Origin of the sequence: Heyndrickxia coagulans DSM 1 = ATCC 7050 (assembly GCF_000290615.1) — a bacterium.
Taxonomy (GTDB): domain Bacteria; phylum Bacillota; class Bacilli; order Bacillales; family Bacillaceae_C; genus Weizmannia; species Weizmannia coagulans.
In genome coordinates this window covers 1-43,328 of record NZ_ALAS01000122.1, presented here as the reverse complement: position 1 = coordinate 43,328, position 43,328 = coordinate 1, and the positions used below count along the sequence as shown (strand labels likewise).

Below are 43,328 nucleotides of genomic sequence, written 5' to 3'. Positions count from 1 at the left end.
AGCCCCGACAAGCGAATGTTCTGACCGGCATGGAGCCGTCTTTTGGCTCCGTGGCGGGCAGGTGATTCGACCTCGAGGGGCTAGGCACCGAAGCTGGACAATTCTCAAAGTTAGAAACCAAAGCTATTCTCCGTTTACAGTTTTTTCTCCCATCCGGTTTTCAGGGAACACATCCCAAAATAAAATACAGGTCCGGTGATGATGGCGGAAAGGTCACACCCGAATACATCCCGAACTCGGAAGTTAAGCTTTCCAGCGCCGATGGTAGTTGGGGGTCTCCCCCTGCGAGAGTAGGACGTTGCCGGGCCAAAAGAGAACCGCAGACAAATCGTCTGCGGTTTTTTCGTACTTGTATAAAAAACACTGTTTACTGCTTTCACCGGAATGCAGCCCGTTTTACTCAAAATCACTGCTGGAGGAAGGATATGGAAGGCGGTATACCTCAATGAAATATTTTCCACAAAATGAAATTCTTTTTTGTTTGCAAATTTATTTTTTAAACAATTGCATCTTATTGAATAATTTTTTCTTCGTGAGATAATGATCATGTAATATAGATAACGTTTTCTTTAGAGCCCCTGCCAAAATAAAAATATACCCTTGAGCGAGGCTCTGAATTAAAATAGAGGGCCAGGATCAGCCTGCCCAGGAATGTAGCAATGGAAACGATAACTTAAATTCGTGAACAAATTCTTCTACCCCTTAAAAGCGGGCACAGAAAGAGTGCCAATGCATATTTTGAAAAGGCAGGGAATATCCCTGCCTTCCTAACATGGTTACTTTTCTTCCTTCCCGGGTACAATGCAGCTTCCATCTGCACAGGCAACGTCTTCTTCGGTGGACAGGTCTTGCAGCACCGGCGCTGCGGCTTCTTCCTGCCATACTTTCTGAAGGGCGCTTGTAAAGGTTTCGAGCGGCTGGGCGCCGGAGATGGCGTATTTTTGGTTGAGAATAAAAAACGGGACGCCGGTGATGCCGTATTGCTGTGCGATGGCTTCATCCACGCGTACGTCATTTAAATAGGCATTCGGGTCACGAAGCACTTCCAAAGCTTTTTCCCGGCTGAGGCCTGCAGATTCGGCGATTGCGGCAAGTGTTTCGTGGTCACCGATATACGCTCCTTCTGTAAAATAGGCGTGGAACAGTTTTTCGGCGAGTTCCGCCCCTTTGCCTTCAGCCACGGAAAATTTTTCAAGGCGGTGTGCATCTAGCGTGTTTGTCGGCTTCATGTTGTCAAAATCATAACGAAGCCCCACGCTTGCCGCCTGTTCACCGATCCCGCGGTTTGCCTTTTTTGCTTCTTCCATGCTGATGCCGTATTTTTCAGCAATCGCTTCGTGGATATTTTTGCCGATGCTTTTTCCGGCAGCAGGGTCAAGTTCAAACGCTTTAAATTCAACTTCCACCTGGCTCCGGTGCGGAAATTGTGCCAGCGCCATTTCCAAACGCCGTTTTCCAATATAGCAAAATGGGCAGACAAAGTCAGACCACACTTCAATTTTCATATGAACACCCCATTTCTTCGATTACCCCCTATCGTATCACAAAAAAGTTTTATTATAAAAAATCATGCTTATGGATACGTTTACTTTGCTCCGGACGTGATATGATGGAAAAGAAGCAAAATGAATGTGTGATGAGGAGGGGTAACATCATTGCTCCACAATAGTATTGTCATGGTGCTGATTATTTTTGTTGTCAATATTATCTATGTATCCTTCTCGACAACGAGGATGATTCTAACGTTAAAAGGATACCGGTATATTGCCGCTTTTGTCAGCATGGTTGAAATCATCATTTATATCATCGGTCTCGGGCTTGTTCTTGATAATCTGAATAAGATCCAAAACATTATTGCGTATGCGGCCGGTTACGGAATCGGCGTCATAGTGGGAATGAAAATTGAAGAAAAACTGGCGCTCGGCTATATTACGGTCAATGTCATTACAACAGGGGCAAATTTGGATTTGGCAAAAAAACTGCGGGAAAGTGGCTACGGCGTCACCACATGGGATGCGCACGGGCTTGAAGGGGACCGGATTGCCCTCCAGGTTTTGACGCCGAGGAAGTATGAGCTGAAATTATACCACGCGATTCAGACGATTGATCCAAAGGCCTTTATTATTGCTTACGAGCCGAAAACCATTTACGGCGGTTTTTGGGTAAAAGCGGTGAAGAAAGGGAAATTGAGCAAATGAAAAAACAGTTTGAAGTGCTTGAAAATGAGACCATTGCGGACTGTCTGGCAAGAATGGAAAAAGAGGGCTTCCGGCCGGTCAGAAGAATCGAAAAGCCGGTGTTCCGGGAAGTCAAGAAAAGCGGCAGGAAAGAATATGAGCCGGCCACTAGAAAAATTGTATTTGAAGGAAGGAAATCAAGTTCAGACCCGAACATTACCGGCCTGTAAAACATCAATTATTCGTTGACAGCAACAAGCCTCCCTGTTAAGATAAAAATACAAAGTGAATATGACCCTCATATATAATGGGAATACGGCCCATACGTCTCTACCCGGTTACCGTAAATAACCGGACTATGAGGGAAAGCGGAAGTTGGGAATCACAAGGTTTTCCATGCTTATTTGTGCTGCACCCGGATGGACTGCTTTCTCTCTAAAATAGAGCGGGCAGATCCGTCCGGGTTTTTTTGTACATAAACAGGGGAGGGATGCAGGTGGCAGTTGAAGTTGGCGTCATTATGGGCAGCATTTCGGACTGGGAAACGATGAAACATGCATGCGGCGTGCTGGATGAATTGAACGTGCCTTACGAGAAAAAAGTCGTCTCTGCACACCGGACGCCGGATCTGATGTTTCAATATGCAGAACAGGCAAGAAGCAGGGGCGTAAAAGTCATCATTGCGGGAGCAGGCGGCGCGGCTCATTTGCCAGGGATGGTCGCAGCAAAAACGACGTTGCCAGTCATCGGCGTGCCGGTCCGGTCAAAAGCGCTGAACGGCCTTGACTCTTTGCTTTCAATCGTGCAGATGCCGGGCGGTGTCCCGGTTGCAACGGTCGCGATCGGAAAAGCGGGCGCAACAAATGCCGGACTGCTTGCCGCCCAAATTTTATCCACAACAAACGAACATATTGCCAAAAGGCTTGAACAAAGACGGGAAAGACTTTCGAAAACCGTATATGAAAGCAGTGATCAACTTGAACAGGAAAATGATTAAACCGGGGAGCACAATCGGCATCATCGGCGGCGGCCAGCTCGGGAGAATGATGGCCCTTGCCGCAAAAGAGGCGGGTTTTAAGATCATTGTCCTTGATCCTGTGCCGGATTGCCCGTGTGCGCAGGTGGCGGACGGGCAGATCACGGCGCCATATAATGATGAAGCGGCATTGCGGGAGCTCGGGGAACGATGCGATGTGCTCACCTATGAATTTGAAAATATCGATTATGAAACATTGAAAAAGGCCACCGGATTTGCCCATGTGCCACAAGGAGCGGAACTGATCCGGATCACGCAGAACCGTATTTTTGAAAAAGAAGCAGTTGCAAAAGCAGGCGTCCGGGTTGCGCCGTACCGCATCGTTGAAAACGCGGCGGATTTGAAAGAAGCTGTTGGGGAAATTGGCTATCCATGTATTTTAAAAACGGCGCGCGGCGGTTATGATGGAAAAGGGCAGATCACGCTCCGGCATGAAGGGGATTTTAAGGAAACGGATCCGCTTCTTTCCCACGGCGCATGTGTCCTTGAAAAAATGATTCCATTTACAAAAGAACTTTCTGTCATCATCACCCGGAATGAAACAGGGGAAACGAGCCTTTTTCCGGTAGTTGAAAATATTCATCACAACCATATTTTGCATCAAACAATCGCGCCGGCACGGGTGGGAAATACGGTGAAAAAAGAGGCGGAGCAACTCGCCCTAAAGGTGGCAGAGCAGCTTCATTTAACCGGCACGCTTGCAGTCGAAATGTTTTTAGAAGCGGACGGCACGCTTTATGTCAATGAACTGGCGCCGCGCCCGCATAATTCCGGGCATTACTCGATTGAAGCCTGTTCGATTTCGCAATTTGGCCAGCATATCCGCGCGATCTGCAACTGGCCGCTCCGCAAAGTGGAACTCTTGAAGCCGGCTGTTATGAATAATCTGCTCGGCCAGCACGTCGAAAGGGCGCTTACGCAAATTCCTTACCAGCCGGAATGGTCGGTCCATCTTTACGGCAAAAAAGAAGCGAAATTCCAGCGAAAGATGGGCCATATTACAGTGCTGACAGAGGAAATCGAAGAGACTTTGCTTTCCCTTGAACAGTCCGGTGTATGGCAGGATGTACAGAAACGATCGGAGGCAGCAGTGAATGATTGAACGCTATACAAGGCCTGAAATGGGCGCCATCTGGACAGACGAAAATAAATACAAAGCATGGCTTGAAGTGGAAATCCTTGCCTGTGAAGCATGGGCGGAGCTTGGGGAAATCCCGAAAGCAGATGTGCAAAAAATCCGTGAAAATGCCAGATTTGATGTTGAAAGAATTTTAGAAATTGAGCAGGAAACGCGCCACGATGTTGTCGCTTTTACAAGGGCCGTTTCGGAGTCGCTCGGCGAAGAAAGAAAATGGGTGCATTACGGGCTGACGTCCACGGATGTGGTCGATACGGCGCTTTCTTATTTGATCAAACAGGCAAATGAAATCATAGAAAAAGACCTTGAACGTTTTATTGAAATTTTAAAGCAAAAAGCAATTGAACATAAATACACCGTCATGATGGGCCGTACCCACGGCGTCCATGCCGAACCGACCACTTTTGGCCTGAAAATGGCGCTCTGGCACGAAGAAATGAAACGGAATCTCGAACGCTTCAGGCAAGCGGCGGACGGCATCCGTTACGGGAAATTAAGCGGTGCTGTCGGGACCTATGCCAACATCGACCCGTTCGTTGAGCAGTATGTCTGCGGGAAACTCGGCTTAAAGCCGGCGCCCATCTCCACGCAAACGCTGCAGCGCGACCGCCACGCTTATTACATCGCGACCTTGTCTTTGATCGCGACATCGATTGAAAAATTTGCTACGGAAATCAGGGGGCTGCAAAAAAGCGAAACCCGTGAAGTGGAAGAGTTTTTCAGCAAAGGGCAAAAAGGATCGTCCGCGATGCCGCATAAACGCAATCCGATCGGTTCGGAAAATATGACCGGGATGGCGCGGGTGCTGCGCGGCTATATGGTAACGGCGTATGAAAATGTCTCCCTTTGGCATGAGCGCGACATCTCGCATTCTTCCGCGGAACGGATTATTTTGCCGGATGCAACGATTGCTATTAATTATATGCTGAACCGGTTCGGCAATATTGTGAAAAACCTGACCGTCTTCCCGGAAAATATGAAACGGAACATGGACAAAACGCTCGGTCTCATTTATTCACAGCGGGTTTTGCTTGCCCTGATTGATAAAGGCATGTCCCGTGAAGCTGCATACGATACGGTGCAGCCGAAAGCAATGGAGTCGTGGGAAAAACAAGTGCCGTTTAAGGAACTGTTGAAAAAAGACCCGGCCATCCAAAGCAGGCTCACGGAAGCAGAACTCGAGGAATGCTTTGACTACCATTATCATTTGAAACATGTCGATACGATTTTTGACCGTCTCGGGCTGAACTGAACCGGGGCGGCCGGGTGAATTCAGCCCGGCTGTCCCGGAAAATAAAAAGCGGCTGCGAAATTTGCGCAGCAGGCTAAGGAGGCAGGCGCATGCTTGTATACGAGGGGAAAGCAAAACGGTTGTATGAAACAGAGGATCCGGATGTATTGCGCGTCGAGTACAAAGACTCGGCCACCGCGTTTAATGGCGTGAAAAAAGCGGAGATTGAAGGAAAAGGGAAGCTGAACAATGAGATTTCAAGCCTGATCTTTAAGCGGCTTGCGGACAAAGGGGTCAAGAGCCATTTTATCCGTAAAATATCGGAACGCGAACAGCTTGTGCGCCGGGTGGAGATCATCCCGCTTGAAGTAGTCGTCCGCAATGTCGTGGCGGGCAGCCTTGCAAAGCGCCTCGGGCTTGAAGAAGGAACGCCGGCCGGGCAGCCGGTTGTCGAATTTTATTATAAAAAGGACGAACTCGGCGACCCGCTCATTACAGAAGACCATGTACGGCTTTTAGGGATTGCAAGTTCGGAAGATTTGCAGTTTTTAAGAAAACAGGCGCTCGTTGTCAATGAGAGCCTAACGGCGCTGTTTGCGGAAATCGGCGTCCGCCTTGTGGATTTCAAACTCGAGTTCGGACGCGGACGTGACGGGGCGATCCTTTTGGCCGATGAAATTTCCCCGGATACGTGCAGGCTCTGGGACCGGGCAACGAATGAAAAGCTGGATAAAGATGTGTTCCGCCGGGATTTGGGCAGTTTAACGGAAGTTTACCAGGAAATCTTAAATCGCTTGAGAGGAGATATTTCGCATGTATAAAGTGAAAGTCTATGTCACCTTGCGCGAGGGCATCCTTGATCCGCAGGGGGCTGCCATCAACCAGTCGCTTGTCCAGCTCGGCTACAGTGAAGTGCAGGATGTGCGGGCCGGAAAATATTTAGAGCTGCTTGTAGAAAAGGCGGACCGGGACCTGGATGCCGTCATCCGGGAAGTGTGCGGGCGGGTGCTCTCAAATCCTGTCATCGAAGACTACCGCTATGAAATTGAGGAGTGTGTTGCGCCGTGAAGTTTGCATGTCTTGTTTTTCCGGGATCGAACTGTGACACCGATATGTTTCATGCGATTCAAGATGCACTTGGTGAAGAAGCGGCATACGTCCGCCATGATGCGGATAGCTTAGATGGTTTTGACGGGATCCTCCTGCCGGGCGGGTTTTCGTACGGCGACTATTTGCGGACAGGCGCGATCGCACGCTTTTCGCCGGTCATGCAGGCTGTTGCAAGAGCTGCTGAAGAGGGCAAACCGGTGCTTGGCGTCTGCAACGGATTTCAAATTTTGCTTGAAGCCGGCCTTTTGCCGGGGGCCATGCTCCGGAACGCAGGCTTGAAATTCGTCTGCAAAACGGTGCCGCTTGTAGTCGAAAATGCCGCAACGATGTTTACTTCCCTGTATGAGCAGGGGGAAACGATCCGGATTCCGGTTGCCCACGGGGAGGGGAACTATACTTGCGATGCGGAAACGCTCGAAAAGCTGAAAGAAAACAGGCAAATTGTGTTCACGTACGGGGAAAATCCTAACGGGAGTATTGCCAATATTGCGGGAATTATGAACGAACAAGGCAATGTGCTCGGGATGATGCCCCATCCGGAACGGGCCGTTGAAGCATTACTCGGAAGCACGGACGGTTTGAAGCTGTTTAAATCCATTGTAAAAAACTGGAGGGAATCCCATGCCGTTATTGCTTGAACCAGGACCGGCCGAAATCAAAAGCCAAAAGATTTACCGTGAAATCGGGCTGACAGACGAAGAATTCGCACGGGTCGAAACGATTCTCGGCCGGACGCCGAACTATACCGAAACAGGGCTGTTTGCCGTCATGTGGTCGGAACATTGCAGTTACAAAAACTCTAAGCCGGTCTTAAAAAAGTTTCCGGTAAAAGGCGAACGCGTTCTCCAGGGGCCCGGGGAAGGCGCCGGCATCATTGATATCGGCGACGGGCTGGCGGTTGTTTTTAAAATTGAAAGCCATAACCACCCGTCCGCGATTGAACCGTACCAGGGCGCGGCAACGGGCGTCGGCGGGATTATCCGCGATGTGTTTTCGATGGGGGCAAGGCCGGTTGCGCTTCTCAATTCGCTCCGTTTCGGCGAACTCGATTCCCCGCGGGTGAAACGTCTTTTCAAAGAAGTCGTTGCCGGAATTGCGGGCTACGGCAATTGCATCGGGATTCCGACAGTCGGCGGGGAAGTGGCATTTGATCCGTGTTATGACGGCAATCCGCTCGTTAACGCGATGTGCGTCGGCCTGATCGAACATAAAGACATTCAAAAAGGGCAGGCGCGCGGCATCGGGAACACGGTCATGTATGTCGGCGCAAAAACAGGAAGGGACGGCATCCACGGCGCCACCTTTGCCTCCGGGCAGCTCAGCGAAGATTCGGAGGAAAAGCGCCCGGCAGTCCAAGTTGGCGATCCGTTTATGGAAAAACTGCTCCTTGAAGCCTGCCTCGAACTTGTCCGCCATGATGCGCTCGTCGGCATCCAGGATATGGGGGCGGCCGGGCTCATCAGCTCCTCTTCCGAAATGGCCAGCAAGGCGGGCGTCGGGCTTGTAATGAATCTTGACCGCATTCCGCAGCGCGAAACTGGGATGACGCCATATGAAATGATGCTCTCCGAATCGCAGGAACGGATGCTGATTGTCGTAAAAAAAGGCCGGGAACCGGAAATCATCCGCCTTTTTCAAAAATACGGGCTTGATGCGGTTGCTATCGGAACGGTAACCGGCGATAAAATGCTCAAATTGTACCACAACGGCGAACTTGTCGCGGATGTGCCGGCCGATGCGCTTGCAGAAGATGCGCCCGTCTACCATAAACCGTCCAAAATGCCGGCTTATTTTGCAGCCTGCCAAGCGATGAAACCACAAATCCCGGCGGTGGAAAATCTTCAGGAAACCTTTTTCCAATTGCTCAAACAGCCAACCATTGCCAGCAAAGAATGGGTGTATGAACAGTACGACTCTCAGGTGCGGACGAACACGGTGGTCATGCCGGGCTCGGATGCAGCCGTCATCCGGATCCGCGGGACAAGAAAAGCGCTCGCGATGACAACGGACTGCAACGCCCGCTACGTCTATTTGGATCCGGAAACAGGCGGGAAAATCGCAGTGGCGGAAGCGGCACGCAACATTATCTGTTCCGGAGCCCAGCCGCTTGGCGTGACAGACTGCCTGAACTTTGGCGCACCGGAAAAGCCGGAAATTTTCTGGCAGCTCGAAAAAGCGGCAGATGGCATGAGCGAAGCATGCCGCAAGCTTGAAACCCCGGTCATTGGCGGCAATGTCTCACTGTATAATGAAACATTGCAAAAAACAGAAAACGGGGAAGTGTCCGTACAGGCTGTATATCCGACACCGGTTGTTGGCATGGTCGGACTTCTCGAAGACATCAAATATGTGACCACGCAGACATTTAAACAGGCTGGTGACCTCATCTATCTGATCGGGGAAGCAAAACCGGAATTCGGCGGCAGCGAACTGCAAAAGCTTACGGACGGCCAAATTTCCGGAAAACCGCCGGCACTCGATTTGGAAACTGAAGCCCGGCGCCAGCACCAACTGCTTGCTGCGATCCAGTCCGGCCTTGTGCAAAGCGCCCATGACGTCTCGGAAGGCGGTTTTGCACCGGCACTCGCTGAATGCCTGTTTGGGACGGAAAATTTGGGGGCCAATGTGGTTTTAAAAGGCAACCCGGTTACGGCGTTATTCAGCGAAACCCAGTCACGATTTATTGTGTCAGTGAAGAAAGAGCACCAGCAGGCGTTTCAAAAATTGGTGGATGAGGCTGTTTGGATTGGCAACGTCACGGATGATAAGCAAATGGCTGTCAAAGGGGAAAACGGGGAGACGTGGATTCAGGCGGATACAGAGGAATGCGAAACGGCCTGGAAAGGAGCCTTAAAATGCTTGCTGAAATAAAGGGATTAAATGAGGAATGCGGGATTTTCGCGGTATGGGGCCATAAAGAAGCGGCACAGCTTGCCTATTACGGGCTCCACAGCCTGCAGCACAGGGGGCAGGAAGGTGCGGGTATTGTTGTCAAACAAAACGGGCGCCTCATTGGCAAAAAAGGGGAAGGGCTTGTGACGGAAGTATTTTCAGCCCAGTCTTTTGCCGGGCTTGACGGAGATGCGGCCCTCGGGCATGTCCGCTACGCAACAGCGGGCGGCGGCGGGATTGAAAACGTCCAGCCGCTTCTGTTTCATTCGCAAAACGGCAGCCTCGCGCTTGCACATAATGGCAATCTCGTCAACGCGCATACATTGAAGCACCAGCTTGAAATGCAGGGCAGCATTTTCCAGACGACATCCGATACAGAGGTGCTCGCCCATTTAATGAAAAGAAGCGGCTACCGCACCATGAAGGAACAGATGAAAAGCGCGCTCACGATGTTAAAGGGGGCGTATGCATTTGCCGTCATGACCGAAGACGAGCTGCTTGTCGCCCTTGATCCGAACGGTTTGCGCCCGCTTTCACTCGGACAAATCGGCGACGCTTATTGCATTGCTTCGGAAACATGCGCGCTTGACATTGTCGGGGCTGAGTTTATCCGCGACATCCGCCCTGGTGAACTCGTATCGGTCAGCAGCCGCGGCATTGAGTCGGAGCCGTATGCGTATGCTGCGAATCCGGCCATTTGCACAATGGAATATGTTTATTTTTCCCGGCCGGACAGCAATATCCACGGCATCAACGTCCATGCCGCCCGCAAGAATATGGGGAGAAGGCTTGCAATCCAGGCGGGCATTGACGCGGATGTCGTAACCGGCGTGCCGGATTCAAGCATTTCGGCGGCGATCGGTTATGCGGAACAATCCGGCATCCCTTATGAAATGGGCCTGATCAAAAACCGTTATGTCGGGCGCACGTTCATCCAGCCGTCGCAGTCGCTGCGCGAACAGGGTGTGAAAATGAAACTGTCGCCGGTGCGCGCCATCGTCGAAGGAAAGCGGGTGGTCATGGTTGATGATTCGATCGTGCGCGGAACGACAAGCAAACGGATCGTCACCATGCTCCGCGATGCCGGGGCAACGGAAGTGCATGTATGCATCAGCTCGCCGCCGATGAAACATCCGTGTTTTTACGGCATTGACACATCGACGCATGAAGAACTGATCGCAGCCCGCCACAGCGTGGAGGAAATCCGCCAGATCATCGGCGCAGACACCCTCACTTTTTTGACGGTTGACAATATGCTCGAGGCAATCGGCAGGCCGGCGATCAATGAAACATGCGGCCAGTGCCTTGCCTGTTTTACCGGCAAGTATCCGACGGAAATTTATCCGGATACGGTGCTGCCGCATGAAAAAGAACTGATTCAAAAATAGCAATTAACGGAGGATTCCTATGGCAAACACATACCGGGATGCAGGCGTCGACATCGAAGCAGGCTATGAAGCGGTCAAACGGATGGGAAAGCATGTGGCGCGGACAAACCGGGCGGGGGCAATCGGTGCACTCGGCGGATTTGGCGGCATGTTTGACTTATCTGCGCTCCATTACCGCAAGCCCGTGCTTGTTTCCGGAACGGACGGCGTCGGCACAAAACTGAAACTTGCCTTTTTAACAAACAAGCATGATACAATCGGCATCGACTGTGTCGCCATGTGCGTCAATGATATTATTGTCCAGGGGGCGGAACCGCTTTTTTTCCTCGATTATATTGGTTGCGGCAACCAGAACCCGGAAACGATTGAGCAAATTGTAAAAGGCGTGGCGGAAGGATGCGTGCAGGCAGGGTGCGCGCTTGTCGGCGGAGAAACGGCAGAAATGCCGGATATGTATGAAGAAGGCGAATACGATCTAGCGGGATTTGCGGTTGGCGCATGTGAAAAAGAGGCGCTTGTCACGGGGAAAAACACCGCGCCCGGAGATGTTTTAATCGGCCTTGCGTCAAGTGGCATCCACAGTAACGGCTATTCGCTGATCCGGAAAATTTTTCTAAAAGACCATGCGATGACCGTTGATACGATTTTGCCGGAACTGGGCCGGCCGCTTGGGGAAGTGCTGTTAACCCCGACAAAAATTTACGTCAAACCGGTGCTTTCCGCGTTAAAAAAATTTGAGGTCAAAGGAATGGCACATGTAACAGGCGGCGGGTTTTATGAAAATATGCCGCGCATGCTCAGAGCCGGGCTCGGTGTTGAGATCAGCCTTGGTTCATGGCCGGTCCCGCCCGTTTTTTCCGCTGTGGAATCTTACGGAAACGTCAGCCTCGATGAGATGTTTCACGTTTTTAACATGGGAATCGGGTTTGTCCTCGCGGTGAATGCGGAAGATGCACAGGCTGCTGTTTCCTTTTTCAACCAGTCCGGGGAACAAGCTTTTATCATCGGCCATGTTACAAATACGGCGGGTGTCCGTTTTGCAGCAGGGAGCAGAGGCGATGCATAAAATAGCTGTTTTCGCATCGGGCAGCGGCACAAATTTCCAGGCGATTTGTGATGCAGCTAAAAAAGGGGAACTGGATGCCGCGATTGAACTGCTAGTATGCGACCGTGAAGATGCGTATGCCATCCGCCGGGCAGCACAAGAAAACATCCCGGCGTTTGTATTCAATCCGAAAACGTACCCGGATAAGCGGGCGTATGAGCAGGAAATTTTGGCGCAATTACAGAAAAAACAAATTGAATGGATTGCCTTGGCCGGCTATATGCGGCTGATCGGGCAGGTGCTACTGGATGCGTATCCGCGGAAGATTATTAATATCCATCCGTCGCTGCTGCCGGCTTTTCCGGGCAAAGACGCGATCGGGCAGGCGCTTGCGGCAGGCGTGAAAATAACGGGCGTGACCATTCATTATGTCGATGAAGGCATGGATACCGGGCCGATTATTGCGCAGGCGGCTGTCCCTGTGCTTGACGGGGACACATACGAAACATTAGCGGCAAGAATGCATCAGACAGAGCATGTGCTGTATCCGGATGTGCTCAAGAAGCTGGTGGAAAATCAAACCAACATGGAGGTTTTACCGGAATGAAAAGAGCTTTAATCAGTGTATCGGACAAGACAGGGGTAACGGCATTTGCACAAAGTTTAAGCGGGCTCGGCTTTGAAATTCTCTCAACCGGCGGCACGAAAAAAGCGCTGGAAGAAGCCGGCGTGCCTGTTACGGGGGTGGAAGAGGTAACAGGTTTTCCGGAAATTTTGGAAGGCAGGGTAAAAACGCTCCATCCCAACATCCACGGCGGGCTTTTGGCAAAACGGATCCCGGAGCATGAACAGCAAATTGCAGCGCAAGGGATCAAACCGATTGACCTCGTCTGTGTCAACCTTTATCCATTCCGGCAGACGATTGCAAAGGCGGATGCCACGGAAGAAGAGGCCATCGAAAATATTGATATCGGCGGGCCGTCCATGCTGCGTGCGGCCGCGAAAAATTTTGAATATGTCACCGTTGTTACGGACGCGGGGGACTACGGCAAAGTGATTGACGAAATTAAAACGCACGGCGATGTGACGAAAGATACGAAAAAAGCGCTGGCTGCAAAAGTTTTCCGCCATACAGCCGCGTATGACGCCATGATTGCCGATTATATGACAACGCTTGTTGGCGAAGAGGCCCCGGAAAAGGCCACGTTTACATATGAGCTCAAGCAAACGCTCCGTTACGGGGAAAACCCGCACCAAAAAGCAAGCTTTTATATCAACCCGCTTGGTTCGCCATTTTCGATTGCACACGCAAGGCAGCTGCACGGCAAAGCATTATCGTACAATAATATCCGCGATGCAGATGCCGCCCTGCAGATCGCAAAGGATTTCAAGGAACCGGCAGCGGTTGCCGTAAAGCATATGAACCCATGCGGCATCGGGGTCGGGAACTCGGCGCTTGAAGCGTATAAAAAAGCGTACGAGGCAGACCCAAAGTCGATTTTCGGCGGCATCGTCGCATTCAACCGGCCTGTTGACCCGGAAACGGCCAGGCTGCTGCATGAAATTTTCCTCGAAATTGTGATTGCCCCGTCGTTTGCGGATGAAGCGTTTGACATTTTGGCGAGCAAGAAAAATATCCGCCTTTTGACTGTGCCTTTTTCGGATGCGCACAAGCCGGAAAAAATCATTACTTCCGTAGAAGGCGGGCTGCTGATCCAGGATCAGGACACCTATACTTTGGATGAGGCCCAAGTGAAAACTGTCACAAAACGTAAGCCGACAGAACAGGAATGGCAGGCTTTGAAACTGGCCTGGAAAGTGGTAAAACATGTGAAATCGAATGCGATTGTGGTGACGGATGCTGAAAAAACGCTCGGGATCGGCGCCGGGCAGATGAACCGCGTCGGCTCGGCGGAAATTGCGTTGGCCCAGGCCGGTGAAAAAGCAAAAGGAGCCGCGATGGCATCCGATGCATTCTTCCCGATGGACGACACCGTCGAAGCAGCTGCCAAAGCCGGCATTACTGCCATCATCCAGCCGGGTGGGTCCATCCGCGACGAAGACTCCATCAAAAAAGCCGATGAATACGGCATCACGATGGTCTTCACCGGCATCCGCCACTTTAAGCACTAACAGAAAAGCGCGGCACACGGGCTTCTTATTCGTTGGAGGACCGATGCTGCTTACCGCAGGGAAAAGGTGCAGAAGTATGCAAGCCCGGGAAGCAGAGCCGGACAAACAGAAAAGCGGAGGCGACTGTCCTGCCCGGCAGTCCCCGGGTTCTATTGTATACGATCATAAAATTAGTCAGAAGACCTTACAAAATGATGGACAAAGAGAGGAGGCCACGTTAAAATGAAAGTACTTGTAATTGGGAGCGGTGGCCGCGAGCATGCCATCTGCAAAAAATTATCGGAAAGCCCCCGCGTTGGCAAAATTTATTGCGCACCGGGAAACGGTGGCATCGCCCAAATCGCTGAAACCGTTCCGATCCGCGAAACGGACACGGCTTCTCTGCTCGCTTTTGCAAAAGACAAAGGCATTGAACTGACGGTTGTCGGCCCGGAAGCCCCTTTAAGCGCAGGGATTGTCGACGAATTTCAGAATGCCGGCCTGAAAATATTCGGGCCGTCAAAGCAGGCGGCGCGGATTGAAAGCAGCAAAGCATTCGCAAAAGAACTGATGCAAAAATACGGCATTCCGACTGCGGATTACCGCGTTTTTTCCGACTATGCGGAGGCGGAAAAATATATCGTGGAAAAAGGCGCCCCGATCGTCATTAAAGCAGACGGCCTCGCAGCCGGAAAAGGCGTGACTGTTGCGATGACACCGGGAGAAGCAAAGGAAGCGCTCCGTGCCGCTCTGATCGGGAAGAAGTTCGGGGAAGCCTCAAACCAGGTGGTTGTAGAAGAATTTTTGGAAGGGGAAGAATTTTCCCTGATGGCGTTTGTCCGGGGAGAGGAAGTGTATCCCATGGTGATTGCGCGCGACCATAAGCGTGCATATGATGGCGACAGCGGACCGAATACAGGCGGAATGGGTGCCTACTCCCCGGTTCCGCAAATCCCGGATGAAGAAGTGAAAAAGGCAGTAGAACATATTTTGCGCCCGGCAGCCAGAGCGTTGAAAGAGGAAGGCTGCCCGTTTACCGGGGTCTTGTATGCCGGCTTGATGCTGACGGAAAACGGTGTGAAAGTGATTGAATTCAACGCCCGTTTCGGCGACCCGGAAACGGAGGTTGTGCTCGAAAGGCTTGAATCGGACCTTGCGGAAATTTTTCTGGATCTGTTGGACGGAAAAAGCCCTTGCATCAAGTGGCGCAAGGAAGCTGTATTGGGAGTTGTGATTGCGGCAAACGGCTATCCGGGTGCGTACGAAAAAGGGATTCCAATTCCGCCGCTTTCAAAATTGCAGTCTTTTGTTTTCCATGCCGGCACATGCGTGGAGGGGGAAAGGCTTGTATCAAACGGCGGCAGGGTACTTTTTGTCGGAAGGAAAGCCCGTACGCTGGAAGAAGCGGGAAAAGCACTGTATCACGAATTGGAAAGGCTCCGTTTGGATGGTTTTTTCTACCGGAAGGATATCGGCAAAAGAAACCAGGATTAGTCCCTGAGGCAAAAGGCCGGAAAATCTCCGGCCTTTTGCCCGGTAGCTTTTTGCACAGGTTGTAATGTTTCCCACATGCATGTTGCCTTCTGGTCTACACTTCTTCCTGGCCGCCATTCATTTGCCTGTTTTGAATGAGATCCGTCACAGGGCAGTAGCGGACAATTCCTTCTCCCACTTTCATGGCACCCATGAGCGCCACACATAAATAGCTGCTGCGCCACGGTTTTTTCGATAATTTGGCTGTGGCCCATGCAAGCGAAGTAAGCCCGCACGTAATCCGGAGCAAGGCATTCAAAATGCCAATATTCGGTGTGATTTTCATGATGAACATCTCCTTTTCCATGTTTTCAAACTTCTTTACTGCTTTAATGGATAAAATATGGTAATATATGAATATATTAGGGTCTCCCTAGGGAGGAATGAGACAATGCTTGACCAACGTTACCGATGGAAAAACAAACAAATCAGGGAACATGTCGCCGTGCTGGACGACAAGCTTTCGCCAGACATGGTTTTAACAAATGCCCGGTTTCTTCATTCGACGTTAAGAAAATGGGTGACGGGCAATATTTGGATTTATCAGGACCGGATTGTATACACCGGGGAAAAACTGCCTGAAAAGACATCCGGATGCGAATTCACCGATTGCTCGGGGCAGTGGCTTGTGCCCGGGTATATTGAACCGCATGTCCATCCGTTTCAACTTTATAATCCCCAAACCTTTGCCCATTATGCAGCGCAAAAAGGGACAACAACATTGATCAACGATAACCTCATACTCGTTTTATTAACAGACAAAAAGAAAGCGTTTTCCCTGATGCAAAAGCTCCGCCATTCACCGGTTACGATGTATTGGTGGGCCCGGTTCGACGGGCAAACGGAGCTTGTGGACGAAGAAATGGTTTTTTCTCACGAGTGTGTAAAATCGTGGCTCGAGCATGATGCTGTCCTGCAGGGAGGGGAGCTGACCGGCTGGCCGAAACTGGCGGACGGCGACGACTTAATGCTCCATTGGATTCAGGAAGCCAAGCGGATGCGAAAAAAAATTGAAGGTCATTTCCCGGGGGCATCCGAGAAAACATTGGCAAAAATGATGCTGTTTGGGGCAGACTGTGACCATGAAGCGATGACGGGCAAGGAAGTGCTGACCCGGCTGATGCAGGGATACACGGTGTCTTTGCGCCATTCATCCATCCGCCCAGACCTGCCTGTGTTGCTGGATGAAATGAAAGCGCTCGGCATTGACCAGTTTGATCAAATGTTTTTTACAACCGACGGCAGCTCGCCTGCTTTTTACGAAGAAGGCGTGATCGACAGGATGATTCAAATCGCGATGGAACACGGGGTGCCGCCGGTGGACGCATACTTAATGGCAAGCTACAATGTGGCGCGTTACTACAATATCCAGCATTTGCACGGCATCATTGCAACAGGCCGGGTGGCAAGCATCAATTTTTTGGAAAGCGAAACAAACCCGGTGCCTGTTTCGGTCCTGTCAAAAGGGGTATGGCTGAAAAAAGACGGCAAAGGAACCGAACCGGAAGAACCGGTTGATTGGGCATTATACGGCCAAGGCCCGCTTGAACTTGATTGGGATCTCGGGTACGACGACCTGCAATTTTCCATGCCGTTCGGGCTGGAGATGTCCAACAGCGTCATTACAAAACCGTACTCCATTTCGTATGACGTATCGTATGAGGTGCTGCCAGACGCCTATGAGGACAATTTTCTTATGTTAATTGATAAAAAAGGAAAATGGCGGATCAACACACTGGTGAAAGGATTTGCCAAAAATCTGATGGGCCTTGCCTCTTCTTATTCATCGACAGGGGACATTCTTTGCATTGGAAAATCAAAAAGCGATATGCTGCTTGCGTTTAAACGGATGAAAGAAATGGGCGGCGGCATCGTGATTGCGGAAAGTGGGAAAATCATCCAGGAAATTCCGCTCCCGGTCGGCGGGATCATGTCGGATAAAAGCATGGATGAACTGATCGGGGATATGAAAAAATTTGCCGGCATTTTAAGGGACCGCGGCTATGCATATGATGACCCGATGTATTCTTTGCTCTTTTTATGCGCGACCCATTTGCCCTATATCCGGATTACTTCCAAAGGAATGTACGATGTCATGAAGAAAACGATACTCTTTCCAACAATAATGCGTTAAAATAATAAAGTACCGGAAATTTTAAAGCGGGTCGTAAAAAGGGAGATCGTTCGTTTCCGAAAAACCTCTTTCTGTACGGCTGGCTGTGATTTGCTGTTCGGTGCATTTAAGAAAGCGTGATTGGAGTTGCAAAAATGGGAAAGAAACGACTGATTGGCCTGATGTTCCTTCTGCTGGTGCTATCGGCATGCGGCCGCCAGCATGGTACAGGCGGAAATCAGCAGGGAACCGGAAAATCTGCGGCACACCAGTGGACAGCACCGCTGACAGGGCTCCGGACAACAAACAGGCCGGCAAAACGGGCGGTTGCCGTCATGATCAACAATCACCCGCTTGCACGCCCGCAATCGGGGCTTAGTTCAGCCGATGTTGTTTATGAAGCCCTGGCGGAAGGGGAAATCACCCGGTTTGTCGCAATTTTTGAAAGCCATATGCCGGCCAAATTCGGGCCGGTCCGGAGCGCCAGGCCGTATTTCATCAAGCTGGCAAAAGGATACGATGCTTTATACATTGCCCATGGCTACAGCCCGGGCGCGAAAAAGCTGCTTGATTCGGGCTATGTCGATGAACTGAACGGCATGCAGTATGACGGCACTTTGTTCAAACGGTCGGCAGCCAGAAAAGCGCCCCATAATTCCTATATCACTTATCAGAACATTTTAAAAGGTGCACGGAAAAAAGGCTATGTGATGAACCAGCCCCCGTCTCCCCTTTCTTTTGCCTCTGCAAAAGAAGTGAAAAACATTTCGGGCATTTCCGCGGGGAAAGTCAGTATCCGTTATTCAAGCCGGGACAATTTAAATGCCGTGTACCGGTATAACGCAGAAAAAGGAAAGTATGCCCGTTACGCTGGCGGGGCGGAGACGGTGGATGCAAACAACGGACAGCCGGTTCTCATCGACAATTTGTTCATTGTTGCTGCCAAACATAAGCTGATTGACAGCCACGGGCGCAAGGATATTGATTTAACATCCGGAGGAAAAGCGTATCTTATCCAAAAGGGAAAGCTCCGAGAAGTCGAATGGGAAAATGACAGCGGCAGGATTCTTCCGTATCAAAACGGGGAACTGGTCAAATTGGTGCCGGGCAAAACGTGGGTCAATATTGTACCCACTTTAAGCAGTGTTACCGTTACAGACTAGGAAGGGTTCGGGCAGTCCGGCAGAGCCGTGCCGGAAAGCAATAGAGCAAAGGAGAAGAAAAACGTTTATGCAAATAGATAAATTACGCGGAAAAGCGCTGGATCAGCTGTTTGAAGCGATCCTGTCGCTTGAAACGATTGAAGAGTGCTACCGTTTTTTTGACGATTTATGCACTGTCAACGAAATCCAGGCGATGACGCAGCGCCTGGAAGTGGCGAGAATGTTGCGCAATGATAAGACGTACCATGCGATTGAGACGGAAACCGGCGCGAGCACGGCCACTATCTCGCGCGTCAAACGCTGCCTGAATTACGGCAACGATTCTTACCAGATGGTCCTCGACCGGATCGAAAAAAAACACAGGCAGGAAAACCGTGCAGAAGAAGACCCATCAGAATAAAAAGAAAAAAGCTCTTCTTTTAAAAGAGGGGCTTTTTTGCGCAGAACAACCGCTTCCCGTGATAGAATCACGCTTGCTGGAAGGTTGCGCTTTTATTTTTCTTTTTGCCGGTGCGGCTTTTCAGGAAAGATTTTCCGGCTTTGCCGGCGGGAAAGCGCGGTGTTTCCGGGCATGGCTGTTATATTTTCCCGTTCTAATGAAAAGCTTTTTTGCCTGTACCTTCAAATGCTATAATGGGCTATGATGGAAGAAGAATGGAGGATTTCCGGTTGATGTATGATGTGCGTGAATGGCGGCATGCCTTCAAATTGGATCCGAATAAAGATATTTCGGAAAAAGATTTGGAAAAAATTTGCGAGTCCGGCACAGATGCAGTGATGATTGGCGGAACGGACGGTGTCACCCTTGATAACACGTTACAGTTAATGTCAAGGGTAAGAAGATACGCCGTGCCGTGCTGCCTCGAAGTATCGGATGCGGACGCAATCGCACCCGCTTATGACCTTTACTTGATTCCGGCGGTTTTAAACAGCAAAAATACAAATTGGATCACCGGTGCCCACCATAAAGCAGTGAAAGCATACGGGGAATGGATGAATTGGAATGAGATCGTCATGGAAGGCTACTGTATTTTAAATCCGGACTGTAAAGCCGCACAGCTTGCAGAAGCGGAAACCGGCCTCGATGACGACGACGTTCTCGCTTATGCACGCATGGCGGAGCATATGTTCAAGTTTCCGGTTTTTTATTTGGAATACAGCGGAACTTACGGAGATCCGAAGCTTGTCGAAAAAGTGAAAACAGTACTGGAAAGTACCGTTTTGTTTTACGGCGGTGGCATCCGCACTGCGGCACAGGCTGCGGAGATGGCACGGGCTGCAGATGTAGTGGTCGTCGGCAATGTGGTTTATGAAGATATACACGAGGCTGTGAAAACGGTCCGGGTTGTAAAGCAAACAGGTTTGTGATAAAATAGAACAAACATTCTCATGTGGTGGTGAAATCATGCAATTTTTAACCGACCGTATTCTGAGCGGGCTAAATCCCGAACAGAAAGAAGCGGTCAAAACAACGGAAGGGCCGCTTTTGATTCTTGCCGGGGCGGGAAGCGGCAAAACACGGGTGCTGACCCGCCGCGTTGCCTATTTAATGGTGGAAAAAGGCGTGAATCCGTATAATATTTTAGCGATTACGTTTACCAATAAGGCCGCCCGCGAAATGAAGGACAGGATTGCCGGGATCATGGGCGGTGCCGCTGAGGAAGTGTGGATATCCACTTTCCATTCGATGTGCGTGCGCATTTTGCGGAGGGATATCGACAGGATCGGCTTTAACCGCAATTTTTCCATCCTTGACGCGACCGACCAGCTATCGGTCATTAAAAACCTTTTAAAAGAAAAAAATCTGGATCCGAAAAAATTTGACCCGCGGGCGATTTTAGGGAAAATCAGCAGCGCGAAAAATGAACTGATTGATTTTGAACAGTACGCCAAACAAGCGGGCGATTTTTTTGACCAAATTGTCAGTGATGTATACGAAGCTTACCAGCAACGCCTGAGGAAAAACCAGTCGCTTGACTTTGACGATCTGATCATGATGACAATCCAATTGTTCAAGCGCGTCCCGGAAGTCCTCGAATATTACCAAAGAAAATTCCAATACATCCACGTTGATGAATATCAGGATAGTGCGACACGTTGCTAATTGAAAAGATTAGCCACCAGCGAAAGCTGGGAGAACTGATGATTCGAAGAGTCGAATGAAGGAGTAACGCCCGGAAAGGCTCTCCCTGATCCTCCGAATAGCGTCAAGATAGGTAAGGATCTTGAGGTTATAAGCTCGGTGAAGTCGGCTGAATGCTGCCGTAACAAGTCAAGTTGACGAAAGCTTTCCAGAGGTGGAAGGTGCAGCAAATAAGCCGGGGGTCTATAAAACACTCATGGTGAGAATGTTAGTGAACAACAACTAACTGACGAAAATCCGAATGTACGGTTCTAGAGGTATAGATGCTAGAAATGGCATTGTCACGGTACGTGGCGCTAGTGAGGTGGAGTAAGAATTGTCTTTATGAAACACCTTGACGTGTTACAGGCACGTCCAAGCTAGCAGGACTAGAGGATTCACCTAAAAGTGTATGTACAGATAGAATCATCGGAACGTGGGAAGCTGACAACGCGGAGGACTTACCGGCCAATGAAGCGGTGATAAGGAAAAGCGAAGGCTATAACTTATCTTTATGTCAGTGAAAGTGGTGGCACAGTACCGTTGAGGTGATGGAAACATCATGGAGGGATAGCCACTAGTCAATTTGTTAAAGCAACTACATTTATCGTCTATCAGGTTCGAGTATGACTAAGAGAAACGAAAGCTGCCAGTAACCGGGTGGTGATTAGTTGACTGATAACAACCAAAAGCTAAAGAAGAAACAAAAATTGCGTAATAATGAATACTACAATATGCAAGCAGCGTTAGATACACTTTACGCTCAAAGTAAAAATGGCTACAAATTCCGAGAGCTGTATGATCTTATCATTGATGAAAGAAATATTAAGTTGGCCTTCCGAAATATCAAAAAGAATCGCGGAAGCAAAACGAGTGGGACGAATGGTAAAACCATTCTTGATATTGGGGAAAAGGATCCTTCGTCTCTTATAAAGTATGTAAGAGCAAGGATGTCTAATTTTAAACCACATCCTGTCCGAAGGATAGAGATCCCTAAACTGGATGGGACCATGAGGCCTTTAGGTATACCAACTATTGAAGACCGCTTGATTCAACAATGTGTGAAACAAGTTCTTGAACCTATCTGTGAAGCAAAGTTTCATCCACACAGTTATGGTTTTCGTCCAAACCGGAGTGCACATCATGCATTATCAAGGGCAGTAACCTTGGTAAACAAAAACAAACTCCATTATGCCGTGGACATTGATATTAAGGGATTCTTTGACAATGTTAACCATGGCAAGCTACTGAAGCAGATATGGTCACTGGGCATTCAGGATAAGAAGGTCATTAATATTTTATCCAAAATGCTTAAAGCGGAAATCAAGGGTGTTGGTATACCAGGAAAAGGAACGCCACAAGGCGGAATTCTTTCACCACTACTATCCAACATCGTTTTAAACGAGCTGGACTGGTGGATCAGCAGCCAATGGGAAACTTTCAAAACGAAAAAGAATTACAATCGGGAACGAATGATTGGCAAAAGGCTGGTATTAGATCAAAGTGCAAAATATCGAGCATTGAGAAAAACTGGACTGAAGGAAATGTTTATTGTCCGATATGCCGATGATTTTAAAATCTTTTGCCGTAATCATAAAGATGCATTCGCTATTTTTGAAGCCGTGAAGAAATGGCTGAAAGAAAGGTTGGGACTAGAAACCAGTCCTGAAAAATCTGGGGTAATTAATTTGCGGAAAAAGCATTCTACGTTCCTTGGGTTTAAAATGAAAGCTATCCCGAAAAAAGACAAATTTGTAGCTAAAACAAATATGAGTGATAAAGCGAAAAAGAAGGCCATTGCAAAATTACGTGGCCAAATCAAAAAGGTTGAGAACAGCCCGCGAGAGGTATCTAAGCTAAATGCAACGATTGTAGGAATCCAAAATTATTACCGGTATGCGACTCATATCACTGTTGATTTAAGTAAAATTGGCTTCTCGGTCAGAAAGATCCTGTACAACCGAACGAAAGCTATTCTAAGTCAGAAAGGTACAAAGTCAAACACATTTAAAAAATTGTATCCGAAATTTAATGGGAAAGTGATTTTTATCCATGGAGTAAATGTTTTTCCAATTGATCATATAAGAACTAAATATCCAACTAATTTTAGTCAGGATATTTGCCCTTATACAGATTTGGGAAGACAGAAGATACATGATCAACTTAAGGGATGTAATCAGGCAATCATTCATCATCTTATGTATAATCCTTTACCTGATCAAAGCATGGAATATAATGATAATCGCATATCCCTTTACGTAGGACAACTTGGACAATGTGCAGTAACAAATGTACCATTAGAACTTGGAGATATGGAAGTTCATCACAAGATACCAAGAAATCAAGGTGGAAGTGATGAGTATAGAAATCTTATATTCATAAGGAAGGATGTTCACAAGTTGATTCACTCAACAGAAAAAGTGACCATCCAGAAATATCTCCAAAAGCTGAACTTAGACGAGAATGCCCTAGATAAAATCAACAAACTTCGTGTTTTGGTTGGAAACGATAAAATAGTAGGTATTATAACGCGATAACAAATTGATGGAACGCCGTATGAGGGGAAACTCTCACGTACGGTGTGAATGGGGGGGAAAGCTGGAGATGACTTCAAAGGCTTACCTATCCATATCCAATAAATCTCAGTATACACTTGTGAAATTGTTGGCTTCAAGATTTCAGAATTTGTGTGTTGTCGGGGATAATGACCAGTCGATTTACCGTTGGCGCGGTGCGGATATTGCCAATATCCTGTCGTTCGAAAAAGATTATCCGAACGCGAAAGTCATTTTGCTTGAGCAAAACTACCGCTCGACGAAGAAAATTTTACAGGCGGCCAATAAAGTCATCGAAAACAACGCAAACCGGAAAAAGAAAAATTTATGGACGGAAAACGATGAGGGGCAAAATCTCGTCTATTACCGGGCGGATAGCGAACAGGGGGAAGCGCAGTTTGTTGCCGGAAAAATTAAGGAACTCACTGCATCGGGCAAACGCCGGCACTCCGATATTGCGATTCTATACCGCACGAACGCTCAGTCCCGTGTCATTGAAGAAGTATTAATGAAATCGAACATTGCCTACAATATCGTTGGCGGCACCCGTTTCTACGACCGGAAAGAAATTAAAGATATTCTTGCGTATTTGCGGGTCATCGCCAATCCGGATGACGACCTCAGCCTGGCCCGGATTATCAATGTGCCGAAACGCGGTATCGGCCAGACTTCATTGGATAAAATCGTGCGATATGCGGCGGACCAGGAGGTTTCCTTATTTACTGTCCTTCAGGAAATAGATTTTATCGGCCTCAGCCCGAAAATTGCCAAAGCCTGCCGGGAATTTTATGAGCTTATCAGCAATTTTACCCGGATGCAGGAATATTTATCCGTTACCGAACTGGTGGAAGAATTGCTGGACAAGTCCGGCTACAGGGATGCGCTGAAACTGGAAAAATCGCTTGAAGCCGAAAGCCGGCTCGAAAATATCGATGAATTTCTTTCGGTTGCCCAGGAATTTGAGAAAGAGAACGATGACAAAAGCCTTGTCGCCTTTTTGACGGATTTGGCGCTTGTCGCCGATATTGACCGGCTTGAAGAAGATAATGCACAAAAAGATGCTGTTGTATTAATGACATTGCACGCTGCCAAAGGGCTTGAATTTCCGGTTGTCTTCCTGATCGGCATGGAAGAGGGCATTTTCCCGCACAGCCGTTCCCTTATGGACGAAGCGGAAATGGAAGAGGAAAGGCGGCTCATGTATGTCGGCGTCACGCGGGCACAGGAGGAGCTGTACCTGACCAATGCCGAAGTGCGGACGCTTTACGGGCGCATGAATATCAATCCGGTTTCACGGTTTATCAATGAAATTCCGGAAGAATTGATCGAGGATATTCGCAAGGAGGAAAAAGACCGGCTCGATTTCCGCCAGGTTTCGCGCGGCAAAACGGAAAGAAAAGAGAAACGGCCGCCTGTTGTTCCTGCCTGGCAACAAAACGGGGCCGGCAATCTTTCCTGGCAAGTGGGCGATAAAGCCGAACATAAAAAATGGGGGATCGGCACGGTTGTCAGTGTCAAGGGAGAAGGCAAATCAGCCGAACTTGACATTGCATTCCCGAGCCCTGTCGGCATCAAACGGCTTTTAGCCGAGTTTGCGCCGATTACAAAAGTAGAATAGAATAAGTCTGGACAACGAAAGGGACACAGGCGGCAAATGCCTCTTTTGCCCTGATGGAAAGGATTGTTGCACATGGATAATCACGCGGCAGCCGCCCGGGCAGCCGAACTGCGCAAACTGCTGAACCAGTACAGTTATGAATATTATGTGCTCGACCGCCCGAGCGTCCCGGATGCGGAATACGACAGGCTTTTGCGTGAACTGCAGGAGATCGAAAATGCGCATCCGGAGTTGATCACGCCGGATTCACCAACGCAAAGGGTCGGAGGAGAACCTTTATCCGGATTTGCCAAAGTGGTCCATGATACACCGATGCTCAGTCTGGCAAATGCCTTTAACGAAGCCGACCTTCGCGATTTCGACCGCAGAGTCCGGGAGACGGCCGGCGATCCATATGAATACGTGTGCGAACTGAAAATCGACGGGCTGGCGATTTCGCTTAAATATGAGAATGGTTTATTCGTCCAAGGGTCCACAAGAGGGGACGGGACGATCGGTGAAGACATTACGGCCAACCTCAGAACCGTCCGCTCGATACCGCTCAGGCTGAATGAACCGGTCACCATCGAGGCGCGCGGGGAATGTTTTATGCCGAAAAAGTCTTTTGAGGCATTGAACCGTATCAAAGAAGAAAACGGGGAAGAACCGTTTGCCAATCCGCGCAATGCGGCAGCCGGCTCGCTCCGCCAGCTCGATCCGAAAATTGCGGCATCCCGGAACCTTGATACATTTATGTATGCGATCGGTGATACAACCGGGCTCAATATTGCCACCCATAGCGAAGGGCTTGCGTATTTGGAAAAGCTCGGCCTTAAGGTCAATAAAGAAACAAGGATATGCCGGGATATCGGGGAAGTACTCGAATTTATCGCGGAATGGACGGAAAAACGGCCGGCCCTCCCGTATGAAATTGACGGCATTGTCATTAAGGTAAATGACTATGCCCAGCAAGCCGCCCTTGGCACAACGGTGAAAAGCCCGCGCTGGGCCATTGCTTACAAATTTCCTGCCGAAGAAGTAGTCACAAAACTGACCGGCATTGAAGTAAAAGTCGGCCGCACCGGGGTTGTCACGCCGACTGCGATACTGGATCCGGTAAGAGTGGCCGGAACAACCGTCCAGCGGGCCACGCTCCACAATGAAGATCTGATCCGCGAAAAAGATATCCGGATTGGGGACTATGTCATAGTAAAAAAAGCGGGCGACATCATTCCCGAAGTGGTCCGCCCGATTCCCGAACGGAGAACCGGCGAGGAGCGGGCATTTTCCATGCCGTCCCACTGCCCGGACTGCGGCAGCGAGCTTGTCCGGCTCGAAGATGAAGTGGCGCTCCGCTGCATTAACCCGAACTGCCCGGCGCAGATCCGCGAAGGGCTGATCCATTTCGTATCAAGGAATGCGATGAATATTGAAGGGCTGGGGGAAAAGGTCATCAGCCAGCTGTTCGCGCATGAATTGATCCACAATGTCGCGGATATTTACCGGCTGAAAAAAGAAGAACTGCTGCAATTGGAAAGAATGGGGGAAAAATCGGTTTCCAATTTGCTTGCCGCAATTGAAGCCTCAAAAAAGAATTCGCTGGAAAAATTGCTATTCGGCCTCGGCATCCGCCATGTCGGCGCCAAAGCTGCGAAAATTTTAGCAGAGCATTTCGAAACAATGGAACGGCTGTCTGAAGCAACGCGTGAAGAACTGGAAGCCATACCCGATATTGGCGAAAAGATGGCGGATTCCATTGTTGCGTATTTTGAAAATGAAGAAGCGCTCGGCCTGGTCCGGGAATTGGCTGTGCTCGGGGTCAACATGGTTTATAAAGGCCCCAAACGTGCGGAAAAGCGCAATGCAGATTCGCCTTTTGCCGGAAAGACGGTCGTTTTAACCGGGAAACTGGTGAACTTGACCCGCAACGAAGCAAAAGAAAAACTGGAGGCGCTCGGGGCAAATGTGACCGGCAGCGTAAGCAAAAATACCGACCTTGTCATCGCCGGGGAAGATGCGGGCACAAAGCTGGCCAAAGCGGAACAGCTCGGCATTGAAGTATGGGATGAAGCAGCGTTTTTGGAACGGCTCAATTCATAAATGCAAGGGAAAGCGAGAAATCAAAAAGGTGGAAAGGCAGTATGAAAAAATGGTACCCCCTCATCATATCGATGGTTTTACTGGCTGGCTGTACACCGGGTTTCGGCTCGGATAACAAAGTGGTCCAGAAAAGCAACAATAAAAAAGAAACGTCCGTTGTTTCGAGTTACCAGATTTCCGACCAGTATTATAAAAATATTTACCCGTATAAAACGAGCAAATCGCGGGGGCTTGTTGTCAGCAACTTAAACACTTCGTATGATATCGAGGAATTTGAAACCGGCCTGATGCGGGTTGCGCAGAGAAATTACCCGCCGGATGACTATCTTTTTCAGGAAGGCCAGTATTTGACTTCCGACACCATTACAAAATGGCTGAACCGGAAATATACGGCAAACCAGTTGAAAAAGAAAGGCCTGAAAGAACAGGACAATGTCGGCTTGAATCCGGTGAATGATGGAAAAGGATCGGCAAAGCAGCAAAACGAGAAAAACCCGATTTATTTGGCGCAAATTCTCGAACAGGATTATTTAACAAAAGACAGCAAAGGGAACGTCAAACTGTCCGGCGTTGCCATCGGGCTTGCCCTGAACTCAGTTTATTACTATCAGACGGAAAAGTACGGTTCCACGTATGACGTCAATATTCCCCAAAAAACGTTAGACGAAAAAGGGAAGCAGATTGCATCGGAAGTCGTCCGGCGCCTGCGCAATATAAATGCATTGAAAAATGTCCCGATTACGGTCGGGCTGTACAAACAGCAGAGCAAGGATTCCGTGATTCCCGGAAACTATTTTGCTTACGCTACCGTTCCGGCAAACAGCACCTCTGCAGACGATTGGAAAAACATCAATGAAAAATATTATTTGTTCCCGTCCGACGATGCGGAAAAAGCTCATCGTGACGATGAGAAAACATTTGAGAATTTTAAAACGGACATTGAAGACTTTTTCCCGAATTATACCGGATGCATTGGCAGGGCAAGATACAGTGACGGGCAGCTTGCTGATTTAAGCATCGACATTCCGATCCAGTTTTACGGGCAGGCGGAAGTCATTGCTTTTACGCAATATGTCGCCGGCCTGGTGGTCAAAACATTCCCAGATTACGTCAATCTACAGGTGAGCATCACGGCCAACAATGAAGCAAAAGCGCTCATTGTAAGGAATTCAAAAGCAAAAGACCCAACCGTCCATATTTATAACTGAAAAAAGAGCAGATACATGAAAAATGTATCTGCTCTTTTTAGTATGTCACATTTCAAAAAAGGAAAACATTTTTTAAATTTTTTTCAAAAAAAGGCTACCATTTTTGAAAGTGCTGTTATATAATAAAAACATGCAAAACACACTGTATTATAACAAGAAAGGGAGTGCAGATATGGAGACCAAAGCACCAGGCATTACCGTAACGGGATCCATCCAGGACGGGTATGACGAAATATTGACCCCGGAAGCGCTGCAGTTTTTGGAACAGCTGGAGCGGCATTTCGGCGAAAGGCGGCGCGAACTGCTGGCCTACAGAAAAAAACGCGATGAAGAAATCAAGTCGGGCAAGCTTCCGCATTTTCTCGAAGAAACGGCCTCCATCCGCGAATCCGACTGGACCATTGCCCCGCTTCCCGAAGATTTGCAGGACAGGCGTGTGGAGATTACCGGGCCGGTTGACCGGAAAATGGTGATCAATGCTTTGAATTCAGGCGCAAAAATATTTATGGCCTGCTTTGAAGATGCCACTTCCCCGACGTGGGAGAATATCATTGAAGGCCAGATCCATCTCCGTGATGCGGTCAACCGGACGATTACGTTTACCGGCCCGAACGGAAAAGAATACAAGCTGGCCGATCATCCCGCTGTCTTAATTGTCAGGCCGCGCGGATGGCATTTGGAAGAGAAACATATTTTAGTAGACGGCAAACCCGTATCCGGCAGTTTAACAGATTTTGGGCTCTATTTCTTCCATAATGCCCGCAGGCTCCTTGAAAACGGCACAGGCCCGTACTTTTACCTGCCAAAAATGGAAAGCCATCTGGAGGCGCGCCTTTGGAATGATGTTTTTATCTTTGCGCAAAAGTATATCGGTATCCCGAAAGGCACCATTAAAGCAACTGTCCTGATTGAAACGATCATGGCTGCATTTGAAATGGACGAAATCCTGTATGAACTGAAAGAGCATTCGGCAGGCCTCAACTGCGGGCGCTGGGATTATATTTTCAGCTATATTAAAAAACTGCGCACCAATCCGCAGTTTATTACGCCGGACAGGTCTCTCGTCACCATGACGGTACCGTTTATGCGCGCTTATTCGCTTTTGACCATTAAGACGTGCCACCGCCGGAATGCGCCGGCAATCGGGGGAATGGCTGCGCAGATCCCAGTAAAAGACGACCCGGCAAAAAATGAAGAAGCCTTCCAAAAGGTGCGCGCCGATAAAGAGCGGGAAGCAAGAGACGGGCATGACGGCACCTGGGTCGCGCATCCGGGGCTTGTGCCGGTTGCCATGGAAGCATTTAACAAAGAAATGCCCGAGCCGAACCAAATCCATTCCGGCAAGCAGATGGATTTTACGGCAACGGCAGATGATCTGCTCGCTGTGCCGCAAGGGGAAATTACGGAAAAAGGCATCCGCGAAAACATTTATGCCGGCATCCAGTACATCGAATCCTGGCTCCGGGGGAGGGGCGCTGTGCCGATCTCGAACTTAATGGAAGATGCGGCGACGGCTGAAATTTCACGCACCCAGCTTTGGCACTGGATTCGCCATCCGAAGGGCGTGCTTGCAGACGGCAGAAAAGTGACGATTGAGCTATATGAACAAATCAAAGCGGAAGAACTGGAACGCATCCGCCGGGAAATCGGGGAGGAATATTACCGGGCCGGCCGTTTTGAAGAAGCAGTGGCCTTGTTTGACCGGCTTGTCAAAGAAGATGAATTTATTGAATTTTTAACCTTGCCGGCGTATGAACTGCTGGGCTGATAGAATGGCAATTTGACAATGAATGAACGCAACAAGGGGAGACGTGCAATGAAAGGCTCTTGAGCCATACAGAGAGGAATCGTGTGAATATCACAAATCGCTCTATATGTTAGCTGCTTTCGCCGCAGCTGTAACAAAGGGGAATCGTTTGAACCCCGAGGAAGCCTTATTTTGCCTGCGGCTTTACATTATATTGAAAAAATGGGAGGAATTTTTGATGGTAAACGAAAAAGCGCTTGAACTGAAACGAAGCTGGGAGAAAGATGAAAGGTGGCAGGGGATTGTCCGCCCGTATTCTCCGGAAGACGTGCTCAAACTGAGGGGTTCTGTTCAAATTGAATATACTTTGGCGCGCAGGGGGGCGGAAAAATTCTGGAACCTGCTGCATACGGAAGATTATATCCATGCATTGGGCGCACTCACGGGAAATCAGGCTGTCCAGCAGGTAAAGGCCGGATTGAAAGCCATTTATTTAAGCGGCTGGCAGGTTGCAGCTGATGCGAACCTGGCCGGGCAAATGTATCCGGACCAAAGCCTGTATCCGGCGAACAGCGTGCCGAATGTCGTCAAACGGATCAACCAGGCCTTGCAGCGCGCCGACCAGATCCACCATGCAGAAGGGGACGAACGGATTGATTGGTTTGCACCGATCGTTGCCGATGCAGAAGCCGGCTTTGGCGGCCCGTTAAACGTATTCGAACTGACAAAAGCGATGATCGAAGCGGGCGCCGCGTCTGTCCATCTTGAAGACCAGCTTTCTTCCGAGAAGAAATGCGGCCATTTGGGCGGCAAAGTGTTGCAGCCGACACAAACAGCCATCCGCCACTTGATTGCAGCCCGCCTTGCTGCTGATGTCATGGGCGTGCCGACCGTTATTATTGCCCGTACGGATGCAAATGCGGCAAATCTGATCACAAGCGATGTTGACCCGTATGATGCGCCATTTATCACCGGGGAACGGACAGCGGAAGGCTTTTACCGCACGCAGGCAGGCATAGACCAGGCGATTGCCCGCGGACTTGCTTATGCGCCATATGCCGATATGATCTGGTGCGAAACGAGCGAGCCGAATCTGGATGAAGCACGCCGGTTTGCAGAAGCGATCCATGAAAAATTCCCGGGCAAACTTTTGGCTTACAACTGCTCGCCGTCTTTCAACTGGAAGAAGAAACTTGATGACAAAACGATCGCGAACTTCCAGAAAGAAATTGCGCGCATGGGCTATAAATTCCAGTTCGTCACGCTAGCCGGCTTCCATGCCTTGAACCACAGCATGTTTGAACTGGCCCGCAACTACCGCGACCGCGGCATGGCGGCCTATTCCGAACTGCAGCAGGCAGAATTTGCGAACGAACAATATGGTTACACGGCAACACGCCATCAGCGCGAAGTCGGCACCGGCTATTTCGATGAAGTATCGATGGTCATCTCAGGCGGCACTTCTTCTACTACCGCACTTACGGGATCGACCGAGCAAGAACAATTCACCCATTAATGGGGACCCGTAAAACGGAGAGGCTGAAGCAGCTTCTCCGTTTTCTTTTTTGCAACCCCCGGCGCCCCCCTTGCTTAAGGGCGGGCTTTTCTGCTATGATCAATAGTATTGCAGGGTTCGATTCGCCCCATATGAACGGACAGTCAGGCCCCGCTTTCCGGGCCGTGCTGCGGGGCAATGAACTGCACGCCCGATTGGGTTCCACGTACAATTGATGCGACTTTTATAACGGAGGTGAAAGGCTATGCCTGATATTTCAAAAGAACAAGTCCAACACGTTGCCGACCTGGCACGCCTTGAAATGAATGAGACGGAAACGGAGAAATTTGCGAAACAGCTGGGGGATATTATCCATTTTGCGGAATCATTAAATGAACTTGACACAACAGGGGTTCTGCCGACCACGCACGTGCTTGAAATCCGCAATGTCATGCGCGAAGATACGGTGGAAAAAGGACTGCCGCGCGAGCTTGTGTTGAAAAATGCGCCGGATACCCAGGACGGCATGATCCGTGTGCCGACAATCGTAGAATAAGGAGGGGAAAGCATGTCTTTATTTGACCATAAAATCTCGGAACTTCACGAGTTTTTACATAATAAGGAAGTTAAAGTTTCAGAACTTGTTGATGAAGCGTATCAAAAGATTTCAGAAACAGACGGCAAAGTGAAAGCTTTTTTAACATTGGATGAAGAACGGGCCCGCAAAACCGCAGCGGAACTGGACGGCAAAATCGGCTCGCCGGAAGCTGAAAATATGCTGTTCGGCATGCCGATCGGAATCAAGGATAATATTGTCACGAAAGATTTGCGGACAACCTGTGCTAGCAAAATCCTTGAAAACTTCGATCCCATTTATGATGCCACGGTCATGGAGAAATTACATAAGGAAAATACGATCACAATCGGCAAATTGAATATGGATGAGTTTGCGATGGGTTCGTCGACGGAAAATTCCGCATTCCAAATCACCCGCAACCCTTGGAACCTGGATACGGTGCCGGGCGGTTCTTCCGGCGGTTCGGCTGCAGCGGTGGCAGCGGGGGAAGTGCCGTTTGCGCTTGGATCTGATACAGGCGGTTCGATCCGCCAGCCGGCCGCATTTTGCGGGGTTGTCGGAATGAAGCCAACTTACGGGCGTGTTTCCCGTTTTGGCCTTGTCGCATTCGCCTCTTCTCTTGACCAGATCGGGCCGATTACCCGGACCGTGGAAGACAATGCCTATCTGTTACAGGCAATTTCCGGGCTTGACCGGCATGACTCCACTTCCGCCGATGTGGAAGTGCCGGATTATGTGGAGGCGCTCAAAGGCGATGTAAAAGGCTTGAAAATTGCCGTGCCGAAAGAATACTTAGGCGAAGGCGTCAGCGAAGAAGCGCGCCAGGCTGTTCTCGATGCCTTGAAAGTGCTGGAAAAGCTCGGCGCCACATGGGAAGAAGTGTCGCTGCCGCATTCGAAATACGGCGTGGCCGCCTATTATCTGCTTGCTTCATCCGAAGCGTCTTCCAACCTGGCCCGTTTTGACGGCGTCCGCTACGGCTACCGTTCGAAAAATGCAACCAGCCTCGAAGAATTATATAAAAAGACCCGTTCGGAAGGTTTCGGGGACGAAGTAAAACGCCGCATTATGCTCGGGACTTTTGCGCTAAGCGCGGGTTATTACGATGCGTACTACAAAAAAGCACAACAGGTCCGCACCCTGATCAAAAAAGACTTTGATGATGTGCTCGAAAAATATGATGTCATCATCGGGCCGACCACGCCGACTGCGGCCTTTAAAATCGGGGAAAAAATTGAAGACCCGTTAACAATGTATGCGAATGATATTTTAACCATTCCGGTCAACCTGGCAGGCGTCCCGGGGATCTCTCTTCCATGCGGGTTTGCAGGCGGGCTGCCATTAGGGCTGCAAATCATCGGGAAGCATTTTGACGAAAGCACTGTGTACCGCGTTGCCCATGCATTTGAACAGGCAACGGACTTCCATAACCAAAAACCGCAATTGTAAGGGGTGAAAAAGATGAATTTTGAAACAGTGATCGGGCTTGAAGTGCACGTTGAATTAAAAACCAATACAAAAATTTTCTCGCCGGCGCCTGCGCATTTCGGGGCAGAACCGAATACGAACACCAATGTCATCGATCTCGGCTATCCGGGCGTGCTTCCGGTACTGAATAAAAAAGTGGTTGACTACGCAATGAAGGCCGCAATGGCGCTGAACTGCGAAATTGCAACCGAAACGAAATTCGACCGGAAAAACTATTTTTACCCGGACAACCCGAAAGCTTATCAGATTTCCCAATTTGATAAACCGATCGGGAAAAACGGCTGGATTGAAATTGAAGTGGACGGCGTAAAGAAAAAGATCGGCATTACCCGCATCCATATGGAAGAAGATGCCGGGAAGCTGTTCCACGCGGCAAATGAAGGGTATTCTCTCGTCGATTTGAACCGCCAGGGCACGCCGCTTATTGAAATTGTCTCGGAACCGGATATCCGCACTCCGGAAGAAGCGTATGCCTATCTTGAAAAATTAAAATCCATCATTCAATATACTGGCGTTTCCGACTGCAAAATGGAAGAAGGATCGCTCCGCTGCGATGCCAATATTTCCATCCGTCCAATTGGACAGGAAACATTCGGCACGAAAACTGAATTGAAAAACCTGAACTCGTTCAACTATGTGCGCAAAGGCCTGCAGTATGAGCAGGAACGCCAGAAACAAGTGCTGCTTGCAGGCGATGTGATCCAACAGGAAACGCGCCGTTTTGACGAAGCAACCGGCAAAACGATTCTGATGCGGGTGAAAGAAGGCTCGGACGATTACCGCTATTTCCCGGAACCAGACCTTGTGGATCTATATATTGATGACGCCTGGAAGGAACGGGTGCGCGCCGAAATTCCGGAACTGCCGGACGAACGGAAAAAGCGTTACACAGAAGAACTCGGGCTCCCTGCTTATGATGCCATGGTGCTCACGCTCACGAAAGAAATGTCCGATTTTTTTGAAGCGACGATCGCAGCCGGCGCCGATGCAAAACAGGCATCGAACTGGCTGATGGGCGAAGTGTCCGCTTACTTGAATTCAGCCCAGAAAGAACTGCATGATATTGCGCTTACACCGGAAAGCCTTGCCGGCATGATCAAATTGATCGAAAACGGCACGCTCTCTTCAAAATTGGCGAAGAAGGTTTTCCGCGAATTGGTCGAAAAAGGCGGCGACCCGGAAAAAATCGTCAAGGAAAAAGGGCTTGTGCAAATTTCTGATGAAGGCGAGCTTTTAAAGATTGTGACAGAAGTACTGGATAAAAATGAACAATCCATTATTGACTATAAAAACGGTAAAGACCGGGCGCTCGGCTTTTTGGTCGGGCAGGTCATGAAAGCGACAAAAGGGCAGGCCAACCCGCCGATTGTCAATAAACTGCTGATCCAGGAAATGAATAAACGGTAATTTTTCAAAAAAGCGGTGCGCCCCACCGCTTTTTTGTTTTAAAATGCGGAGATCGGGTATATAACGAAAGGGTGAAATTGACGATAGGAGGCTGCAAACAATGTGTGATCGCCTATTTGAACTGACAACCACGTGTGCATATTGTTTGAGAAAAGCCGGCAAAGAAATTGATGCTGTTTATCCGGTGTATGACTGGAAAACAAACAAACTGCTCGGTTATTATTGCAAAAAACATTTTTTAAAAGTGAAAATCCGGAATTTGATCGAAGAAACCGTTGAAAAACAGGCAAATCCGGTAGAAGCTTAAAATACCTGCGATACAGTTGCCAGTTGAATAGAAGGTTGAATGCATAAAAAGAGCGGGCAAAATGGATGCCGGCTCTTTTTATGTAAGCACATCCAAAATGAATATCTTTTCAAAATGTACTGCCAAATCCGGCGGGCTGTGCTATAATAATGATGACAATTGGAGAAAAAGAAAGAGAGTGCGAACAACGGTAAAAAACCGGTTCAGCGTGCGGGCTGAACCGGTTTGGGTGAAATCATTCCTCTTAATCTTCACCGTTGTTTTTCGCTCTTGCGTTACCGCCTTTTTCTCCGATTTCCTGATAGAATTCTTTGTCATGGCTGTCAGCAGTGGCTTCTCCGCCTTTTTTGCCAATTTCCTGATAGAATTCTTTATCATGATTTTCCGCTGTAGATTCTCCGCCTTTTTTGCCGATTTCCTGATAGAATTCTTTGTCGTGGCTGTCAGCAGTAGCTTCCCCGCCCTTTTTGCCGATATCTTGATAGAATTCCTTGCCATGTTTTTCGGCAGTGGTTTCTCCGCCTTTTTTGCCGATTTCCTGATAGAATTCTTTATCGTGGCTGTCAGCAGTAGCTTCTCCGCCTTTGCGACCTGCTTCTTCTACTGTCATTTTTTTATCTTTGTCTGCCATTCAAAATCTCTCCTTTGTTCGGTGATTGTGAATATCGCTTACGGCAACATATATACCACCGTCCAGCAGGAATAAACTTCAACTAAAAAATAATAGACAAAAATGGAATCATCTTTAAGCAGCGCCCGGCCGGAAAACGTTGCAAAAACGGACATGCATCCTTTGGGAGGCCGGAACCCGGGATGGGGGCAAATTGTCTTTTTTGAATGGTTCAAAAAAGCAAATTGTCCTTTAGACAAAAGAGGGTCTCAATTTTATTTTTGAAATATTCAAAAAACGTTGGGGTTCCGGACGGGCTGTCCTTTAAAAGGTTTTAAAAGAGGCCTGGATCTGAACCCGAAAGGAGATGGAACTTGCAAGCTGCGCGTCTAGTACCGAAACGTTTATAATAGAATGGAGGATTGCAAGCTGGGCCTGCTGGTCACTTTTTTTCATCGCTGTTGTTGCGAAAAAAAGGTTTTTCTATGCCGGGGAGCGAAAAGAATGGATAAAGCACTTGAAAGGGGAAAGGAAAATGGAGGAACAGGTGGAGGCTTATTTGAATTACTTAAAGCTTGAACATGAAGAGCCGGGGCTGAATTTTTTGCAGCGGCTCATCCAGCACCATCTTTCTTGTGTCCCCTATGAAACGTTCAGCAAGTTTCATTACTTCCGTGAGGGGATTTACATACCTCCGTTTGAGACTTTTGTGGAGCATTTATGGGAAAAAGGATGGGGCGGCACCTGTTTTACATTAAACATCAATTTTGCGCGGCTGTTGCGCAGCCTCGGTTTTCAATGCTCCTTTGTGCGTGTGGTGCCCGGCCATGTTGCGCTGATGGTTTTATTGAACGGAAAAAAACTGTATGTGGATGTCGGCTACGGCTCCCCGATCATGAAGCCGGTTGAACTTGAATCAAAACGGCGCCACGTGCTCCACGGTTTTGGCGAAGACATCATTTTTACGCAGCTTGAGCCCGGCCGTTACGAAATCGACCGCCGTTCCAACGGGAAATCTTTTGTGAAAAAAACGATTGAGTGGCTGCCGCTTACGGAAGACGATTTGAAAGAAGATATCCGTGCATCTTACCTTGACGACAACGCCAACCAGACGATGCGCAGGGTGACCGCCGTGCGCTTCAACGGGCGGGAATGCTACTATTTGCGCGACCGCTCATTAAAGATTATGAACTACCGCAATATCCGCGAGTTGCACATGCGGGACTTCGGCCGCTGGAAAGATACCATTGGGGAAGTGTACCAGATCGGCGAAGATGCTTTGCTGGAAACGATTCAATTTCTGGATGAGCGCGGCATCCGGTTGTTCAGCTGGTGATGATGCGCAAGTATGGAGAGTTTTAGGGTGCACGCACAAATCATCCGTGCCTGCACGTTCCCTTTTCTTGAACCACATAAGGCAGCCCCCACGAACACGGCAGCCGAAAAGGCGCCTTTTTGCAGCCAAGGCGCACACCGCACCGCGCTGTTAGTGGATTTTTTTTCAAAAAAGTTGTATGATAATTCAGTGGATGCATGAAGGATTTGCCCCATGCAGAAATAACGGACAACATATCGAGCAGTTTCCCTATCCGGATCTGTTTTGGGGAAACTGTCCTTTGCCTGCACGAAACGGGATTACATAATACGCATGTACATCAACATAAATAAGGATGATGCGAATGAAACGAGCAAGAATCATATATAACCCGACTTCCGGCCGTGAAGCGTTTAAGCGCCATCTCCCGGATGTGCTGCAAAAATTAGAGTTGGCCGGATATGAAACATCCTGCCATGCCACAACCGGCGCCGGCGATGCCATCAAAGCGGCAAGGAAAGCGGTTGAACGCAAGTATGATATTGTCGTGGCAGCCGGCGGGGACGGCACGATCAACGAAGTCGTCAACGGCATTGCCGAACAGGATTACCGGCCGAAACTTGGCGTCATCCCAATGGGTACGACAAATGATTTTGCGCGCGCACTGCAAATCCCGCGTGATGTGCAGGCGGCAACGGAAATTATCGTAAAAGGCGATACCCTTCCGGTTGATATCGGGAAAATGAATGAGAAATATTTTATCAATATCGGCGGCGGCGGGCGGCTCACGGAACTGACATATGATGTGCCAAGCCGGCTGAAGACGATGCTCGGCCAGCTCGCTTATTATTTAAAAGGAATTGAAATGCTGCCTTCGATCCGCGCGACCCAGATGACGATTGAATATGACGGGAAGCTGTTTGAAGGCGAAGCGATGCTGTTTTTAATCGGCCTGACGAATTCCATCGGCGGTTTTGAAAAACTTGCTCCGGACTCTTCGATCAATGACGGCCTGTTTACATTAATGATTTTGAAAAAAACGAACCTGGCCGAGTTCATTCGGGCTGTTACCCTTGCGCTGCGCGGCGAACATCTGAATGACCCGAACGTCATTTATACCTCTGCCAGCCGCGTAAAAGTTCATTCGCCGGATAAAATTTTATTAAATCTGGACGGCGAACTCGGCGGAGAAGCCCCTGCCGTTTTTGAAAACTTGTACCGCCATCTCGAAGTCTTTGCGCCGCTTGACAAAATCCGCCCGCAAGACAGGGTTGACTGACAAAAGAGCAGGAAGCGGGGCATGCAGACTGCCGGCTCCGGCGCTTTTTAAATTAGTATCCAATCCGGCATTTTGTGCCCCAAATGGCAACCCCTGCCCTGGCAAAAACGCCGGAAGCAGTATAAAAAGCTCCCGGCGTTTTACAATCAACTTTCTTTTTTCAATGCGGAAAGGCTGTCGTTAAATTCTTCTTCGATGCCCGCATGGTGTTTGTAGGTTGCGATGCTGACAATCATGCTGATAATCAGGTTAAAGGCAAACCCCGGTACCATGGAGTATAATTTGGCATCCAGGCCGGACACGGTCCAGACTATCACTGTCACGGCACCTACAATCATACCGAAAAGGGCACCCCAGTGGTTCATCTTGCGCCAGAACAGGCTCAAAAAGATCACCGGCCCGAATGATGCGCCAAACCCGGCCCATGCATAGCTGACGAGCTGCAAAATGGTGGAATCGCGGTTTAAAGCAAGCAGCGCGGCGGCAACAGAAACGACAAGCACCGCGAGCCTGCCGAAAAATACCGACTCTTTATCCGAAGCATTGCGGCGGAAGAAGAGCTTATACAGATCTTCTGTCAGCGCACTTGAAGTGACAAGCAGCTGGGACGAGACGGTGCTCATAATCGCCGCAAGCACTGCTGCCAGCACAAATCCGGCAATGAGCGGATGGAATAAAATCTGCCCAAGCTGGATAAAAACCGTTTCCGGATTATCCAATTTATGGCCGGGCTGATGGAAATAAGCGATCCCGATCAGCGCAGTAAGGGATGTGCCGATCAGCGATAAAATCATCCAGCTGATCCCGATTCTGCGCGCGCTTTTTGTTTCTTTTACCGATTTAATTGCCATGAAACGGACAATAATATGCGGCTGGCCGACATAGCCGAGCCCCCACGCGAGCGCGGAAATGATTCCCAATGCCGTTGTCCCTTTAAAAAAGTCAAGCAAATCCGGATTGATCGATTTCACGGTATGGAAGGTTTCAACTGGCCCGCCCGTTTTGGTAAAAGCGATAATCGGCACGAGCACGAGTGCGATGACCATGATCAGCCCCTGGACAAAATCAGTCCATGAAACAGCGAGAAATCCGCCGAAAAGCGTGTACAGTACAACCACGCCCGCCACGATGACCAACCCTACATAATAGGACGTATGGAATGAGTTTTCAAAAAAGACGGCTCCGGATACCATCCCAGAAGAAACATAAAGCGTGAAGAAAATTAAAATGACAAGTGCGGAAACAAGCCGCAGCATTTTGGTCGGGTCTTTAAAACGGTTTTCAAGATAAGAAGGGATCGTTATGGAATCACCGGCCACCTTTGTATAGGAGCGGAGACGTGGTGCCACAAGCCGCCAGTTTAAATATGCTCCGATCGTCAACCCGATCGCAATCCATGCATCGGCAAGCCCGGTCAGATAAATGCCCCCCGGCAATCCCATCAACAGCCAGCCGCTCATATCAGCAGCGCCTGCGCTTAAAGCGGCAACAGCAGGGCCGAGCGAACGACCGCCGAGCATATAATCATCGAGGTTGCTCGTCCGCCGGTAAGCCACCCAGCCGATCCAGAGCATCAGCACCATATAAATGGTGATGGAAATCATTTTTAATGTTTGATCACTCACAGAAGTCATTTCCCCCTTTGTTTTTGGTCCTTTCAACAACATTTTATCATCATAATATCTGTTTAATAAAGGTGTATTTTTAAAACCGGCCGAATATTCAAGAAAACAGTCTGCGGCAACGGATTGTTTTTCGCATTCAAGGCCGCTATATGTTAAAATTTCCGTAGCCATTAAGACGAAAAGGAAGACAGCCATGAAAATAACATTACCGGTCCAAAAGAACGAAGAAATAGAGGTTGTTTTTGAAGATTTGACGCATGACGGCGCAGGGGTAGCGAAGGTGGACGGCTACCCGCTGTTTATTAAAAACGGCCTGCCGGGGGAGAAAGCTCGTATTAAAGTCATCAAAGCCAACAAGAACTACGGGATCGGCCGCCTCCTTGAGCTGTACGAAAAGAGCCCGTACCGTGTCGATATCCCGAAAGAAGAGGCGCCGAAATACGGCGGCTGCCAGCTTGCGCATATAAGCTATACCGGCCAGCTCAAGTACAAGGAAAATCAGGTGCGCCAGGCACTTGCCCGGATTGGGAAAATTGAAGGCGCCCGCATCCACCCGATTATCGGCATGGACAACCCGTGGCATTACCGGAACAAAGCCCAGGTGCCGGTCGGCGAAAAAGACGGAAAACTCGTAGCTGGCTTTTTCAAACCGAGAACCCATGAAATACTCGATGCCGATGAGAGCGTAATCCAGCTTCCGGCGGTAAACGAAGCTGTCCGGGCAGTAAAAGAAATCTGCCGGGAACTTCGCATCCCGGCTTACGATGAAGAACATCACAGCGGCGTCCTCCGCCACATCATGGCGCGTTACGGGAGGGAGACCGGCGAGCTGATGGTCGTGCTGATCACGAGAACAGCGGAACTGCCGCACCAGAAAAAACTCGTGGATGCGATTGTGTCGCGCCTGAAACAGGTGAAGTCAATCGTGCACAACGTCAACCCGAGGCGCACAAACGTGATTTTGGGGGAGAGAACCAAAGTACTGTGGGGAAATGAGGCCATTTACGATAAAATCGGGGATGTGAAATTCGCCATCTCCGCGCTTTCTTTTTACCAAGTCAATCCCGTCCAGACAAAGGTGCTTTATGATAAAGCCCTTGAATACGCAGGTTTGAACGGCAACGAGTCGGTGATTGACGCCTATTGCGGTATCGGCACGATCTCACTGTTTTTGGCGCAAAAAGCCCGCAAAGTGTTCGGAGTCGAAGTCGTTCCGGAAGCGATTGAAGATGCAAAACGCAATGCGGCGCTCAACGTCATCACGAATGTGGAGTTTGAAGCGGGCACAGCGGAAACGGTCATCTCAAAATGGTACGAGGCAGGCAACAAGGCAGATGTCTTAGTGGTCGACCCGCCGCGCAAAGGCTGTGATGAAGCCCTGCTGCAGACGATTCTAGAGATGAAGCCGAAAAAGGTCGTCTATGTCTCCTGCAACCCGGCAACACTGGCAAGAGACTTGCGGATCCTGGAAGACGGAGGATACCGTACAGCGGACGTACAGCCTGTTGACATGTTTCCGCATACGACGCATATCGAATGCGTGTCCCAACTCATTCTAAATTAAGGTAACTAAGCCTTAAACAAAGGAGTGATGTTAATGCGTGTCACTGAACTAAGAAAGCTTATTGAAAAATACAGTAAGGACGATTTAAGTAAGATTATTGTCGAATTGTATAAGTCAATTCCGAAAAAAGTGCGTGATGAAAAAACAGTTGACATGATGTTGGAAGATTTTCAGCGGTACAAAGAAGCCGAAAAGAAGAAAAGAAAAAAAGTTAAGGATGTTAACGTCAATGATTTGGAACGTGAAATTGAGCAGTTGCTCCAAAACGCTTATAAGCAAAATTATGTCATCCCTAATCACTATGTCAGCAAAAAGGATCGTTCCAAGTGGCGATTCAAAGTCAAATCATACATAAAGCATTTGCAACAGGTACCCGTTGCAGGAAAGGAGGGAAAACGAGCCACAGATCTACTGGAAGAACTGTATGAAATGTTGTGTTATGGATGTGGCTATTTGATCTTTAACACAGAAAATCCCTTTAGATCTGTTGGTATTGCGCAAGTTGAGTTATTCGATATTCTCCTAAAAAGAAAATTTAGTACCGGAATTAATAGTGAGTCTATAAGTTTTGCTATAAAACAAGTGATTAATTGTTATCTGGACATGGACACGCTGCGGTCAGATCTAATCAATGTATTCATTGCAAATCTGAGAACCGCAGATGCGAAAGAAATAGCTATTGAACAATGTCATCAGTTACGAATGGGACTGAAACAGCGAACGATAGCGCCTGCAAAGGAAACATGGGATAATCACGAATATAGCCGCGAGCGAAAAATAAATGATCTTGTTGAAACTGTTTTTAGGCTGAAGATAGCATTATGCGAATATGAGGCAGCCATCAGCTATTTTAAAAGTAATATCCAGCAGCGGTTTAAAGAAGTCTCATTATTTAACTTGCTCAATATGCTTGAAAATTACGATCAGAAAGATTATTGGCTGCGAGAATACGAAACGGCAGTAAAAGAAGGCATAATGCCAAGGGACGAGCTGCAATATACCTATCGATATTTAAAAGAAAAAGGTCAATTTAACGGCTTTCCGAAAGAAGTCTCCCATCCTCAAGGAATGTGAAGGTGCGAATCGCACCAATGAGTAGGTGGGAGATGAGTATGTGTAAAATTTTACTCGCAGGGTCAGAAGGGGCAGATGAGTGGAAAAAAATAGGAAGACACTCTATCATCTAAATGTACACCATGAAATGAACATCTAGAGAGAGGTCTTCCCATGGATATTATATCAATAATTGCTGGATTATTAAAGGATACAAAGAGTCTTATTGAATTTGAAGAACAGGTTAAAATTTCTGATGCAAAAAGTTTTTACACAATGGGTTGGGGACGTATTTGAGAAGTTAGATCAAACGATTAGACTGAAGAAACAGGCGGAAGGCT

Annotated in this window: 35 protein-coding genes, 1 rRNA gene, 3 pseudogenes and 1 riboswitch; of the genes and pseudogenes, 35 read left to right on the top strand and 4 right to left on the bottom strand. The window is 48.8% G+C overall.

Annotation, left to right across the window (positions count from 1 at the left end):
* Positions 1-191: 191 nt before the first annotated feature.
* Positions 192-307: ribosomal RNA gene (gene rrf / locus IC21_RS06510) — 5S ribosomal RNA — on the top strand.
* A 469-nt stretch (positions 308-776) separates the two neighbouring features.
* Here rrf and IC21_RS06500 read toward each other — a convergent pair.
* Positions 777-1,505, bottom strand: coding sequence for a DsbA family oxidoreductase (locus IC21_RS06500; protein ID WP_029142048.1), 729 nt, complete (start codon positions 1,503-1,505; stop codon positions 777-779).
* 150 nt (positions 1,506-1,655) lie between these two features.
* On the opposite strand from IC21_RS06500, the gene IC21_RS06495 reads away from it, so the two are divergent.
* From IC21_RS06495 to purD, 14 genes are all read left to right on the top strand, one after another.
* Positions 1,656-2,198 (top strand): DUF2179 domain-containing protein, encoded by a 543-nt coding sequence (locus tag IC21_RS06495; RefSeq protein ID WP_029142047.1) that lies wholly within the window; start codon positions 1,656-1,658, stop codon positions 2,196-2,198.
* Positions 2,195-2,407, top strand: coding sequence for an NETI motif-containing protein (locus IC21_RS06490; protein WP_029713789.1), 213 nt, complete (start codon positions 2,195-2,197; stop codon positions 2,405-2,407). The genes IC21_RS06495 and IC21_RS06490 overlap by 4 nt, the downstream gene beginning before the upstream one ends.
* 48 nt (positions 2,408-2,455) lie before the next feature.
* A riboswitch (purine riboswitch) is annotated at positions 2,456-2,556 on the top strand.
* 141 nt (positions 2,557-2,697) lie between these two features.
* Complete coding sequence (gene purE, locus IC21_RS06485) at positions 2,698-3,174, top strand: 5-(carboxyamino)imidazole ribonucleotide mutase (RefSeq protein ID WP_371836364.1); 477 nt, start codon at positions 2,698-2,700, stop codon at positions 3,172-3,174.
* Positions 3,155-4,315, top strand: coding sequence for a 5-(carboxyamino)imidazole ribonucleotide synthase (gene purK / locus IC21_RS06480; RefSeq protein ID WP_029142045.1), 1,161 nt, complete (start codon positions 3,155-3,157; stop codon positions 4,313-4,315). Before purE ends, purK begins: the two co-directional genes overlap by 20 nt.
* Positions 4,308-5,603: an adenylosuccinate lyase gene (gene purB / locus IC21_RS06475; RefSeq protein WP_017552970.1), complete on the top strand. Its 1,296-nt coding sequence runs from the start codon at positions 4,308-4,310 to the stop codon at positions 5,601-5,603. The genes purK and purB overlap by 8 nt, the downstream gene beginning before the upstream one ends.
* A gap of 89 nt (positions 5,604-5,692) precedes the next feature.
* The gene (gene purC / locus IC21_RS06470; protein ID WP_029142044.1) at positions 5,693-6,403 is read left to right on the top strand and encodes a phosphoribosylaminoimidazolesuccinocarboxamide synthase; all 711 of its coding nucleotides are present in this window, start codon (positions 5,693-5,695) and stop codon (positions 6,401-6,403) included.
* A complete protein-coding gene (purS, locus tag IC21_RS06465) occupies positions 6,396-6,650 on the top strand; it encodes a phosphoribosylformylglycinamidine synthase subunit PurS (RefSeq protein ID WP_017552972.1) in 255 nt (84 codons plus the stop codon). The genes purC and purS overlap by 8 nt, the downstream gene beginning before the upstream one ends.
* Entirely contained in the window at positions 6,647-7,330 is a 684-nt protein-coding gene (gene purQ / locus IC21_RS06460) for a phosphoribosylformylglycinamidine synthase subunit PurQ (RefSeq protein ID WP_017552973.1), read from the top strand. The genes purS and purQ overlap by 4 nt, the downstream gene beginning before the upstream one ends.
* On the top strand, positions 7,314-9,563 hold the full coding sequence (gene purL / locus IC21_RS06455; protein WP_013860599.1) for a phosphoribosylformylglycinamidine synthase subunit PurL: 2,250 nt from the start codon (positions 7,314-7,316) through the stop codon (positions 9,561-9,563). The genes purQ and purL overlap by 17 nt, the downstream gene beginning before the upstream one ends.
* The gene (gene purF / locus IC21_RS06450; RefSeq protein WP_013860598.1) at positions 9,548-10,972 is read left to right on the top strand and encodes an amidophosphoribosyltransferase; all 1,425 of its coding nucleotides are present in this window, start codon (positions 9,548-9,550) and stop codon (positions 10,970-10,972) included. The genes purL and purF overlap by 16 nt, the downstream gene beginning before the upstream one ends.
* Before the next feature lie 19 nt (positions 10,973-10,991).
* Complete coding sequence (purM, locus tag IC21_RS06445) at positions 10,992-12,038, top strand: phosphoribosylformylglycinamidine cyclo-ligase (protein ID WP_029142043.1); 1,047 nt, start codon at positions 10,992-10,994, stop codon at positions 12,036-12,038.
* Positions 12,031-12,624 carry a phosphoribosylglycinamide formyltransferase gene (gene purN, locus IC21_RS06440; protein WP_029142042.1) on the top strand — a complete coding sequence of 198 codons (594 nt, stop codon included), beginning with the start codon at positions 12,031-12,033 and terminating at the stop codon, positions 12,622-12,624. The genes purM and purN overlap by 8 nt, the downstream gene beginning before the upstream one ends.
* Positions 12,621-14,150, top strand: coding sequence for a bifunctional phosphoribosylaminoimidazolecarboxamide formyltransferase/IMP cyclohydrolase (purH, locus tag IC21_RS06435; protein ID WP_013860595.1), 1,530 nt, complete (start codon positions 12,621-12,623; stop codon positions 14,148-14,150). The genes purN and purH overlap by 4 nt, the downstream gene beginning before the upstream one ends.
* 222 nt (positions 14,151-14,372) lie before the next feature.
* Entirely contained in the window at positions 14,373-15,623 is a 1,251-nt protein-coding gene (purD, locus tag IC21_RS06425; protein ID WP_029142040.1) for a phosphoribosylamine--glycine ligase, read from the top strand.
* 94 nt (positions 15,624-15,717) lie between these two features.
* Here purD and IC21_RS06420 read toward each other — a convergent pair whose 3' ends face one another.
* Entirely contained in the window at positions 15,718-15,948 is a 231-nt protein-coding gene (locus IC21_RS06420) for a YgaP family membrane protein (protein WP_013860593.1), read from the bottom strand.
* Positions 15,949-16,053: 105 nt separating this feature from the next.
* On the opposite strand from IC21_RS06420, the gene IC21_RS06415 reads away from it, so the two are divergent.
* From IC21_RS06415 to IC21_RS06340, 15 genes and pseudogenes are all read left to right on the top strand, one after another.
* On the top strand, positions 16,054-17,796 hold the full coding sequence (locus tag IC21_RS06415; protein WP_029142039.1) for an adenine deaminase C-terminal domain-containing protein: 1,743 nt from the start codon (positions 16,054-16,056) through the stop codon (positions 17,794-17,796).
* 134 nt (positions 17,797-17,930) lie between these two features.
* Positions 17,931-18,938 (top strand): DUF3048 domain-containing protein, encoded by a 1,008-nt coding sequence (locus IC21_RS06410; protein ID WP_029142038.1) that lies wholly within the window; start codon positions 17,931-17,933, stop codon positions 18,936-18,938.
* Positions 18,939-19,005: 67 nt separating this feature from the next.
* The gene (locus IC21_RS06405; RefSeq protein WP_013860590.1) at positions 19,006-19,338 is read left to right on the top strand and encodes a YerC/YecD family TrpR-related protein; all 333 of its coding nucleotides are present in this window, start codon (positions 19,006-19,008) and stop codon (positions 19,336-19,338) included.
* A gap of 272 nt (positions 19,339-19,610) precedes the next feature.
* A complete protein-coding gene (gene pcrB / locus IC21_RS06395) occupies positions 19,611-20,306 on the top strand; it encodes a heptaprenylglyceryl phosphate synthase (RefSeq protein ID WP_029142037.1) in 696 nt (231 codons plus the stop codon).
* A gap of 37 nt (positions 20,307-20,343) precedes the next feature.
* Positions 20,344-21,027, top strand: a pseudogene (locus IC21_RS06390) (UvrD-helicase domain-containing protein); the annotation flags it as partial.
* A 704-nt stretch (positions 21,028-21,731) separates the two neighbouring features.
* Positions 21,732-23,597: a group II intron reverse transcriptase/maturase gene (gene ltrA, locus IC21_RS06385; RefSeq protein ID WP_029142036.1), complete on the top strand. Its 1,866-nt coding sequence runs from the start codon at positions 21,732-21,734 to the stop codon at positions 23,595-23,597.
* 94 nt (positions 23,598-23,691) lie between these two features.
* Positions 23,692-25,233 (top strand): annotated as a pseudogene (locus tag IC21_RS06380) (3'-5' exonuclease); the annotation flags it as partial.
* A gap of 72 nt (positions 25,234-25,305) precedes the next feature.
* Positions 25,306-27,312 (top strand): NAD-dependent DNA ligase LigA, encoded by a 2,007-nt coding sequence (ligA, locus tag IC21_RS06375; RefSeq protein ID WP_029142035.1) that lies wholly within the window; start codon positions 25,306-25,308, stop codon positions 27,310-27,312.
* 41 nt (positions 27,313-27,353) lie between these two features.
* Positions 27,354-28,520 (top strand): CamS family sex pheromone protein, encoded by a 1,167-nt coding sequence (locus tag IC21_RS06370; protein WP_029142034.1) that lies wholly within the window; start codon positions 27,354-27,356, stop codon positions 28,518-28,520.
* A 172-nt stretch (positions 28,521-28,692) separates the two neighbouring features.
* On the top strand, positions 28,693-30,288 hold the full coding sequence (gene aceB, locus IC21_RS06365; protein ID WP_029142033.1) for a malate synthase A: 1,596 nt from the start codon (positions 28,693-28,695) through the stop codon (positions 30,286-30,288).
* Positions 30,289-30,505: 217 nt separating this feature from the next.
* The gene (gene aceA / locus IC21_RS06360; RefSeq protein WP_029142032.1) at positions 30,506-31,783 is read left to right on the top strand and encodes an isocitrate lyase; all 1,278 of its coding nucleotides are present in this window, start codon (positions 30,506-30,508) and stop codon (positions 31,781-31,783) included.
* 244 nt (positions 31,784-32,027) lie between these two features.
* Positions 32,028-32,318 (top strand): Asp-tRNA(Asn)/Glu-tRNA(Gln) amidotransferase subunit GatC, encoded by a 291-nt coding sequence (gene gatC, locus IC21_RS06355; RefSeq protein WP_013860580.1) that lies wholly within the window; start codon positions 32,028-32,030, stop codon positions 32,316-32,318.
* Positions 32,319-32,330: 12 nt separating this feature from the next.
* The gene (gene gatA, locus IC21_RS06350) at positions 32,331-33,788 is read left to right on the top strand and encodes an Asp-tRNA(Asn)/Glu-tRNA(Gln) amidotransferase subunit GatA (RefSeq protein ID WP_017552719.1); all 1,458 of its coding nucleotides are present in this window, start codon (positions 32,331-32,333) and stop codon (positions 33,786-33,788) included.
* Between the two features lie 12 nt (positions 33,789-33,800).
* On the top strand, positions 33,801-35,234 hold the full coding sequence (gene gatB, locus IC21_RS06345; protein ID WP_019721611.1) for an Asp-tRNA(Asn)/Glu-tRNA(Gln) amidotransferase subunit GatB: 1,434 nt from the start codon (positions 33,801-33,803) through the stop codon (positions 35,232-35,234).
* 100 nt (positions 35,235-35,334) lie between these two features.
* Positions 35,335-35,541 carry a hypothetical protein gene (locus tag IC21_RS06340; RefSeq protein ID WP_029142031.1) on the top strand — a complete coding sequence of 69 codons (207 nt, stop codon included), beginning with the start codon at positions 35,335-35,337 and terminating at the stop codon, positions 35,539-35,541.
* Positions 35,542-35,785: 244 nt separating this feature from the next.
* Here IC21_RS06340 and IC21_RS06335 read toward each other — a convergent pair whose 3' ends face one another.
* Entirely contained in the window at positions 35,786-36,172 is a 387-nt protein-coding gene (locus IC21_RS06335) for a KGG domain-containing protein (protein WP_029142030.1), read from the bottom strand.
* Positions 36,173-36,686: 514 nt separating this feature from the next.
* On the opposite strand from IC21_RS06335, the gene IC21_RS06330 reads away from it, so the two are divergent.
* Positions 36,687-37,487, top strand: coding sequence for an arylamine N-acetyltransferase (locus tag IC21_RS06330; protein WP_029142029.1), 801 nt, complete (start codon positions 36,687-36,689; stop codon positions 37,485-37,487).
* A gap of 343 nt (positions 37,488-37,830) precedes the next feature.
* A complete protein-coding gene (locus IC21_RS06325) occupies positions 37,831-38,745 on the top strand; it encodes a diacylglycerol kinase (protein ID WP_013860574.1) in 915 nt (304 codons plus the stop codon).
* Positions 38,746-38,891: 146 nt separating this feature from the next.
* Here the strand turns inward: IC21_RS06325 and putP are convergent, their stop codons facing one another.
* The gene (gene putP / locus IC21_RS06320) at positions 38,892-40,370 is read right to left on the bottom strand and encodes a sodium/proline symporter PutP (RefSeq protein WP_029142028.1); all 1,479 of its coding nucleotides are present in this window, start codon (positions 40,368-40,370) and stop codon (positions 38,892-38,894) included.
* Positions 40,371-40,563: 193 nt separating this feature from the next.
* On the opposite strand from putP, the gene rlmD reads away from it, so the two are divergent.
* From rlmD to IC21_RS16685, 3 genes and pseudogenes are all read left to right on the top strand, one after another.
* Positions 40,564-41,934, top strand: a complete 1,371-nt coding sequence (gene rlmD, locus IC21_RS06315) for a 23S rRNA (uracil(1939)-C(5))-methyltransferase RlmD (RefSeq protein ID WP_029142027.1) — start codon at positions 40,564-40,566, stop codon at positions 41,932-41,934.
* Between the two features lie 33 nt (positions 41,935-41,967).
* Entirely contained in the window at positions 41,968-43,008 is a 1,041-nt protein-coding gene (locus tag IC21_RS06310) for a hypothetical protein (RefSeq protein WP_029142026.1), read from the top strand.
* A 153-nt stretch (positions 43,009-43,161) separates the two neighbouring features.
* Positions 43,162-43,328, top strand: a pseudogene (locus IC21_RS16685) (ISLre2 family transposase); the annotation flags it as partial.

What these genes read in the sequence shown, in the direction of transcription:
- purS (WP_017552972.1), top strand. Translation starts at nt 6,396, where the DNA reads ATGTATAAAGTGAAAGTCTATGTCACCTTGCGCGAGGGCATCCTTGAT.
- purN (WP_029142042.1), top strand. Translation starts at nt 12,031, where the DNA reads ATGCATAAAATAGCTGTTTTCGCATCGGGCAGCGGCACAAATTTCCAG.
- IC21_RS06415 (WP_029142039.1), top strand. Translation starts at nt 16,054, where the DNA reads ATGCTTGACCAACGTTACCGATGGAAAAACAAACAAATCAGGGAACAT.
- rlmD (WP_029142027.1), top strand. Translation starts at nt 40,564, where the DNA reads ATGAAAATAACATTACCGGTCCAAAAGAACGAAGAAATAGAGGTTGTT.
- purB (WP_017552970.1), top strand. Translation starts at nt 4,308, where the DNA reads ATGATTGAACGCTATACAAGGCCTGAAATGGGCGCCATCTGGACAGAC.
- gatB (WP_019721611.1), top strand. Translation starts at nt 33,801, where the DNA reads ATGAATTTTGAAACAGTGATCGGGCTTGAAGTGCACGTTGAATTAAAA.
- gatC (WP_013860580.1), top strand. Translation starts at nt 32,028, where the DNA reads ATGCCTGATATTTCAAAAGAACAAGTCCAACACGTTGCCGACCTGGCA.
- pcrB (WP_029142037.1), top strand. Translation starts at nt 19,611, where the DNA reads ATGTATGATGTGCGTGAATGGCGGCATGCCTTCAAATTGGATCCGAAT.
- IC21_RS06340 (WP_029142031.1), top strand. Translation starts at nt 35,335, where the DNA reads ATGTGTGATCGCCTATTTGAACTGACAACCACGTGTGCATATTGTTTG.
- purM (WP_029142043.1), top strand. Translation starts at nt 10,992, where the DNA reads ATGGCAAACACATACCGGGATGCAGGCGTCGACATCGAAGCAGGCTAT.
- gatA (WP_017552719.1), top strand. Translation starts at nt 32,331, where the DNA reads ATGTCTTTATTTGACCATAAAATCTCGGAACTTCACGAGTTTTTACAT.
- IC21_RS06405 (WP_013860590.1), top strand. Translation starts at nt 19,006, where the DNA reads ATGCAAATAGATAAATTACGCGGAAAAGCGCTGGATCAGCTGTTTGAA.
- aceA (WP_029142032.1), top strand. Translation starts at nt 30,506, where the DNA reads ATGGTAAACGAAAAAGCGCTTGAACTGAAACGAAGCTGGGAGAAAGAT.
- purE (WP_371836364.1), top strand. Translation starts at nt 2,698, where the DNA reads ATGGGCAGCATTTCGGACTGGGAAACGATGAAACATGCATGCGGCGTG.
- purD (WP_029142040.1), top strand. Translation starts at nt 14,373, where the DNA reads ATGAAAGTACTTGTAATTGGGAGCGGTGGCCGCGAGCATGCCATCTGC.
- purC (WP_029142044.1), top strand. Translation starts at nt 5,693, where the DNA reads ATGCTTGTATACGAGGGGAAAGCAAAACGGTTGTATGAAACAGAGGAT.
- IC21_RS06325 (WP_013860574.1), top strand. Translation starts at nt 37,831, where the DNA reads ATGAAACGAGCAAGAATCATATATAACCCGACTTCCGGCCGTGAAGCG.
- IC21_RS06410 (WP_029142038.1), top strand. Translation starts at nt 17,931, where the DNA reads ATGGGAAAGAAACGACTGATTGGCCTGATGTTCCTTCTGCTGGTGCTA.
- purF (WP_013860598.1), top strand. Translation starts at nt 9,548, where the DNA reads ATGCTTGCTGAAATAAAGGGATTAAATGAGGAATGCGGGATTTTCGCG.
- purL (WP_013860599.1), top strand. Translation starts at nt 7,314, where the DNA reads ATGCCGTTATTGCTTGAACCAGGACCGGCCGAAATCAAAAGCCAAAAG.
- IC21_RS06330 (WP_029142029.1), top strand. Translation starts at nt 36,687, where the DNA reads ATGGAGGAACAGGTGGAGGCTTATTTGAATTACTTAAAGCTTGAACAT.
- IC21_RS06370 (WP_029142034.1), top strand. Translation starts at nt 27,354, where the DNA reads ATGAAAAAATGGTACCCCCTCATCATATCGATGGTTTTACTGGCTGGC.
- IC21_RS06490 (WP_029713789.1), top strand. Translation starts at nt 2,195, where the DNA reads ATGAAAAAACAGTTTGAAGTGCTTGAAAATGAGACCATTGCGGACTGT.
- IC21_RS06335 (WP_029142030.1), bottom strand. Translation starts at nt 36,172, where the DNA reads ATGGCAGACAAAGATAAAAAAATGACAGTAGAAGAAGCAGGTCGCAAA.
- IC21_RS06310 (WP_029142026.1), top strand. Translation starts at nt 41,968, where the DNA reads ATGCGTGTCACTGAACTAAGAAAGCTTATTGAAAAATACAGTAAGGAC.
- purH (WP_013860595.1), top strand. Translation starts at nt 12,621, where the DNA reads ATGAAAAGAGCTTTAATCAGTGTATCGGACAAGACAGGGGTAACGGCA.
- IC21_RS06500 (WP_029142048.1), bottom strand. Translation starts at nt 1,505, where the DNA reads ATGAAAATTGAAGTGTGGTCTGACTTTGTCTGCCCATTTTGCTATATT.
- IC21_RS06420 (WP_013860593.1), bottom strand. Translation starts at nt 15,948, where the DNA reads ATGAAAATCACACCGAATATTGGCATTTTGAATGCCTTGCTCCGGATT.
- ligA (WP_029142035.1), top strand. Translation starts at nt 25,306, where the DNA reads ATGGATAATCACGCGGCAGCCGCCCGGGCAGCCGAACTGCGCAAACTG.
- aceB (WP_029142033.1), top strand. Translation starts at nt 28,693, where the DNA reads ATGGAGACCAAAGCACCAGGCATTACCGTAACGGGATCCATCCAGGAC.